Here is a 42,472-nt window from a genome sequence, read left to right on the forward strand (position 1 = left end):
AGGTCGAATGGGAGCAGGGACGTAAGCGCATGGCGGAATTGGAGCTGCTGCAGGCCCAGATTAATCCCCATTTTTTATTCAATACGCTCAACTCGATCCGGCTACAGGTCAGGATGAAGGGCGAGGTGGAAATCGCAGAGATGATCGGTTCCTTATCCACGCTTCTGCGCATGACCATCAATCGGAATAACGAATATCTGACTCTACATGAGGAAGCTGGCACTATCGAGCAGTATATGAAGCTTATGAATTTTCGGCACCTGGAGAATGTTCAGCTGGCCACCCATCTGGCCTCAGACACGCTGCTAGCCATGATCCCCCGATTTACACTGCAGCCGCTCATTGAGAACGCGTATCTTCACGGGCTCAGGCAGAAGCACGGCCATATCACGGTCAGCTCGCGCATGCAGGGGCAGTATCTGTACGTTACGGTCCAAGATGATGGCATCGGCATGACGGTGGAGGAGCTCGCGGCTGTGAGAGCGAAGCTTATGGAGGCTGATCAGCGGATAAAGTCGGCGAAGGAACGGTCATCGCAAATCAATGGGATCGGGTTGAAAAATGTGAATGAGCGCTTGCGCATGATCTATGGGGATGCCTACCTCTTTGAGATGGAGAGCTCGCCTGGAAACGGGCTGAAGCTGACATTGCGTATCCCGATCACATTCCGGAAGGAGGAAGCTGGACATGCATAGGGTTTTACTGATAGATGACGATGTGGCGGTAGTGCAGTTTTTAGGGAAAATGATCTGTTGGGAGGAGCACGGACTGCAGCTTTCCGGTACCTGCACGAATGCCTACGATGCGCTGGAGCATTGCCGGGAGTCGATGCCGGATTTAATTGTCACCGATATCGGGATGCCGGGAATGGATGGGATCGAGCTCATTAAAGCCGTGAAGGAACTCAGTCCGCGCCCAAGGTTCGTGATTTTATCCTGTCATGACGAATTCCGCTATGCGCAGCAAGCGGTTCAGATGGGCGTGGAGGATTACATTTTGAAAGAAACGCTGGAGCCGCAGTCGATGGTCGAGCTTCTAACCCGGATCAAGGAGAAGATGAACAAGGAAGATGAGTTCCACTCCGAAGTGCAGAAGCTTCACCTGCAAGCCTACAATAGCAAAGCTTCTTTGAAGGAAAAATGGCTCCGGGATCTGCTCGCAACACCAGTTTCTGGGAACCCGTCCTGGATGCGTCAGCTGGAGGGCTTCGGATTTCAACCGCTGCTGCCGATGTTCATCCCTGTCGTCTGCCGATTGCATTGCCTAAGAGAAGCATTAAGCCGGTACGAAAAAAAGGACACCGTGAAATTCATTGTGGAAAACGCAGTGGAGGAGCTCCTGAAGAATGAGCCGGATGTGCTGTTGTTTAGTTATTCCTCCAAGGAATTTTGCTTCCTTTTTAACTGCCGGAAAGAATTGAAGATGAATCCTTACGAGCGGATAGCCGATGTATGCCGGAATGTTCAGCAAAAGCTGTCACAGGTGCTCAAGCTGCCTGTTTCCATGCTGCTCGGTGAGATGGCTCCGGATCTGCCTTCGATGAAACGGCAGGTTGCCCAGCTGCTCAAGGAAGCCGAATGGCTGTTTTATGCTTGGGAGCCTAAAGTCGTTAAGTTAAGCGAATTAGTCCGAACGGTGGGTGCCACGGAAGAGCCCCTGGTCTATTACTACGAATATGCCGATCGGCTGCATCGGTTTATTCTGGAGGGGAACTCGGATGCGTCAACGGCTGTGCGGCCTTTTATTGGGTTCATCTCCGAGCGCCGATTCTCGCCCAAAGCGGTCAAGCAGTTCGTTTTCAAGCTGGTGCTCGATATGATGCTAAAGCTGAAATTCAATCCGCAATACACTAACGAAAAGCTGCAGCGGGATCTGGATCAACTGACCAGCATCACCGAGCTGGAGAGGTGGCTTGTGGGTTTTGTTCGGGATGCGGTTACGCTTATGGAGCAAATCTCGCAGCAAAGCAAGAAGGTTGAGATTGTCGAAGCGCAAAAATATGTTCGGCTTCACGTGGACCATAAAATTACGCTGGAGGAAGTGGCGGATCATCTGCACTTGAATCCGAGCTATTTTAGCCGTCTGTTCAAAAAGGAAACCGGGGAAACCTTCATCGAGTATGTGACGCGAGTCAAGATGGAGGAGGCCAAGGAGCTGCTCAACGGGTCGGACAAAACGCTGGAGACAATCTCGCGCATGCTGGGCTATGAGAATAAAGGGTATTTTGTCAAAGTATTTAAGCAGTATTATGGCGTCATTCCCAGTCAGTTTGTCTACCATGCCTCATCCGCTGCCAAGGATTTTATTCGCTAGCTTAGGTGCGGAGTCAGGTTCACAAATCGTTCAATCCGAGGGGCTGCAGGTTGTGAGTATTATCACAGCTTGCGGCCTCTTTGTTTTTTTACAATGAGAGCAACAGCAGCTGAAACATCTATACCAGTTGCAACAAGGAGGGGCATGATGAACAATACGGTATTTCATCATCTAAACAAAGCTCGACAGTCGAAGGAGCCGCAGGCGAAATCCGAGCAGGAGCCGGCACTGAAAGGGACGTTTGCCAGCGTGCTGCTGCTCGGCGCGTTTGTGGTCGTGACTTGGGTCGCGGTTTTCGTTTTGTTTCTGGCTCGTCAATAACAGATAGGGGGTAGAGGCGATATGCACATTCATCGATTGGAAAAAATTTGGCTGGGCTTAGGGCTCGGCACGCTGTTCGTCTTTTTAGGCGTCTTGGGGGTATCGGCCTTTGCGATGGGGGCGGCTACGCCGAGTATGCATCACCATACGATCGATCCGACCAAGGTGAATCAGACGGCACCATTCGATCAGCCGGGCATCAAGCAGGTGGCAGATAAGGAGTACGAAGCGGTCATGACTGCGTTTGCTTTCGGGTATGCCCCGGAGAAGATGGAGGTTCCGGTCGGTTCTACGGTCCATTTTACCGTCACCAGCTCCGACGTCATTCACGGCTTCGAGATCCCGGGAACGAACGTCAACATGATGATCGTGCCGGGCGAAATCAGCCAGGTCTCCCACACCTTCACGAAGCCGGGCGAGTATTTGATCCTGTGCAACGAGTATTGCGGGAGCGCCCACGAAATGATGAAAACGACGATCATCGTGAAATAGTGAAATGTAATCATTACGGAAGCTGAAAGGAAGAGACGGCAATGGAGATCACCCAAATCGAACAAGGCTTTGATAAGAAGGACGGCGCGCTCGTTCTGGCCCATATTTTGTTCGCCTTCTTCGCACTGCTGCTCGGCGGGATTGCGGGACTGCTGCAGAGCGTAGTGCGGGGCGGGCTGTACACGCTGCCGGGCGGCATCGGCTATTATCAGCTGCTGACGGCGCATGGCGTTTTGATGGCGCTGGTGTTTACGACGTATTTTATCATCGGGTTCCTGTATTCCGGCGTTTCGTCCACTATGGGCGGAAGGCTGATTCCGTCGGTACGGCGCATGGGCTGGACTGGCTACACGCTGATGACGATCGGAGGACTGCTCGTCCTGGTCATGATCCTGCTGAATAAAGCGAGCGTGCTCTATACGTTCTATGCGCCGCTGAAGGCTTCGCCGTATTTTTACATCGGCTTGGCGCTCGTTGTCGTGGGCAGCTGGATTAGCGGCTTCGGTATTTTTTCGCAGTACATCTATTGGAAAAAGACGCATCAAGGCAAGCTGTCGCCGCTGTTCGGGTTCATGGCTGTCATGACGATGCTGCTGTGGCAAATCGCCACCATCGGCGTTGCTATTGAAGTGGTGGTGCAGCTGATTCCGTGGTCGTTCGGCTGGACGGAAACCATCAACATTATGCTGAGCCGCACGCTGTTCTGGTACTTCGGCCACCCGCTGGTGTACTTCTGGCTCCTTCCGGCATACATCTGCTGGTACGTCATCATTCCGAAGATTATCGGAGGCAAAATCTACAGTGACGCGCTGGCCCGCATGTCGTTTGTGCTTCTGCTGCTGTTCTCGATTCCCGTCGGCTTTCACCATCAGCTGATGGAGCCCGGCATTAGTCCGTTCTGGAAGTTTCTGCAGGTCGTCCTGACGTTCATGGTCGTCGTTCCTTCCCTCATGACCGCTTTCTCCTTGTTTGCAACGTTTGAGCTGAACGGCAGAAGAAAAGGCGCCACTGGCTTGTTCGGCTGGCTCAAGGTGCTGCCTTGGAGTGATGTCCGCTTCTTCGCACCGTTCATGGGGATGCTCGTCTTCATCCCGGCCGGCGCAGGCGGGATTGTAAATGCCAGTAACCAGATGAACGCGGTTGTACACAACACGCTTTGGGTGACGGGGCACTTCCACCTGACGGTGGCGACCAGTGTGGCGCTGACCTTTTTCGGAATGACGTACTGGCTCATTCCTGTGGTTACGAACCGGGTGCTGACGCCGGCGATGAATAAGCAGGGCATCATTCAAACACTTCTCTGGTGCGTAGGCATGCTCTTCATGTCCGGGTCGATGCACACGGTGGGGCTATTCGGCTCCCCTCGCCGCACCGCCTACACGACCTACGGGGATCATCCGGATGCGGTACTCTGGATGCCGTACCATGTGGCGATGGCGATTGGCGGTATGATTTTGTTCATTGCGGTGCTGCACATCGTTTGGATTGTTATTTCGCTGCTGCGCTCGCCGAAAGGCGTGACGGAGTATCCGATCGGCGAATCGATGGAGCCGGAGGAAGCGACGCCGCGGTATTTGGAGCGGTGGAAGCTCTGGATCGCGATCACGGTCGTGCTCATCCTGTTCGCGTATACAGTGCCGGTGCTGCAGATGATCGGTCCGATGAATCCGGGCTCGCCAGGCTATGTGACTTGGTAGGGAGCGGGAGCTCAGAAACAGCAAAGGAGCTAAGCCACTTTCATGTGCTTAGCTTTTTTGCTTTTTGGGGAAAAGGCACAGGGGATCGTTTTGTAACGAAGCATAAGACCATGCTGCAGCCACCCGTGGATCGCACGGGGCCAGTCCAAAGCGGAAAAGTCGCGCTGCAGCCGCCCGTGGATCGCACAGGGCGAGTCCAACGCGGAAAATCCGCGCTGCAGCTGCCCGTGGGCCGCACGGGGCTAGCCCAACGCGGAAAATCCGCGCTGCAGCCGCCCGTGGACCGCACGAGTCTAGCCCAACGCGGAAAATCCGCGCTGCAGCCGCCCGTGGACCGCACGGGGGCTAGTCAACGCGGAAAATCCGCGCTGCAGCCGCCCGTGGACCGCACGGGGCCAGTCCAACGCGGAAAATCCGCGCTACTGCCGCCCGCGGGCCGCACGGGGCCAGTCCAACGCGGAAAATCCGCGCTGCAGCCGCCCGTGAGCCGCACGAGGCTAGCCCAACGCGGAAAATCCGCGCTGCAGCCACCCGTGGACCGCACGGGACGAGTCTAACGCGGAGAATCCGCGCTGCAGCCGCCCGTGGGCCGCACGGGGCCAGTCCAACGCGGAGAATCCGCGCTGCAGCCGCCCATGGATCGCACGAGGCTAGCCCAACGCGGAAAATCCGCGCTGCAGCCACCCGTGGGCCGTACGGGGCCAGTCCAAAGCGGAAAATCCGCGCTGCAGCCACCCGTGGATCGCACGGGGGGAGCCCAACGCGGAAAATCCGCGCTGCAGCCACCCGTGGGCCGTACGGGGCCAGTCCAAAGCGGAAAATCCGCGCTGCAGCCGACCCCGGATCGCACTTGGCGAGTCCAACGCGGAAAATCCGCGCTGCAGCCACCCGTGGGCCGTACGGGGCCAGTCCAAAGCGGAAAATCCGCGCTGCAGCCGACCCCGGATCGCACTTGGCGAGTCCAAAGCGGAAAATCCGCGCTGCAGCCGCCCGTGGGCCGCACGGGGGCCAGTCCAAAGCGGAAAATCCGCTACAAGCCACCCGTGGATCGCACGGGGCCAGTCCAAAGCGGAAAATCCGCGCTGCAGCCGCCCGTGGATCGCACAGGGCGAGTCCAACGCGGAAAATCCGCGCTGCAGCCACCCGTGGGCCGCACGGGGCCAGTCCAAAGCGGAAAATCCGCGCTGCAGCCACCCGTGGATCGCTCGGGGGGAGCCCAACGCGGAAAATCCGCGCTGCAGCCACCCGTGGGCCGTACGGGGCCAGTCCAAAGCGGAAAATCCGCGCTGCAGCCGCCCGTGGGCCGCACGGGTCAGTCCAACGCGGAAAATCCGCGCTGCAGTGGACTACACGTGGCGAGTCCAAAGCGGAAAATCCGCACTACTGCCGCCCATGGACGAATACCGCATCGAAGATTGGTTAGGAAAGAAGAAAGTAGAAGAGTAATCGCAGTAGATCCATGAGGATATGCGTACGGGGTAGGGCAGCGGCTGGCACAAAATATGCATACGCACAGAAAAGGACCTGACGGCCATCCGTCAGGTCCTTTTCTTAGAATTAATTCATAATAATCCCGTTAAACAAATGCTCATTGCCCAGCATCAGGTTAATGAGGAAATACAATAAGGGCGAAGCGGTCGCGGCGCAGAACAGAATGACGATCAGACCCAGACCTTTAAAGCTTGGCTCATAATTTCTAGTAGTGGTTTTCATTCTTCATACCCCTTTTCGTTAGGTTGCTTGCTGCTATAGTTCAAGTGTAAAACAGCCTGCTCTGAAAATATGTGATATTTATCACAACCAGGGTGGATTCCAGATTACACCGTAAAAAATCCGATTTGCTTCTTCAGATTCGTCGACTGTTCCCTCAACACGTGGGAGGAGGCGGCGATCTCCTCCATGACGGCGGTCTGCTCTTGCGTCGAGGACAGCGCGCCTCGGGCGCCGGACAGGATGCCCACGGCAATATCGGCAACGTCTCGAGCCTTAACCAACGTGATCTGCACTTGATCCGTTTGGGTGGCGACCATGGACGCGATATGAGCGACCGCTTGGGACACTTTATCGGCTTCGCCGATGATGCTCTGCAGCGCCGCGGCGGCGGATTCGCCCTTGACCGACTCGTGACTAGCCAGCTCGAACTGGTCAGTCATCTGAACGACGGCATGGCGAACCTCGGATTGAATTTGCCCGAGCAGCTGATTGATGTCGTGGACGGCATGCGAGCTTTGCTCGGCCAGCTTCTTCACTTCACCGGCGACGACTGCAAAGCCCTTGCCGTGCTCGCCGGCTCGGGCCGCTTCAATCGAAGCATTCAAGGCCAGCAAATGCGTCTGGTTCGACAGCTCGCCGACCACACCCGAGATGACCTCGATTTCCTTCGCGTTGCCTTCCAGCTGCTGGACCACGTGCAGGGTCTCTTGATGCGCGTCCGCCAGCTTTTGCACGCCGCTGACCAAGGATTGGATCACCTTCGTGCTTTCTTCAATGACCTGGATCATCATGATAGTGAACTGGCGGGCCGTATCGGCTTGCCCATGGATGTCTTGGGTCGCTCTTGTAATGTGCTCCACCGATTGGAACATCGCCTCCGAAAGCTCCGACTGCTGCTCCGCGCCCTGGGCGATATCGTCGATCGTCGTGGTGATCCGTTCGATATGGGATGCAGCTTGTCCAATGGCAAGCCGCAATTCCTCGACATGCGTGTCGGTGCCGACAAAATTGGTGGAGATGCCAGCGATCATGCCGCGAATGTTTTCGAGCATGGTATGGAAGGAGGTGCCCAGCGCGTGTAATTCATCATCGGATTTGCTAGGAATGATCTCTACATTCAGGTGGCCAGAGGAGGCCTGGTTAGCGGCGTCGGTCAGCTGCAGCAGCGGTTTGACGAGCCATTTGGCGGCGAGCCAGCCCAGAAAGGTGGTCCAGAAAATCCCCAGGGACAGCACGAGCGGAATAAACAGCCACTGCGGGAGATAAGGCCTAAACACGTCCTGCAGCGAAAAAATAAACACCGCACTCGTAAAGTATGTGATGGTCGAGACGACGGCAATGCCAAGCACCATTTTTTTAATAATGCCAAACCGGGTTTTGTTTCTCATTCTCGCGTACCCCATTTCTCTATCATCTTGTTTCCATGAAAAGGATAACAGGACGAGGCACGCTCATCTGTGATAATTGTCACACCGGCATTGTCTATGACTCCAATCACAGCCCACGGATTTGTTCATCATTACTTCATAATGGTGTCACATGCCGTTCACCGCGAAACAGCTCCGAGTTGTGTATGATTGGTAATGTAAGGAACGATCGGGGATCGAAAGGGGAAATGAACGATGAAAAAGGGTATCGTAATCGCGTTTCTGATCTGCTTGGTGATTGCTTTGTCCGCGTGCGGAAAGAGCGAAGCTCCGAAGGCCTCCCAGGCGGCAAGCACAGCAGCCGGGGCCGGCGACGCTGCAGGCACGGCCGAGCTGAAGCTGCAAGCGAAAAACTTCGAGTTCGACCAGAAGGAATACAAGGTGAAGAAGGGGCAAACCGTCAATGTCGCCTTGGAAAACAAAGAAGGCCTGCATGGCGTTGAAATCAAGGGCCTGAACGTGAAGCTCGACAACAATACGAAAACAGCCTCCTTCAAAGCCGATAAAGCGGGCACATATGATATTATTTGCACGGTTCCATGCGGCGCGGGACATATCAATATGAAGTCGAAGCTGATTGTGGAAGGGTAAGGCGACAAGTAAGAATGACCGGGGCAGCGAGCAGCTCCGGTCATTTTTTTACGTTAATAGAACCGTCACCGCACTAGCCCCGTGCTCTCAATCTTCACGTGCGTGTTCACCTCGAACTTCACGCTCGGATAGACGGATTTCCAGTGCTTCCAGTCCTCCTCGCTGCCGAAATATTGGGCTAAGTAATGCAGCCCGAAGCCATAAGGATCGACGCCGGCGTCGCGGATTTTGTAGAGCAGCTTCAAGGTCGATTGATTCACATCGGCTTCGAGCAGCTTTTGAATCTCGGCCAGGTTCTTGCCCCTCACCGTGATCGGACTTTGCTCGACCATCCCCCCGACATTCAGCTCCAGCTTCACCGTAGGGATCGTTTCCCTACTGATGGTGACGCTCCTGGAAGCTCTCGAGACATAGAAGGCGAGGCGTTCGCCCTTGTAGTTGATAGCGATCCCGGATCGCTTGAAGGCATTGGCGCTCAGATTATAGAGCGAGGTTTCCGGGGGACTGAGCACCAGGCGTTCCTTCTGTTTATTCAATAGCGCGAGCCGCTCCACGACATAAGAGTCGCCGTCAAAGGCAATGACGGGCAAATAGGGATCCAGCCCGGTCTCCTTGAAGCGACGGAAGCTGTCGAACAAATACTCCGTCACGATGAAGGGGGATACCGTCCCTTCTTTGCCGAAAGTGAGAAAAAAGGCATTGCCGGCGAGCCGTTCCGTCGTCGGATTGGCTTTCAGCAGCTGATTCGCGTCTGGCTCTGCCACCGCCAGATAAGAGATCAATTGAACATCTCTCCGCCGGCTAAGCCAGTTGAGCGACTCATCCAAGGAGGTCTTCACCAGCTGGTCTCCGAAAAGAAAGACCCGGCAATGCCCGAAATCCAGCTCCTTGTCCACGTGCGACTTGAGACTGCGGACCGCTTCCGCGATGCTGGTCGATTCGGTCGCCTCGATTTGGCTCTCCGCCAGCCCTTCTCCCACCTTGGACGCCGGAATAGCCAGCCTAAGGGTGACGAGGTAGGGCTTGTCCTTTTTCCCGGTCCAATCAATGCCCATGGCGATGACGAAAAATCGCTTGTCGATATCTTTAAAGCTGCAGCTCGCAAGGAAGATACAGCATAGGAGGAGCAGCAGCGTCATCACGACTTTGTTCATGAAGTAGCCTTCACCTTTTTTCGCCTCCATACAAAATAAAGCATGATTCCAAGGAACATCACTTCCGTGATAAATCGGCCTACGAGCCAGATTTCGGAGATCAGTTGATTGCGCTCCGGGTTCGACAAGTGCATGTACACGAACGAAAGGAGACCGGCTGCCAAGGCAATCCAAAGATTGATCCGTGCTACCGGTGTTTCCTCCACGGCGGTGAATCGGCTCAAGGAGTGACGGATCAGCATGATGGTCGTATTCCAAGTGTTCATGACAAACAGCAGCGACAAACCGGTGAAGAGGATCAGGAAAACGAACAGCACCCGATTAATAAACCCGTATTCCGTCACCATCGAATCTGCCGTCATGCTCCACAAATAAACGTATTCTTGGACGGTGACCGTGCCATGAAACCCGATGGGTATGAAGAAGGTCACAGCTAGGAAGAAGATACCGAATAGCGGGACAATCCAGCGATGCTTGAAGGTAAACCCCTCCGTATGCAGTCGATTGACTGTGATCAGGGTGGTGAAGCCGGAAAACACGAAGGTCGAAGCGGCAATCGACATGAACGACGGAGGCTTTCGGATGTAACCGGCTACATAGCGGACGGCGTCCCAGTCCATATTTTTGTTGAAAATCGCTTTAATCAGAAACATGATCAGCATAGGCGTACATAAGAAAAGCATGATTTCGTGAATAAACTGAACCGTGCGGGTGGACCGGCTGCTCGCCCAGACGGCGGCGCAAGTCATCAGAAACAAGTTCACCGAAGGATTCATATCCGGATAAAAGAACAATCGGACCGTCTCGGAGTATCCGTTGATCACAATAATGCCGGCGGGCAGCCAGATCAGCAGCCCGGCATATAAATTAATGGCCACCGTGAGCCATCTGGGAAAATAGCGATCGCACAGCTCCGGGAAGCCCCAACCTGGAAATCGTTCGAAGCAGCTCATCGTCCCCAGCGATAAGATGCCGCCGATGACGGAAGCGATGACCATCCCCGAGACGGCGCCGTCAAAGCGGTCCCGAATGAGCAAGTAAGGGACGAACATCATGATGTTGATCATTCCCACATACAGAACGTGATAGTAAGTGTAGCGGTACATCGCTTATTCCCCTCTGCTTTTGCGATGATGGGCCTTCGCTTCCTGCTTCGGAATGTAGAAGGCCAAGTAGGGCTGGCCAAAGCTGCGAAGGTTGCACCAATAAACGATCAGCGCGAAAAAGGTTACGGCAACGCCCAGCACCCCGTAGAAAATGGAGACGACGACGAAAATATATTTAATAAATCGAATGGAGTACCCAAAGCCGTTGTTCGGGATGACAAAGTTGGAAATGGCGACAACCGAGGTGACGATGATCATAATGCTGCTCACAAGACCCGCCTGCTGGATAGATTGGCCGAGAATCAAGCCGCCTACGGTAGCAGCCGTCGAACCGATGGAGCGCGGAAGCCGAAGGCTCGCTTCGATCAGCGCTTCGATCATGAAGAGCATAATAAAGACCTCGACAAAGGAGGGATAAGGAACGACGACACGGCTTCCGGCGATGGTCAGCGTTAGCTGAAAGCGGAGCACCTCCGGATTTAACGACACGATCGCGATATACAGCGCAGGAAGTGTAATCGTTAGAAACGTAGCGATATATCTGAGAATTAAGAGCGTTTTGCTCATCCAAAACGATTCATAGTCATCGTCCATCGCGTGCAGAAAATCGACCATGCGAACAGGCAGCAGCAGCGCAAATCGGCTTCCATCCTGCAAAATGGCAACTTTTCCCCGTTCGATCATCGTGGCTACCCGATCCGGGCGTTCCGTCTGAAGCATGGTGGGGAAGAGCCGATGCTTGTGCTCCGACAGCTCTTGCACGAGCTCACCGGATGCGCGCAGCGTCTTGAGCTGAACGTTCTTGAGACGTTCGTTCAGCAGCATGAGTACATCGTTGTTCACCAAATGCTTGTCATACAGCACCGTGACCCGGGACAGCGACTTTTCCCCGACGATATGCTGCTCTACACAAAGTGAAGGCAGATTATAGCGCAGCCTCACCAGACTGATGTTAAGGTCCAAATCCTCGTTGAAGGCGGTTTGCGGCCCTTGAAGGGAGGCTTCAATCTGAACGGTGTCCGGCTCGTCCTGCAGCTTCCGCATCACATCGTAGCGGAACACCATATCGCGAATCTGGAACAGCAGAACGCCTTTCAGCAGCAGCCGGGTCCAATGCTCCGGTTCATCCGCCAAGCCGAAGTTAGGGTTCGCCTCCAGCATCCGGTCGAATTCATCCGGGTCGAACTTATAGGAGAAGGGCACGATCAGCCCGTTATGGATTAAGGCTTGATCGCAAAGCGCGGGGAAGTAACACAGCTCCATCTCGTAGTATCCGTTGTCTAAGGTGACGGAGTACAAATCAGAGGGATGCTGCAATTCGGCGCGAATTTGTTCGAGCATGCCCGATCCTCCAATCTCCAGGCTTTACCATTCGGCTTAGCTTGCCCCGGTTAAAGGGAAAACATACCAATAGGGGTGGTTCTGCGAGCTTGGCAAATAGGGTAAAATTTAGTAATAGGCAAAAAATAGGTACTTCATATCGAACGGGGGTGTCAATTATGTTTCTCCAGGTCGAAGGCTTAAGGAAAAGCTATACCTCCGGCGAGGTGACCACCGAGGTGCTCAAGGGCGTCGGGATGGAGCTGGCGCACGGCGAGCTGGGCGTCATACTAGGACCGTCCGGCTCCGGCAAATCGACGCTGCTCAATATTATAGGAGGCATTGACCGGGGCGATGAAGGAAAAGTCACCGTTGGCGGAGTAGACATATCCGGCTTGAGCGACAGCCAGCTGACCGATTATCGCAGGGAGCGGATCGGGTTTATTTTTCAATTTTACAATTTGATTCCTACCCTGACGGTGGGCGAGAACATTGAAGTTGTCGCTCAGATCAGCCAATCGCCGCTGGGCATCGATCAGGTGCTGAAGGCCGTTGGGATGCTGGATAAAAAGCGCCGGTTTCCCAAGGAGCTAAGCGGAGGGGAGCAGCAGCGGGTGTCCATTGCACGAGCCGTCGTCAAAAATCCGGCGCTGCTCCTGTGCGACGAACCGACGGGAGCGCTGGACTACAGCACCGCGAGGGATATTTTGCAGCTGCTGGAGCATATCCATAAAGATTACGGGACGACGATCTTGATGATTACGCACAATGCGGCGATCAGCGCCATGGCCAATAAGGTCTATCGGGTCCGAAGCGGTGAGATCGTGGAGACGAGAATCAATGACACTGTTCTTCCCGCGGAGAGGATGGAGTGGTAATGGTCCTGAACAACAAAATCCGCCGAACCATGCTGGAAAACAAGTCGCTGTATTTCGGATCTTTTGCGCTGATCGTGATTAGCTGCCTGCTCTATACGATGCTGAACTTGCTCCTGGTCAATCTGGAGGGGACCAAGGCCTCGTTCGAAAGCAAGTACGTTCAGGAGGATGCGAGCTTCGTCACGGATAAGAAGCTGACCCGGATCCCGGAGCTGGAAGCCCAGTTCAATGTAAGCCTGGAGGAGGGAGGCTCCTTCGACTATGCGCCTGGCCAGGGGAACACGCTGAGAATTTTTGCAAAAACCCGCAAGGTGAACCGGTATGCCGTAATTGAAGGAAGCCGGCTGTCCGGAGGCGATCTACTGCTGGATCCGGCGTATGCCAAAGCGAACCACATTCAGATTGGCGATAGCCTGAGCGTGGGGGGCAAGGCGTTCAAGGTGTCGGGCAGCATGTCGCTGCCGAACTACATTTATCCGCTGCAATCCGACGGGGATATCGTGAACGATCCCGCCCACTTCGGGATTGCGGTCATGAGCCGGAGCGACTTTGATCTGCTCCACAAGGGCGGCAGCTTTTACAGTGTGAAGGTTCGGGGCAATACAGAGGCGGCGGATCGTGGCAGCGTACAGAGCGTTCTGGCGGCGTTCAGGGAGGAAGTCCGGAAGCAGAATGTGCTGATCGTGCGCTGGACTTCGACGGAGGATAACCTGCGGGTGACATTTGTGAACGCCAAGATCGCGAGCATGAAGCAGATGAGCTCCTCTCTGCCGGTGGCAATCTTGCTGTTAACGTGTATTTTGACGGGGATCGTCCTGTGGCGGATGCTGCGGCGGGAATTCGTTATTGTCGGCACACTGTATGCGCTAGGATACCGAAGAAGCGAAATCGTGCGCCACTATTTAAAATATCCGTTTGCGATCGCTGTGGCGGGAGGCGTCGCGGGGACCCTGCTAGGAGCGCTGGCGTTCCGGCCGATGCTCGCGTTTATGCTGACGTATTTCAATATGCCGTTGGATACGGCGAGCTTCCTTGGCGGACATCTGGCGATTAGCGTGCTGCTGCCGGTCGTTTTTCTAGGCATCAGCGGATACTTCGTGATCCGAAAAGCGCTGAGGCGTTCGCCCGTGGAGCTGATGCGAGGGGGAGGGGAAGAGCGCCGAATCGGCTTTCTGGAGCGGCGCGTGAAGCTGGATGGTTTGAAGTTTACGACAAAGTTTAAAATCAGAGATCAGCTGCGAAGCATCCCACGAAGTGTATTTCTGCTGCTCGGAGTGGCGCTGGCGACGATGCTGCTGCTGCTCGGCTTCACGATGAAGAGCTCGATCGACTTCCTGCTGAAGCAGTCCTTCGATCAAGCGTATAAATACAAGTACCAATATATGTATCGAGCGCTGCAGCAGGGGAAGCCGGCCCAAGGCGAGGCGTTCTCCGAGCTGCTGTTCACCTTGAAATCGGATGCCAAACAAGGCATCACGGTATTCGGCGTGAGTCCCTCCACCCGATATCTCTCTTTTAAGGACATGAAGGGCAATCCCTTAAGCATGAATCAAGTCGTCGTCACGAAAGCGCTGGCGGACAAATTGCACCTGAAGGATAAGGACACCATCGAGGTCATCGGCAAGCTGGACTCGAAACCGTACACCTTCGTCATCGACAGCATTGCGGATACGCATGTCGGAGCGTATCTTTATATGCCTTTGTCCTTGCTGAACGAGAAAGTAGGGTTCCCGGCAGACAGCTACTTCGGACTATGGAGCGAAGCGCCGATTCGCATTCCGGATTCGCAGCTGCTTAGCACAACGACCACCGACGAGATCAAGCAGGCGCTGGACTCCATGCTGAAGCCGCTGCAAGCTTCCATGGGGACGATTGCATTCCTGTCGTTCCTCATCGGGCTGATCGTAATCTACGTCGTCACCTCGCTCATTATCGAGGAGAACAAGGACAACATCGCCCTGATGAAGGTGCTGGGGTACCGGAACAAAGAAATGTACGCCCTGATCCTCGGCGGCTCCAGCTGGATGGTCGTGGCCGGCTATGTGCTAGGAGTGCCTTTGCTGCGGCTATCGCTTGGGGCGCTCTATCAATCGGCCACCTCCAGCATGAATTTGACCTTGCCGGTCACCATGGACTACCGCTATGTGATCATAGGGTTTGTCATCATCTACTTGACCTACGAGCTATCCAAGCTGCTGAATAAGAAAAAGCTTGCGCGGATCCCGATGACGGAGGCGCTCAAGTCCAGGGCAGAGTAAACGGGCGCCCGGGTGGGGCCAGCCTCTCGTTACTCCTGGCCTGTGCCGAACCGTTTGGCTGAACGGACGCGGGCGCGTTCGATCTCGATCTCGCGATTGCGCGGCTCCGCCTGCGTCACCAGCGAGTCGAGCAGCTGACGCGCCGCCACGGCCACTTCCTTGACCGCCTGATTAAAGGCTTCTTCGTTGGCCTTCGAAGGCGCGGTGTAGCCTGAAATTTTTCTCACGAATTGGAGCGAGGCGGCCCAGATTTCGGCGTCGGTCGCCGGCGGATCGAAGTTGAATAACGTTTTGATATTACGGCACATGAGTTATGCTCCTTTGTTGTAGTGAATTTGGTCCGCTTGACTTCGGATTTTATTATCATTATGGTTAAGCTAGGCAGGTAATTATCCCCATTATATCCCAATTGGAGGTTCTATCGTGGAACAAAATCTTGCGAATCATCGTCGAATGCATCCGGTGTATCATTACTTCTTAAGCTTGATGGTACTGCTTAGCCTGGTCAGCGTGGTGGTTTACATCGTGAAGGAAGGGTTCGGCTTAACCTCCGTTTTATTTCTGTTCATCGTCCTCTTTATGCTGGTCACCTTCATCCTGCTGAGATCGTATCCATTGAAGGCGCAGGACCGAGCGATTCGCGCGGAGGAAAATTTGCGGCACTACGTCCTGTCCGGCAAGCTGCTGGATTCCAAGCTGTCCATGGGCCAGATTACCGCGCTGCGCTTTGCCGGCGACGCGGAGCTGCCGGAGCTGAGTAAGCGGGCGGCCGAGCAAAATTTAAGCCCGGAGGACATCAAAAAGGCGATCAAGCAATGGCGAGGCGACACCTATCGGGTGTAGAGCCGGTCGGACCGCAAGTCAAACAAATACAGGAGAGAGCACCCGTCCGGGTGCTTTTTTTATCCCACATTATACTATTTTTCGACAAAATGCCTCATTTCCAGACAACCCTCTTACAATACACCGGAAGGGGTGTTAGTATGGAAGAGTATATTGTCTTTCGGATGGTGATCGCTCTGCTCAAGGACTTAATCCTTAATTTTGTAATCATAGGTGTGTTTCTTTTTTTCGTTTCTCCGTTTGTCATTCGCGAGCAGCAGGGACCGGAGCCGTCCATTGCCCAAAAAATCTATATCGGCGCACTGTTCGGGGTCTTAGGGGTCGGACTGCTGTTTCTCAGCATCAACGTAAACCACAAACGCACCGTTTAATCTCAGAGGCATTGCTTTGATGCTGGCCGCTTACTTTGGCGGGCCTGTCTCGGCATTAGCCGAGCTGGCGGTTGTATATATCGGGCGCTTTCTGAAGGAAGGGGCGATCGGCTACGTGCAGATGGCGATTGGCATTACCGCAGCGCTGGGCACCGGCCTTTTTTATCGGTATTGCCGAGGGTAATGGACCCAATGGGCGGCAGGAGCTTCCTTTCTCCTCATCTATTATTACCTTTGCTTATGGTTAGTCGGTCAGATCACGCTTGAAGCGGTCACGACCTATATTATTTATCAAGCCTGCTATGCGGTATTGATCGCAAGTCTCCTCTACTATTTAATTCGCAATAAGCATTATAAACATAAAATCGCCCAAGTCGAGCAAGAGATGCTCCATATGCTTCGCATGCAGCCGGGGTTTACCTTTAAGCTGGACAAGCGGGCGATCCGAACATTAGCCGCAGGCGGCAGTGTCCCGATTATCGCGATGACCGCCGATGCGATGAAGGGCGTCAAGGAGCAGGTGCTGGCCGCAGGGATGAACGGATACATCACGAAGCCGTTCGATCCGATCGAGCTATACAGCATGCTGCAGCGCTTTATCCGCAAAGACTAAGGGAATAGTGCGAAAGTAGCCCTGTCGAAATCCTTCGGCAGGACTTTTTGCATTGTCCGCTGCTGAAGCAAGGGACGCTAAAATTATTTTTTTCAAACCAAACACTTATGCTAAAAGTTACCTAATACATTTTTTGTATGCTCATAGTAGAGATGAGGCTAATGGACTAGCGTTCAACTTAATAGATAAAGGCGGCGATACAGTTTGAAACGGTTACGAGTCTTCTTTCATGAGCAGACAGCGAAGTGGAGCTCGGCTCGCGGAAACGTTCGCATAGATCGGTGGATCCCATCAGGCGGATGGAGGCTCTTAATAGTATATGTGATTTGCTCAGGCGTATTGGTGATCGGAGCAAGTCTGCTGCTGTATTCCCACTCCAATCAAATGCTGTCGGACAAGGTGGACCTGACGACGAAGCAGACGGTGGTTCAGACGGTGGACAGCTTGGATCGGATGATCCGCAATTACCAGAACCTGACCTACACGGTAATTACCGACCGGACGATCCTCGATCAGCTGCAAACCTACGGAGAGAAAGAGAGCAGCCCCCTGGAGAGATTTACAGCCTCCCGCAAAATTGCTGAAAGCTTGTCCATCCGGTTTTTTAGCAACGGCGATATTCGCAATGTTCATATCATCCCCCTAGATCCCGCATCGAATGAAATATCGACGAGCGCCTTTAGCCCTGAATCCAAGAATTACCGAACCGAGGCCTGGTTCCAGAAGGTCATTGCAGCGGATGGCGAGTGCGTCTGGCTGGAAACGAGAAAGGCCGGCTATTCCCGGTCAGGCCAGTCCTCCTTTGCCGTCAGCCGGCTCATGAAGCTGGACTCCGGTATCAAGTACATGCTGCTCGCGGAGATCAATACGAGTGTGCTGAATGATACGCTCGCCGAGATTAAGCTCGGAGACAGCGGAGAAATGGTCATGCTGACAGCGGCGAATCGGCTGCTGAGTACGGCGAAGCGGGAGGCTGAGGAGGACGAGTACCACATTGCGCTGATGCCTGGACTCACTGCGCATGGGACGGCTCGCGACAATACGGCGGAGAGCGGCATGGTCAGCTGGAATGGCAGCAAGCAGCTGGTGGTGGCGGGACGAATGGCGACGACCGGATGGCTGGTCGAAGCGGTAATACCGGTCACGGAGGTGGCGAAGGACACGACGCGGATCCGCAATACGATGCTGATCAGCCTGGCCGGCATCACGGTTGTCATTATGCTGTTCAACTATTTCATGCAGCGGCGGCGCAATGAGCTGAACATCCGCTATATGGCATATCATGATCACCTGACCGATCTGGCGAATCGCAAGCTGTTTTACGAAGCCATGGAGCGTGAGATTAGCGGGGCGCAGCCGACGCAGCCGTTTGCCGTGCTGTTCATGGATTTGGACCGCTTTAAGCTGATCAACGATACGTTCGGACATGCGGCCGGAGATCAGATGCTCAAGGAAGTGGCGCGCCGATTAAAGCTGGGCCTCGGCAGCAGCTGCACGATCGCCCGGTTTGACGGGGACGAGTTTCTCATTCTAATCCCTGATTGCGTAGGCAGGAAAGAGGAGCTCAGGCCGATCGTCGAACAAATTATGGCGTGGATTCAGCAGCCCGTCCTGTATCACGAGAAAGAGCTCAGCGTCAACGTCAGCATCGGCATCAGCCGATTTCCGGAGGATGGGCTGGATGTCCCGACTTTAATCAAGAACGCCGATACGGCCATGTACAGCGTGAAGGAAAACGGCCGGAGCAGCTACCAGTTCTACAATACCGCGATGGCCAAGAAGACTTATGAGAGGCTGGCCCTGGAGCGGGATTTGCGCCTGGCGCTGGAGCGCAAGGAATTTCTGCTGCATTATCAGCCGCAGATCGGGCTGGAGACGGGGATGGTAGGCGGGATCGAAGCGCTTCTTCGCTGGCGCCACCCGGAGCGGGGACTCGTGTCGCCTGAGGTATTCATCCCGGTAGCTGAAGAATCGCGGCTCATTGTGCCCATTGGCGAATGGGTCTTATATACCGCCTGCAAGCAGAACAAGGCTTGGCAGGACGCCGGCCTGCCGAAGGTTCAGGTAGCCGTCAACCTGTCGATCCATCAGTTTCAGCACGCTGAGATCGTCGATACCATAGCCCGCATCTTACGTGAAACAGGGCTGAGCCCACAGTATCTGGAGCTGGAGATCACGGAATCAATCGCCATGCACGATGTGGAGCAGGTCATTCGGACGCTGCAAGCGTTATGGGATATGGGCGTGAACATCTCAATCGATGATTTTGGCACCGGGTATTCTTCGTTAAATTATTTGAAGCACTTCCCGATTCACCGGCTTAAAATCGATAAGTCGTTCCTGGATGATATGGTGTCGAACGCCAAAGAGCGCGAGATCGTCGCGGCGATTATTGTGATGGCGCATAGCTTGGGCTTGCAGGTGACCGCAGAGGGAGCGGAGTCGTTGGAGCAGGTGCATATTTTGAACGGGTATCGGTGTGACGATGTGCAGGGGTATATCTTCAGCCAGCCGCTACCTGCTCGGGCGTTTGCCGAGCTGTTAGAGAAGCGCAAAGTGTATTATTGGTCCGGCAAAGCCGTTGGCGGAGGAAGGGGAGAGGCATGAGGAGACTGAAGGGGAGATGGTTGTGGTCTTTATCCATCGCAGCGCTCATGGCGCTGGCGGTGGATGCGGGCTGCAGCAGCCAAGACGGCTATGAGAAGGCGCCGGAGGCGCCACCAGCTTCGGGTATCGACTCGGACAAGAAGATTACGCTGCAAATGATGGAGAGCTTGACCAATCCGAAGCGAACGGCGCTCCTAAGCGAAATGATTGCCAAATTCGAGAGCCGGAATCCGGGCATTAAGGTCGTGCTCATCTCGCCCCCGTTCGATCAGGCGGACAGTACGATCCGGGCCATGCTCTCTGCGAAGCAGGATCTCGACGTGCTGGAGGTGAGGGACAACAACATTGCGAGCCTCTCGTACAGCGGGTATTTGGAGCCTTTGAATGCGTTCGCAGCGCATTGGCCGGACTATGCCACGGTCGGACCGGTTGCAGAATCGATCGGCTCAGCAGGCGGGCAGCTGTATTTTATCGCCAACGGCCTGTATCAACGGCAGCTGTTTTACCGCAAGGACTGGCTGGAGGCCAAGGGCTTGCAGCCGCCCACCACGTGGCAGGAGCTGTACGAAACGGGGAAGAAGCTGACGGACGCCGCGCAGAACCGGTACGGCTTCTCCTTCCGCGGGGGCCCCGGCTCGATTGCCGTGATCGATTCGATGGTGCTCGCCTTTAACGGGGAGAAGGTCAATCTGGAGGATGGACAGTTTCTCAAGGACGGCACCACGATCTATTCGTCTCCGGAAGCGCAGAGAGCGGCAGAATTATATTTGAAGCTGTATCAGGACGCCTCTCCGCCGGATTCCGTCTATTGGGGCTTTCAAGAGCAGGTGCAGGCGTTCATCTCCGGCGTAACCGGAATGCTGCTGCAGGATCCGGACGTCATCCAGACGATTCAAGACAAGATGAAGCCGGACACTTGGGCCACCGCCCCGATGCCGCTGGGTCCAACCGGCAAATCGCTCATTACCGCCGGAGGCGCGGGATGGGGCATTGCCGCGGCGTCCAAGAACAAAGCGGCAGCCTGGAAACTCATCACATTTCTTTCCAGCCCGGAGCAGAACATCTCGTTTTCCAAAAACTATGGCTTGATTCCGATTCATACCTCGGCGGCTTACGATCCCTATTTTCAATCGGGGCCCTACAAGACGCTGCTCGAGATGACCCAAAAGACGGATACGTTCCTCCATTTCAAGCCGCCGTTTCAGTATCAAGGCCTGGCACAATGGGCCAAGGAGTCCATGGACACGGGACAAGCTATGCTGCTTGGGCGAGCCACCGTGCAAGAAACCCTCAGCAAATGGGACGTTTTCTGGGAAGAGCAGAAGAGCCCGTTGAAGTAACAGATTATTTCGAACAGGCCGTGCATCTTAGCGATGTACGGCCTGTTTTTTGTACAAAAACAGGAAAAAAGTAGAACAATATCGAATATTGTTACTAACAACCTATTGATCTTGATTTGTGAGAGGAAGGAAGCACCTTGTCTATGCAGGATAGCCGCTTTGGCGAACCGCTTACACTGATGACGTACCAGGCGACGCCTACCCAGCGAAAATATGCGATTCTCGTAAGTACCTTTCTGATTCTCGTGTTCATGTTCACCATACCGTTTGCAGGTCAGGTGATCGCGGAGGCCCCGGCTTTTCTGCCGACCGTGCTCTTCATCATCATCAGCTTTCAGCTCATTACGTCGTTCATTTTGATGAATCAATTTCGGATTAACCGCTCTCCGGCCCTGCTTGTCCTGGCCTCGGCGTATTTGTTTGCTGCGTTTACGGCAAGCGCCTACGTCTTGACCTTCCCCAAGCTGTTCTCGGAGGGCTTGCTGCTGCATGCCGGGGCGCAGACATCGCCATGGCTGTATTGCATTTGGCACGGGGGCTTCGCGCTGCACATCTGTATCTATCTGCTGCTTTCCACCCGCTCTCGATGGAGAGATGCTCAGCTGAGCCAGCGGCAGACGCGGGTTTGGACCATCTATATGCTGCTGTTCACGTTAGGGCTTGTAAGCGTCCTCACCTTTTATACCAGCTACTTCAGCGGGCTGCTGCCTGAGATTGTACAGGCCAACCATGCCACGTCCTTGTTTGCTTATGGCCCGGGGCTGGTCTCCGTCTTGTTCAACATCGTCGCCCTGGTGGGACTGCTCCGGATGACGCGCGGCAGCACGGTGGTCAACCTCTGGCTGATCGTTACCCTGCTGGCCTCCCTGCTGGACATTTTGCTGTCCGTCTATATTACCAGCCAACGCTTCAGCATCGGCTGGTACATGTCGAAGCTGAATAGCTTTATGTGCGCGAGCATTCTGCTGGCGGCGCTGCTGTTCGAATTGAACCAGATGTATCTGCGCATGACCGAGATGTACAGCCATGTGCTTCAAGCTCGGGAGCTGGCAGCGGCCAAAGAACGGATGGAATTCGTCAACCGCGAGCTGCTGCTGGAAAAAGAGAAGGTACAGCAATATTTGGACGTTGTAGAAGTGCTGATCGTCGTGCTTGATTCGCAGGGCCGGATCAATATGCTCAACGACCGGGGATGCAGCCTGCTCGGCTATGAGGAAGCGGAGCTGATCGGTAAGCATTGGTATGAGAATTTCGTCGTGGGCGGGCTCCAAAGCGAATGCTGCCGCACCTTTTTGGCGGTGATGGGAGGCATGCCGCTTGGCGGCCATGAGAAATCGGCGAACCAGATTGTGACCCGTACCGGGGACATTCGCAGTATCGATTGGAGCAATACGCTCTTGGTTAACGCAGAGGGTGTGGTTACGGGAGCGATCTGCACCGGAATCGATGTGACCGAACAGAAGCAGGCGGAGCAAGCCCTTTACCACTACAAGGCGCATCTGGAGGAGCTGGTGGAGCAGCGCACGATTCAGCTGGAGACCAACAATGCCCTGCTAGCGGAGGCGAAGGAAGCGGCGGAAGCGGCCAACCGTGCGAAGAGCGAGTTTTTGGCCAATATGAGTCACGAAATTCGCACGCCTATGAATGCGGTCATCGGGTTGAATTATTTGCTGCAGCAAACAGAGCTGAATCCGCAGCAAAGGGAATACGTAGACAAGACGATTTCTTCCGCCAAAAGCTTAATGACCATCATCAACGACATTCTCGACTTCTCCAAAATCGAGGCCAACAAAATCGTCATGGAGCAAATCGACTTTGACTTGTATGAGGTGCTCGACAACATCTCCAATATGATTGGGTTCAAAGCGTACGATAAAGGACTTAAGCTGCATTTCTCCATTCAACCGGACGTGCCGCAAATGCTGAAGGGCGATCCGTTTCGCTTGAATCAGGTGCTGCTCAACTTATCGAACAATGCGGTGAAATTTACGCAGGAGGGCATGGTGTCCATCGCCGTCGAGGTGGTCTCCAAGAACGAGCAGGGTGTGCTGCTGCGCTTTGAAGTGAGGGATACGGGAATCGGAATGTCGCCGGAGCAGCATAAGCTGCTGTTTCGCGGCTTCTCCCAAGCGGATATGTCGACGACGCGCAAGTACGGCGGGACGGGTCTGGGACTGGTCATTAGCAAAAAACTGGTGCGGCTGATGGGCGGATCGATTCAAGCGGAAAGCACCGAAGGCGAGGGCAGCTGCTTCTCCTTCACCGCGTCGTTTGGCTACACGTACAGCATCCTGACCAGCGTCCACAAGCCGTCTTCAGCCAAGTTTCTGCGCGTGCTGCTCGTCTGCGACAATGACGAAATGCAGCAGGTGCTCAAGGGGCAGCTGGAGCAGCTGCAGTTCATCGTCAGCGTGGCCGATTCCGGCCTCAGAGCCATCGAGCAGTTGACCCGGTACGGCCGGTATGATCTGATTCTGCTCGATTGGAAGCTGCAAGCGGCCGATGCGATCGGCCTGGCCGAGCAGATCCGCTCGGAGTTCGGTGCGGCGATCTCGCAGGCGATGGTGCTGATCAGCGCCTATCATGAGCCCGAGCTGCAAGCGCAAACGCAGTCTCATGGCATCGAGCATGTGCTGCACTACCCGATCAGCCAGTCGCAGCTGTACGACAAAGTGGTGGACCTGCTGCATACGCCGGCGTCCTCCGGCGTGAGCGGCGGACAAGATCGCGAGCAGCTGGATAAGTTCGCGATGCTCCACGATGCGTCCATCCTGCTGGTTGAGGATAACGAGATCAATCAGCTGGTGGCCAAGGAGCTGCTGAAGGAGGCGGCGATGCATGTCGATGTGGCGGACAATGGCATGGAGGCGGTGGAATGCGTTGAGCGTCGGCCGTATGACGCCATTTTGATGGATTTGCAGATGCCGCATATGGACGGGTACGAGGCGACAAGAATCATTCGAACGCTCCCCTACGGAAAAGAGATTCCGATCATCGCCATGACGGCCGACGCGATGAAGGGAGTGGAGGAGCAGGTGCTGGCTGCGGGGATGAATGCTTATATAACGAAGCCGTTTGACCCCATCCAATTATTGAGCGTCCTGCAGCGCTTAATTCAGACCTCGTCCTCCCTCACCGCAGCTCCGAGCGAGCCGTCGGCCGAGCAGCCCGAACAGCCGGAAGTTTCGGAGCCGGCGCTGCAGGTGGAGGACGCGGTTCGGCGCATTGGCGGCAATCTGAAGCTGTACGAGCAAATTTTAAACACCTTCGAGAAGCTGCATTCCGAAATCGTAAGCGAGGTGCGGGAGGCGCTATTCTGCGGCGACCTGGACCAAGCGGTGAGGCTGGCGCACACGCTCAAAGGCGTCGCAGCGAATATCGGAGCGTATCGGCTCTCGGAGACGGCGGAAGAGCTGCAGTACGCGATACAAAACGATCATCAGCAGCTGGAGCCGTTATTGATCGAGACGGATCAGAAGCTGCGGGCCGTCCTTCGGGAGATCAACCAATTTCAAATGAAGGGGCAGCCCTGCAGCCCGGTCTAAGAGGTGTAGTAGGAATGTCCTCGTCCAAACGCCGTAGCTGTCATTGGTACGCCGTGATCGGCTAGAACCGGTTCCGGGATCCGAGATTACGCGCGCCAGCGATTACCGCAAAGCCTAAAACATACAAGAGCCCAAGGGGTCACGGATACCGTGCCGCTTGGGCTCTTTGTATGTTATTTTCGCGGGCCGGGCGCTTTTTTCGCTTTGTTGCAGGTCAAGTTATAGACCTTGCCGTACGCCTTGGCGTAGCGGACCATGCGCCGGAGCATCGAGCGGTCATCCAGCTTGGTGAACGGGCAAGGATCGGGGCTCGTATTGACCTCCAGAATCCACGGCTTAAAACGGCGATCGATGGCGATGTCGAGTCCGAGCTCATTCATCGCCGGGAAAGCTTGGCCGAACTGTCTGGCGGTCAGCCTCCCTAAACGGGTCATGTGGTGCATCAGCGTACTAGCCTTGCGTTTCCCGGCCAACGACCGGAGCAGCCGCTGGGCGGGATAGATCGTTCCGCCTTGGCTCCCGTTCGTGACGACCTTGCCCGGATGAGCGACGCGGGCCGCCGTCCCGGTCCATTCCCACTGCCGATTCGGATTTTTTTGCATCACCACGCGAAAGTCAAAGGGGCGCCCCTGATACTTCAGCACATGAATGCCCTTTTGCACCAGATAGCGCTTGCGCCGAATGCTCGGTTCGACGGAGCGGTACATCCGCGTGAAGGAGCGGAAGGCACGGGTACGCAGACCGCTTTTGTAACGGTACGTCCGCCCCTTTTTCTCCACCCTCATGACCCCGATTCCCAGCGAGCCGGTGACCGGCTTAATATAGACCATGCCATAGCGATTCAGCATGCTCCTGAAGCTCCCGCGAGTCAGCCTGAGCGTAGATGGTACGTAGTCCGAAAGCTGCCGATCGCGCAGCAGCACGACGTGTTTTTTCAGCTTGCTTGAGATACGTTTACATCGTTTACAATCACACCCCAATGCGCGTCCCCCCTGTCATCAGTTGCAAGATCCCTGCTATAACCTACGAATTTTCCCCCGACTAGGTGAATACTCCATGCAAATCTTGGCGGATGACATATTTTGTTATTAAAACGAGATTGGCAGCGGACGGCGAACGACTCATGGCATGGACCGGGTAGCCAACGGGAGGGATACCGGTGTCGGAATCAGAGGTGCTTCAGCTTAAAGTGCGGCAGATGGAGGAGCATTTCCCTTGGTATTCGGAATGGCGAGCGAGCCAAGCAGCGGGCAGCGGAAATGGGGATGAGAGGACAGGCGGCGCTTTGGAGAGCTTCCCGCTCATCACGGCCGGGGTGCTGGAGACATTTTACTACACCGCGGTGCCGCCCTTCGAGCATCGGCCGGAGCTGTACCGCTACCAGACGTCCGGAACAAGCTCGGGCCGGCGAAAAACGATCTATTACTCGGAGAAAGACGAAGCGAGGTACCTGCAGGTGAAGACCAGGGTGTTCGCCGAGCTGGTGAAGCGCTCCGGAGCGAGCACCGCCTTGGCGGACATGGGCACCGGCCATGCCGCAGCCACGTCGCTGGCCGTATTCCGGCAGCTAGGGCTGAAGGCGGAAGCGGTCTCGTTCCAGCTGCCGATCGAGCATCATTTGGAGCGGCTGGCGGAGTGCAGGCCGCACCTGCTTTACACGATGCCGTCGATCCTGGACCGCATCCTGCTTGCGTCGCCCGACCCGGCGGGGTACGGCATTCGCGACGTCATCCTGGTCGGCGAAATCGCTTCCCCGGCGTGGAGGCAGCGAGCGGCCGAGCGGCTTGGCATCGGTGCGGAGCATATCACCGATACGTACGGCTCGATCGAGATCGGCACGATCGCCTATTATTCGCATGCGCACGGCAGGTACTTGCTGGCGGACGGGGTACTCGCCGAGGGCGTGGCGGCGGAGGCGCTGGAGGAAGGCATCGAACCGCTGGCGGAGGACGAGCGGGTACTGGTGCTGACGTCGCTGGTACGGGATTTGTTCCCCTCGCTGCGCTTTGTGACGTACGACGTCGTGCGCGATTTGCGGCCAATCGTGGTGGACGGCGTGCTGCGGCAAAGCTTCCAAAGCATCGTGAAGCGGATCGGTTCGGAGCTGAAGCATGGGGAGAAAATCAGTCTCTACGATATTGAAGACGTCGTCTTCCGTCATCTGAGCGAGGCGAGCGTGCGCGTGAAGGTGGCGGGCAACGCGCTGACGGTGTATGTCTACAGCCCCAAGCTGACGGATGCACTGCTTCAAGCGATCCAGCGGGACCTGACGGACCGGATCCCTGAGATCGGCGAAATGATTCGCGGCCGCATGCTGGGCGAGATTCGCTTGATTGGCGGCACGTTTGATGATTCGTCTCATCGGAGCACCGTAAAAAATAAAAAAATTTTTTATGAAACAAGGGGGCCGTCATCGCCATGAATCTTGAACGCGGGATCTTTGGGGCTATCGGCCAGACTCCGCTGGTTCGGCTGGAGCGCTTGTTCGGGCAGGACGACTTTGCGGTTTACGGCAAGCTGGAGGGGATGAATCCGGGGGGCAGCGCCAAAGACAGGCCGGCCTTGGTCATGCTGCGCGAGGCGATTCGCAGGGGCGAGGTCACGAGTGGCTCGGTCGTCATCGAATCCAGCTCGGGCAACCTCGCGATCAGCTTGGCGCAAATCTGCTGCTACTTGGGGATTCGCTTCATCTGCGTCGTGGACCCGCGAACGACCGAGCAGCACAAGCAAATCATCCGCAGCTATCATGCGGAGATTGACCTGGTGAGCGAGCCGGACCCGGCGACAGGAGAGTTTCTACCGGCGCGCATCCGGCGGGTCGGCGAGCTGCTGCGGACGATTCCGAACAGCTACTGGACGAATCAATATGCCAACCCGGACAACTACATGGCGCATGCCCAGACGACGATGCGGGAGATTGCCGAGGCGCTGGGCCGGGTCGATTACTTATTCTGCGGCGTCAGCACCACCGGGACGATCCGGGGCTGCCGGGAATATATCCGCAGCCGTGGGTGGGCTACGACCGTGGTGGCGGTGGATGCAGCGGGCAGTGTCATTTTTGGCGGGGAGAAGGGGCCGAGGAAGTTCCCCGGTCTGGGAGCGGGCATCGTGCCCGGCTTATACCACCCGGATGTGGCCGATCGGATTGTGTATGTGTCCGACCGGGACTGCGTGCAGGGCTGCCGCGATCTGGTCCGCTGCGAGTCGATCCTGGCGGGAGCCTCCTCCGGCGGCGTCCTAGCGGCAATTGAGAAGCTCCGTCCCGAGATCGCGAAGGGGGCGGTCTGCGTTGCCATTTTGCCTGACCGGGGGGAGCGCTATATGAATACGGTGTACAACGATGAGTGGGTGAAGGCCCAGCTGGGCTTCCTTCCCACGGCACGTAGTGGAGGAGGCAGTGAAGCATGATGTACCTTAATGACGGCCATATTCGGAAGCTCGGCATCGACTGGCCTACGCTGGTCGGCATCATTGAGTCGGCGGTGGCCACCGTAGACCGGGGAGATTATGCCCAGCCGATCAAGCCTTACCTGCGGTTCCGCGAGCCGGTTAACCGGATCATTGCCATGCCGGCCTTCGTCGGCGGAGAGGTGGACTTGTGCGGCATCAAGTGGATTGCCAGCTATCCGCGCAATTGGCGGAAGGGGCTGCCGAGGGCGCATAACACCATCGTGCTGAATGAGACGGACACGGGCCGGCCGCTCGCGTACCTTCACAGCAATCTGCTGAACGGCCTGCGGACGGCCGCCGTCAGCGGGGTGCTGGTGCGCGCCTATCTAGCCCGCCGGCCAGAGGTGCCGCTGCGCATCGGCATAATCGGCTGGGGGCCGATCGGCCGGCTGCACCTGGAGATGCTCGCGGCCCTAGTCGGCGAGCGAATCGAACGGATCTCCTTGTACGACATCAAGGGGATCGATCCCGAGACTGTACCGCAGCCCTTGCGCGCGATCACAACGATAAGGCAAGATTGGCGTACGGTGTACCGCGAATCGAATATTTTCGCCACCTGTACGGTGTCGGAAGCGCGGTATATCGACGAGGCGCCGGCATCGGGCACCCTGCTGCTGAACGTCTCACTGCGGGATTATAAGCCCGGCAGCGTCAAGGGCATCCGGGCCATCATCGTCGACGATTGGCAGGAGGTATGCCGGGAGGGAACGGATATCGAAGAACTGCATCTTCAGCGCGGCTTACTCGCGGAGAATACGCGCACGATCGCCGATGTGCTGCTCCGAAATGCATTAGCCGATTATGAGGCGAGCGAGCCGGTGTTTTTCAGCCCGATGGGGCTGGCCGTCTTCGATATCAGCGTAGCCGCCTATTATTGGAGAGAAGCGGTGCGCGCGGGCATCGGGGTCCCTTTGCCATCGGAATAAGGCTCGTGAAGCCGGGTTCTGCCATGGGGCGGTCCGGCTTTTTTGCTGCTCACAATTTCAACAAAGTATAGCGGGATGAACGATGCTTTTTCTCGAATTTTTCCGATTTGTTAGCAAATTATTAGGCTGCGTGATATCAAAATCTAACAGATTTAAGAACAAATATCTAATATCTATACGATATGATAGTCCTGATTAATCGACCATTTTTCCAATAATCTACTATTCGAAGTGCGGTGATAATAATTGACATTAAGTGAATTTTACCGGGACCAGATTATGCTCTTGTTCCAGGAGTTCGAGCGCGAATGGGAGGCGACGGTGCTGTATGAATTCGGATATCAATGGAATCGACGGGTAAACAGCTATCAGGAGTCGTTTCGCATCGTTGAAATCGGAGAGTCGTACCCCTACCTGATGTATACCATGACGCTCTCGGAGGACTTTAAGAAAACAAACATCTTCGATGTGGCGAAGCAGTACAACAGCCGATATGAAATGTCAATTTCGCTCTATCGGGAGAAGCTGCTGCTGTCGATCGGCGTCTCGTGCAATAACTTGAATGAGAGTGTCGGGGGCTTTTTGTTCCGGGCTCGCGGGGATCTGCTGGATATCATTGATTTTACGGTGTACAGCTGAGCGCAGCTGAAGGCTGCGGTTGAAGTTTAGACGGGAGAAAGAGGGCGATTTCCATACGCATTATTCATATCAGTGAGTATGATGAGCGGCTCATGACGCTGGCCCAGCCGGTGTACGACAGCAGGGGACGAGTGCTGCTGACCGAGGGTCGAACGATTCACCCGACGATCGTGAGCCGGCTGAACGCGATGGGGATCCACATGCTTATCGTAGAAGACGAAGTATCCTCCGGCATTACGCTTAATGATTTGCTGGACATGCCGTCCTGGATGGATTTGGTGCAAGGGCTGCAAAGCTGCTACCGGCAGGCCAAAGACAAGAACACCATCGTGCCCAAGCAGGTGTTCGACTTGGCCGGCAAGCTGCTAAGCGAGCTTCAGCATCGGCCGGTGCTGCTGCCGGTGCCTGTTGCCTCTGCCACAGAGGAGCTCGCGCCATCCGCCCATGCCGTCAATGTTACCATCTGGTCGCTGCTCGTCGGGCGCATGCGGGGCTATACGGCATTGCAGCTTCGGGATCTTGCGGTCGGCTGTTTGCTCCACGATATCGGCAAAGCGCTGGCAACGAGCGATTCGGAGCACCCCGAAGCAGGCTTTCAGCTGATCAAGAAGCATCGGGAATTTAACCTCATGTCGGCGCATATCGCGTTTCAGCATCATGAAGCGGTAGACGGCTCCGGCTTCCCGAGGGGGATTCAAGGTGCGGCCTATCTGGAGATGGCGCAAATCTGCTCCATCGCCAATCAGTTCGAGAATAAGCTCAGCGAGATGACGATCCCGCCGCATGAAGTGCTGGAATGGCTCATGTCGCTGTCGGGCTCGCGGTATGTCCACGAGGTCGTACAAGCGTTCAGCGTAGCTGTACCCGCTTATATGCCTGGGACGCGGATCAGGATGCAGGACGGGCGTTCAGCCGTTGTGATGAGCATCACTACCCACATGCAGCGTCCCGTCATCCGATATGAGGATACGCAAGAAGTGTTGTCTCTGGCCGAGCATAACTCGGTTATGATTTCTGGCATTTATTAACGGTCGATAAGAAGAACCAAAGGAGAGGTCCATGTTGGGAACGATGGTACAGTGGTTTCAAAGGGTTACATTTCGAAAATTAGCTACCCGCCTCATGATAAGGACGTTAGTGATCTCGCTCGTGATCGTAGTCTCGATGTCGCTTGCATTGTTTATTCCGAACTCCGCACTGTTTCATCAACAGATTGATAAAGAGTTGGCGCTAAAGACGGAAACGATTGTTTCAAAGATGGACGAGGAGCTGCAGAAAAAGCTGGCGAAGCTGGAAACCGCTGCTAATTTGGGGCAGAATTACGGAGCGGATGAAGAGAAGCATAAGGAGCTGGCCATCGCTTTTGCAAAAGCCAATTCCGAATTCAGCGGCATGGCGTTCTCACTGGATTTGATCGGGAAGAATGCATTCTCCAGCGCATCCAGCGCAAGAATTGATATCTCCACCCGGCCTTACCTGAAGCTGATTGCAGAGGGCAAATCCGCGATTGGCGATCCGAATCCGTCGCCGTCGGATCCGTCGAAGCTGATCATTTCGCTGGCAGCCCCTTTGATGAAGGACGGTAAGCCGTTCGGCTTCTACGCGGCGGGCTACGAGATCAGTGCCGCAACCAAAAGTGTCAGCACAGCCAAAATCGGCCAATCGGGCTACGCCATCCTGCTGGACAGCAAGGGGATGATTGTCAGCCATCCGGATACTTCCTTAGTTATGAAGAAAACCATATACGATCTTGGGATTCCCGAAGTCATCCGTGCGTTCGAATCCGCTAAAAAAGGCGAAAGCTCAAGCTATTCCTACATATATCAAGGTGTAAAGAAAATCGGCTATGCCAGCACAACGAAAAACGGGTTTGTCATTCAAATGTCCGTACCGGAGGCGGAAATCCTAGAACCGATTACCAAGATGCAACAAACCACGCTGATTACGGCATTGATCGTCATCCTTGTGTCGCTCGCGGTGACTTATGTGTTTGCCAGAAGCATTGCACGCCCGATCGTATACATCACGGACGTAGTCAAGGAACTGTCCGACGGCGACTTCCGGCCTCGGCTGCAGGTTCAATCCAAAGATGAGCTTGGCGCGCTGGCCCGGCATATGAACGAAATGCTGGAGTCGTTAACCGCCACCATTGAGCAGGTGTCTGCCGCCTCGATCAGTGTGGCTTCGTCCTCGCAGCAAATTACGGCCAGCACGGATGAAGTGGCCAAGGGCAGCGTCGATCAGGCGGACCGTGCCCGAAGTATGGCGGACCTGTTCGAGAGCCTGGAGGGCTCGATTAAACAGGTCGCGCAGATCGCAGGGCAAGCCCAGGGATTGTCTCAAGAAGCGGTGCATATCGCCAAGGAAGGCACGAGCATCATCACGCTCTCCATTGACAAGATGGAGCAGGTGAATCGCCAAATGACCTCGCTGGAGAGCGATTCGAAGCAGATCGGCAATATCATTGAAGTGATCAACGACATCGCCGAGCAGACCAATCTGCTTGCGCTCAACGCGGCGATCGAAGCGGCACGGGCGGGAGAGCAAGGCCGCGGGTTTGCGGTCGTAGCCGACGAGGTGCGCAAGCTGGCGGAGCGAAGCGGGGAAGCGACCAAGCAGATCGCGGCGATCATAGGCGGCATGCAGGTGAGCACGACCAACTGCGTGCAGGCAGTCGGCGAAGGCGTGTCGCAGTTTGCGCAAACGCGGCAATCGTTTGACAGCATCGTGACGAAGGTCAACGAGACGTCGCAGAAGGTGGAGGAGATCGCTTCCTCCAGCGTGGAGCAAGCGTCCAAAGCGTCCGAGGTGCTGCATACGATCGAATCCGTCGCCTCCGTCAGCGAACAGGCGGCCGCAGCGGCGGAAGAGACGGCCGCGGCTACGCAAGAGCTGTCCAACCTCGCGGAGAGATTGAGCAGCTCGGTCGATCGTTTTAAGTATTAGGAATTTGCATTTCAAGTGTGCAAGGGAGAGGATAACCGATGGCTAAAATTTTAGTAGTGGATGATGCGGGCTTCATGCGGATGATGCTGAAGGACATTTTGCAAAAAGGCGGACACGAAGTCATTGGAGAAGCGGAGAACGGTCGTGTGGCCGTTCAGAAATATCAGGAGCTGCGCCCAGATATCGTTACGATGGACATCACCATGCCCGAGATGGAAGGGGTAGAAGCGGTTAAGGCGATCAAGAAGCAGGATTCCTCGGCCAAGATCGTCATGTGCTCCGCGATGGGGCAGCAGGCGATGGTTGTCCAAGCGATTCAGGCGGGGGCGCGCGACTTTGTTGTCAAGCCGTTCCAAGGCGATCGTGTGCTCGAGGCGGTCAACAAAGCGCTGAAGTAATTTTTTTGGAGATGCAGGTATAGACCTCTTCATTCCCGGACATGCTATATTTCGACGGTGAAAAGAGAGGTGTCGTTCCGTTGAACCAAACAACGAATACTCCAAATAGGTTGTTTTTGAATCTCTAATGAAGTGAGGGGTTGTGCCGCAGAAACGTTAATGTAGTATCCGTACTGCATAGTGTATCTTAGGTAAGAACCGAGCTTTAAGATTCATGGTAATAGCCGAAAATCAATTCACCGTCAGGAAAGAACCCCGCAAGGGGTTCTTTTTCTTTTCGTTAGATAAAAAAAGGGGGTGCCCGATGGCTTGCGTTATCCATCGAAGCACCCCTTGGCTATGCGCTACGTTATATAAGTTTATGTAGACTTAAGCGCCGATGCTGTTGTTCTGTTCTTTCTTGGCCGAGGAGGAAGCCAGCGCGCGGAACAAATTGACGGTGAACAGCAGCACCCCGATCACCAGCAGCAGCGAGCTCACGATGACCAAAGGCAGAAGTGTTTTTTCATCGTTCGTCAGGAGCATGACCGCAAGACCGCCTTGCATTAAAGGCAGGCAGATGTTGTGCAGCCAGAAGTGCGTCTTGGCGAGCTTCGTGTCCGCCGCTTGCGGGTAGAAGTGGTAGATGAGGCCGAACAGCGCCATGGACACCCAGCCTAGCAGGTTGAAGTGCGCGTGGACTGAGGCCAAGCGGAAGTCCTGCACAATACCCATCGTAATCCCGATGATGACCCCGATACAGAAGTAGACCGCTGCAATTCTCAAAAAGTTTTTGGCCATTGCTACTAATCCCCCCGAATACTGGATTTTCCATCAGTTATAACTATGATGCGGTGTATACCCCTTTGCAACCGATTCGCAGGTTAAATATTGATTAATTTTTTTGGCTGCTGGCATGGATAGCGATGTGCGGATAAGCAAATCCCCAATCAGCGGGAGCAGCTCCGGCATAAAGTAGAGTAGAATGATGAACTCTGCAAAAAGAGGTGGCATCTTGCATATCCTGATGATTGCGCCGGAGCAAATCCCTGTTCCGGGTGGAGGCTCTGTTGAAATTTGTATGCTAGCGATCGCCAAACGGCTTGCCCGGCGGCATCGGGTTACGATTGTTAGCCGTGTGTCCGGCCGGCTCCCCCGCAAGAGCCGGTTTGGCAATTTAACGATTGTCCGGGTAGGAACGGGCAGCCATAAAACCTATATCGCCTCGGTTCTCTCTTATATTCGCGGCAGGCATTACGATGCTATACAAGTCGATAACCGACCGTACTATATGGCGAAGGTCAAGCGGCTGTTTCCGCATACACCCGTTTCGTTGTTCTTGCATTCCTTAACCTTTGTCCCCCGATCGAGATCGATCGCGTCAAGCCTGAAAAGCGCCAATCTGATCATCGCCAACAGCTCTTCTTTGAAAAGCAACCTGAGAGGGATGTTCCCAGGTGTTGCACACAAAATCCGCATGGTGCATCTTGGGGTTGACGCTTCCCGATTCAAGCCGGCTTCTGGGAGCTATCGTGCGGCTGGCAAACGCAGGTATGGGCTGGGGAAGTCGTTCACGGTCCTGTTCGCAGGCCGGGTCATTCCCCGCAAAGGCGTGCCAGTGCTGATCCGGGCGGTCAGCAAGGTACGACGGCACATTCCCGGGGCGAAGCTGGTTGTCGCCGGCAGCGCGAAGCCGGGCTATCTCGGCCAGTTGAGGGCACAAGCGCGTAGATACGGTGTGCCGATGAAATACGTGGGCCGAATTCCGCATAGCCGGATTCATCGGCTGTACCGTATGGCCGACTGCTTCGTCTGCCCATCGCAGAAGCACGAGGCGTTCGGACTCGTCAACGTGGAGGCGATGGCATCGGGGGTACCGGTCGTAGCCTCGAACATCGGCGGCATTCGGGAGATCGTCCGGCATGCGCGTAACGGCTATCTGGTGAACCAGTACCGAAGCTCCGATACCTTCGCCCATTACATTGTGAAGATCGCCAGAAGCCGAGCGTTGGCCAAACGGCTGGGAGCCGAAGGCCGAAGGACAGTGCTGCGCAGGTTCAGCTGGAGCAGCACCGCGGCCAGACTGGTCAGCCTTTATCGCCGCAGATAAGGTGAGGGGCCAACCCCGACTCCTTTCGCATATAGCCGATTACCGTGTTCGTGCGGTGATCGGCTTTTTTCGCGCATATTTTTTCGCCTGCCACTTTATACTAAAACAGACAAGATCAGACACCATTCGTGGACGGGGGAATAATTATGCGCAAAAGCAGCAACATCATGGCAGCCGTCCTGATCAGCCTTGCACTTGTGATCAGCGGCTGCGCCAAAAATCAAGAGGCTCCGCCGAACAATGCGGCGTCGCCGGCGCCGAGCGGCAGCACACAGCCGAAGGATGGAGGAAGCTTAGTCATGGGTGTTAGTGACGATCCGAGGGCGATGAATCCGCTGTATGCCGGGGACCGCGTTACACTTACGATTGACCAGTCCCTGTACGCACCCTTTTTCCAGATCAATGACGGGAAGAAGACCTTTTATCTGGCGGAGAGCTTAACGCCTTCGGCGGATTTCTTGAAATATACGCTGAAGCTGAAGCCTAACCTCACCTGGCATGACGGCCAGAAGCTGACCGCAGACGACGTCGTGTTCACGATCGAGTCGATTGTCGACGAGAAGCAGCACAGCTTCTTGCGCAGCATGTTCGTGCTAGGCGGGAAGCCGGTGACGGTGAAGAAGGTCGACGATCTGACGGTCGATTTCACGCTGCCGCAGGTGACGGCTGCTTTTGAAGGGGCGCTGGTGCAGGTGTCTCCGATTCCGAAGCATATTTTCCAAGGGGAAGCGGATCTCGAGAAGAGCGATAAGAACAACAAGCCGGTCGGCTCCGGTCCGTTCAAGTTCAAGGAGTACAAGTCGGGCGAATACGTGACTTTGGATCGTTTTGACGGCTACTTCGGCGGCAAGCCGCATTTGGATTCGGTTACCTACCGCATTGCCAAGGACACGAATGCAGCGAACCTGGCTCTGCAGAACGGCGAGATCAACCTGAAGCTGATCGACCCGCAGGACGTCAAGAAGATTACCGATACGCAAAAATTCACCACCATCGCTTATAACGAAGGCCGTTTGGCGTATATGGTGTTCAACCTGAACATCGATGTGATGAAGAAGAAGGAAGTCAGACAAGCCATCGCCTACGCGCTGGATAAGAAGGAATTGATCACCGCATCGTATACTTCGCTGGATTATGCTGAGCCGGCTCCGTCCATTTTTACACCGGACACGCTGTACCAGGCCAAGGACGTCAACGCGTATAACACGGACGTGAATAAAGCAAAGGATCTGCTCAAAACGGCCGGAGTGGACAAGCTGAAGCTGCGTCTGGCGCACGTGAACTCGAACAAGCAGCAAACGAGCCAAGCGCTGTACATTCAACAGAAGCTAAAGGATGTCGGCATCGAGGTGGAGATTCAAGCGCTGGATCCGGCAGCCTACTCCAATAAAACGCTGAACAAGAAAAACACCGACTTCGATCTTTCGCTCGGCGGGTACATCATGGGCTTCGAGCCGGACGCTTACAAGTCGCTCTATATGAGCAATGAAGCGTACAATTATTCCCACTATTCGAATAAGGATTTTGACGCGCTGTGGGATCAAGCGGCTGTGGAAATGGACAAGACGAAGCGCGGAGACCTGTATAAAAAGATTCAACAAACGGTAGCCGACGAAATGACGGTTTATCCGATCGCTTACACCAAATCGATTATCGCTATCGATAAGAAGTATGCTGGACTGCAGGAAGCCGTTACGAAGCCGGTAGTCATGTTCGAGGATTTGTCCAAGCTGTATGTAAAATAAAACCTTCCGAAAATAAGCTGACGCGTTTCAGCTTATTTTCGTTACTGTCCGCTAAGCTGCTAGAGGGGAGCAAAGGAAAGCATGGTTCGTGTCATCGGGAGAAGGCTGCTCCAATCCGTACCGATGCTGCTGTTTATATCGGTTGTTTGTTTTGCTTTGATCAAATTCGCTCCCGGGGACCCGGTGCAGGCGTTCGTGACGCCGAATATGAATCCGGAGGATGTCGAGCGGATGCGGCACAGCTTGGGGCTGGACTTGCCCGGCTATGTGCAGTATTTGATATGGCTGAAAAACGTGGTCATCGGTAACTTCGGCTTTTCGCTCATCAATCACCGCCCGGTGCTGGCGCAAATCGTCGAGCGGATTCCAGCTACGGCCGGCCTCATGGGCTCCTCGATTGTTGTGGCGCTGCTGCTCGCCATCCCGCTGGGGATGCTGGCTGCGGCGAATCGCAACCGCTGGGTGGATAAGCTGCTCAACATGATCTCCTACATCGGCATCTCGATTCCGAGCTTCTGGTTTGCGATGCTGCTGATCTACATTTTTGCCATTGAGCTGCACTTGCTGCCGAGCATGGGGATGCGAACGATCGGCATGAGCTCGACCTGGGATATTTTGAAGCATGGGATTCTGCCTTGCATCGTGCTGAGCTTCTCGCACATTTCGATTTATATCCGTTATATTCGTTCCAACACAATCGGCCAGCTCAAAGAAGATTATGTGCAAATTCAGTACGCCTTCGGGTCGACGAAGCGGCAGATTTTATTCCGTCATGTGCTGAAAAACGTGCTGCTGCCGATCATTACGCTGCTCGGGCTGTCGCTGCCGGACCTAATCGCCGGGGCGATCATTACCGAGACGGTATTCTCATGGCCGGGCATGGGCTCGCTGGGCATTACGGCGGTGTTCGGATTCGATTATCCCATCATTATGGGTATTACACTCTTCAGCTCGCTGCTGCTGATTGTTGGCAACCTGCTGGCCGATGTGCTGTACAGCGTAGTGGATCCCCGGATTAAGGTGGCGAAGTGACGATATGAACAAAAGCAGATGGCGCAATTTGAAACACGAGCTGCTGGACAATAAATTCGGGCTGGCGGCCTTGGCGATCTTATTCGTTTTTGTGGTGGCGGCGGTGCTGGCCTTCTTGGCACCCCATGATCCAAACCAAATTATCGTGCAGGATCGTCTTAAGCCGCCGAGTGGGTCGCATTACTTCGGGACGGACGATTACGGCCGCGATTACTTTTCCCGGGCGTTGTACGGCGGACGCATCTCGCTGGCGGTGGGCTTTTTGGCGATGATTATCGCGACCGGCTTCGGGACGGCGGTCGGCGCGATCAGCGGGTATTTTGGCGGGAAGGTAGACAGCTTGATCATGCGGGTGGTCGATATTCTGATGTCGGTCCCTCCGTTCCTGGTGATGCTGATTCTTAGTGTCTATTTAAAGCCCGGCATTCAAAATGTCATCATTATCATCGGACTTTTAACGTGGATGAATATTGCTCGAATCGTGCGGGCGGAGACGCTGTCGGTAAAGGAACGGGAATATGTGCTGTATGCCAAGGTTTCCGGGCAGAGCACCTTCCGCATGATTACGATGCATGTCATTCCCAGCGTACTGTCCACGATCATTGTGGCGGCGACGATCAACATCGCTTCGGCGATCCTGATGGAATCCTCGCTCAGCTTCTTGGGTCTGGGCATTCAGCAGCCTAATTCGTCCTGGGGGAGCATGCTGAACAACGCGCAGGGCTATATCAGTGAGGCGCCTTACTTGGCGCTGTTTCCGGGGTTGTTCATTTTATTGACCGTGCTGAGCTTTAATGTGCTGGGGGACATTTTCCGCGTCGCGTTCGAGCCGAAGGTCAACCAGCGATAGAGGAACCGGGGTGAAGTGAGATGCAGCAGGAACCATTATTACGGGTGGACGATTTGAAAACGTCCTTCTACACACGCGACGGCGAAGTGCAGTCGGTGCGCGGCGTCAGTTTTGTGGTGGGGCAGGGGGAGGTGCTCGGCATCGTCGGCGAGTCGGGCAGCGGCAAAAGCGTGACGGCCAAATCGATCATGTCGCTGATCCAGCCGCCAGGTAAGATCAAGTCCGGGGAAATCCGGTTTCAAGGGCGGGATTTGTTGAAGCTGTCGGCCAACGAGTTTCGGGCGCTGCGGGGGAATCGGCTGGCGATGATTTTTCAGGACCCGATGACGTCGCTCAATCCGGTGCTGACGATTGGGCAGCAGATGACGGAGGTGCTCATCCGGCACCGGAGGCTTGGCAAGGGCGAGGCGCGGGCCCGGGCGATCGATATGCTGGCGCTCGTCGGGATCCCTTCCCCGGCGCAGCGGCTGGATCAGTATCCGCACGAATTCAGCGGGGGGATGCGCCAGCGGGTGATGATCGCCATGGCGCTGTCCTGTGAGCCGGAGCTGCTCATTGCCGACGAGCCGACGACGGCGCTGGATGCGACGATTCAGGCGCAAATTTTGGATTTGATGAAGGAGCTTAAGGAGAAGACTTCGACGGCTATTTTGCTGATCACTCATGATATGGGCGTGGTCGCGCAGGTGTGCTCACATGTAATCGTCATGTACGGCGGCCTCATTATGGAGGAAGGCACGGTGGAGGACATTTTTTACCGCGCCCAGCATCCGTACACGCAGGGGCTGCTCCGCTCGATTCCGAAGCCAGGTGCCGGCCATAAGGAGCGGCTGGTTCCGATTGAGGGGACGACGCCGAGCTTGCTGGACCCGCCGAAGGGCTGTCCGTTTCACGATCGGTGTCCGCATGCGATGGATATTTGCCTGGAGCGTCCGCCGTACTTCGAGCTGGGTGAGCGTCACCGGTCCATGTGCTGGTTGAACGATCCGAAAGTGAAAGCGGAGAGAACGTTGACAACTGACATCATGGAACCGATGTAACAGTTGCAATAGGGGGAGTGACGGATGAGCAAACGTGAGGTGCTGGTGGATGTGCGCCAGTTGAAAAAATATTTTTCGATGAATACCGGCTGGTTCGGCAGGGGCGGGAAGGTGCTGAAGGCGGTAGATAACATCAGCTTTCAGATACATCGGGGGGAGACCTTCGGTCTGGTGGGCGAATCGGGGAGCGGCAAATCGACGACGGGACGCAGCATCGTGCGGCTGTATGATGTTACGTCGGGCAGCGTGTACTTTGATGGGCAGGATTTGGCGCCGATGAAGGAGCGGGAGCTGAAGCCGTACCGCAAGCGGATGCAGACGATTTTTCAGGATCCGTATTCCTCCCTCAATCCGGGGATGACCGTGTTCGAGCTGATCAGCGAGCCGATGAACATTCACGGAAGCCTGCCCGAGAGGGAGCGCAGGGAGCGGATTGGCGAGCTGCTCGAGAAGGTGGGGCTCAAGAGAGAGCACCTGACGCGCTACCCGCATGAATTCAGCGGCGGCCAGCGGCAGCGGATCAGCATTGCCCGGGCGCTGTCGGTGAAGCCGGAGTTCATCGTCTGCGACGAGCCGATCTCCGCGCTGGATGTGTCCGTGCAGGCTCAGGTCGTGAATATGCTGGAGGATTTGCAGCAGGAGCTGGGGCTGACGTATTTGTTTATCGCCCATGACTTGTCCATGGTGAGGCATATTTCCGACCGGATCGGCGTGATGTATCTCGGCAAGCTCGTGGAGATCGCGGACAGCGAGGAGCTGTACGAGCATCCGGCGCATCCGTATTCGAAGGCGCTGCTGTCTTCGATTCTGATCCCCGATCCGAAGGCGGCGACGCAGCGCATTCGGCTCGAAGGGGATCTGCCGAGCGCGACGGCGGACATTAACGGCTGTCGCTTCCGTACTCGCTGTCCGCATGCGATGGAGCGCTGCGCTGCGGAGGAGCCGGAGCTGCAGGAGATCAGCCCGGGACACTTTGTGGCTTGTCATTTGTACGATGAATAGGATAGGTCAGGCATACATCGAGAATGAGTACCTGTTTGGGAGGAGAGGCAGTATGGAGGATCAGGTGGTGAAGCTCTCACAGCGCGAGGCGCTGCTGATTGAGCTGCTCCGGGGCGAGGGGGTCGCGGACGATCAAATCTTGGCGAGTGCTCGCAGCGGCGAGATTGAGGCGTACCAGCAGCTGGGCGGCGGGCATTTTGATTTTAACGAGCTGGTCGAGTTCGCGAAAACGCACGGAGAGCTGCTGAAGCAGGCGATTCGCCAGGGCTACGAGATCAAGTTCAACACGATCAATGGGATCAAGCTGCTCGTAGGTTTTATGTTCGGTCAGGAGGCTGAACGTGAGGGCGAGCGTCTCGAAGGGCTCGCGCTGAGCCCGGAGGATCTGTCGCGGCTGCGGCGCGTGCTGTCCCGGTTTTGGGCGGTAACCGAGATGGGGCCGACAGAGGACGGGCGCATCTCGGTGCGAATTGAGCTGCCTGCCGGGAGTTAGGCGGGCAGGTGTGGAAGCCGGCGGTCCCTCGCTTGAGTCGAGGGGCTGCCTGTTTTTTTGTGGTGGTGGTGGGGCGGTGGCATCGGGGAGTCGTGGACAAATACGCCGAGATCCCGCCGTTGTCGCACGGCCATCGCATTGCCAAATAGCGGAACTAGATTCCGCTATTTGACCTCAAATCGGCTGATTTCACGATTTAGCGGAACTGTATTCCGTTATTCTCATGGTTTTTCTCCCCTTACGGGATTTCGACCCAAATAACGGAACGTAGTTCCGCTACGTCTGCCGGCGCCAGTAGCGTCAAGAAGTTTGTGTAAGCAGTCTTTGGTAAATACAAAGTAGAGTGTTCAAAGTCTAATTTTAGAATATTCAAACATGAGATGGTGACTTCCCTCAGAGGTCCTCCAAAGGCTTTATATGGAGGGGTGGGCATGATAGGCTAAGGTGCCTTGGCGATACGAGTTTACGAGGTATCGCCCCTTCGCAAGTCATCATGCCCACAGAGGCTCCATGTCAAGCCGGCTCAGAAGTTCCGTATCGCTTCAAAAACATCTGCTTCAACTTTTCCTTGGTTTCAGGGTCGCTGAACCCTCTGATCGAGCGGCAGCTCCACGTTTCGTTGTAATCCAGTGCTTCGAGATAAACAATCTTTTCTGCCGCTTCAATGTTAGGTAGGCTGTTCATGGGCCGCAGACGTTTTCGTAACTCCTTGTTGGTTCGTTCAATTGCATTTGATGTGTAAATGGCAGGTCGAATCAATGGAGGATACTTGTAGTACGTCAGTAGTGTAGGAAGCTGGTCTTCCCAAGATTTAAGCTCCTTGGGGTACCGTTTTCTCCACTTCTCTTTTACCGTATCGAATGCTGCCCTAGCTAAGTCTCCATCTAACGCGGTATAGACGGTTTTCAGGTCATCCAAAAACTCGGTTTTATCTTGTGCGCGAATTTTGGGCATGGTGCTACGGACTTTATGCACTACACAATGCTGTACATCCGCTTTGGAGTACACATCCCGAAAAGCATCCTCTAGCCCTGGAAGCCCGTCAAACACACCCAGCAATACTTCCTGTAGACCGCGGCGATACAAGTCTTGGAGGATCTCTCTCCAGCCGTTAGAGCTTTCTTGGCCGCCGATGTAAAAACCAAGAATCTCTCGGTGCCCTTGCTCGTTGATGCCCATCACCAGATAGATGACTTCGCTATCTACGGTGTTTCTTCTGAGTTTAATGTACAGTCCATCCAGGTAGAGTACCGAATAGCGTTTCTCGAGAGGG

General features: G+C 55.2%; 40 protein-coding genes (1 of these 40 running past the window's edge). 30 read left to right on the forward strand and 10 right to left on the reverse strand.

Annotation, left to right across the window (positions count from 1 at the left end; genetic code table 11):
• The 6 genes from FPZ49_RS13540 to FPZ49_RS13565 form a co-directional block, all read left to right on the forward strand.
• On the forward strand, positions 1-695 hold the final stretch of the coding sequence (locus tag FPZ49_RS13540) for a sensor histidine kinase (protein ID WP_144847473.1). It extends 1,111 nt beyond the left edge of the window; only the last 695 of its 1,806 coding nucleotides appear in the window; its start codon lies off the left edge, out of view; its stop codon occupies positions 693-695.
• On the forward strand, positions 688-2,313 hold the full coding sequence (locus tag FPZ49_RS13545; protein ID WP_144847475.1) for a response regulator: 1,626 nt from the start codon (positions 688-690) through the stop codon (positions 2,311-2,313). The genes FPZ49_RS13540 and FPZ49_RS13545 overlap by 8 nt, the downstream gene beginning before the upstream one ends.
• Positions 2,314-2,460: 147 nt before the next feature.
• On the forward strand, positions 2,461-2,634 hold the full coding sequence (locus FPZ49_RS13550) for a cytochrome c oxidase subunit 2A (protein WP_144847574.1): 174 nt from the start codon (positions 2,461-2,463) through the stop codon (positions 2,632-2,634).
• A gap of 21 nt (positions 2,635-2,655) precedes the next feature.
• Positions 2,656-3,126, forward strand: a complete 471-nt coding sequence (locus tag FPZ49_RS13555; RefSeq protein ID WP_144847477.1) for a cytochrome c oxidase subunit II — start codon at positions 2,656-2,658, stop codon at positions 3,124-3,126.
• A 41-nt stretch (positions 3,127-3,167) separates the two neighbouring features.
• The gene (locus FPZ49_RS13560; protein ID WP_144847480.1) at positions 3,168-4,823 is read left to right on the forward strand and encodes a cbb3-type cytochrome c oxidase subunit I; all 1,656 of its coding nucleotides are present in this window, start codon (positions 3,168-3,170) and stop codon (positions 4,821-4,823) included.
• Between the two features lie 44 nt (positions 4,824-4,867).
• Positions 4,868-5,380 (forward strand): hypothetical protein, encoded by a 513-nt coding sequence (locus tag FPZ49_RS13565; protein WP_144847482.1) that lies wholly within the window; start codon positions 4,868-4,870, stop codon positions 5,378-5,380.
• 93 nt (positions 5,381-5,473) lie between these two features.
• Here FPZ49_RS13565 and FPZ49_RS13570 read toward each other — a convergent pair whose 3' ends face one another.
• The 3 genes from FPZ49_RS13570 to FPZ49_RS13575 form a co-directional block, all read right to left on the reverse strand.
• A complete protein-coding gene (locus tag FPZ49_RS13570; protein WP_144847483.1) occupies positions 5,474-6,094 on the reverse strand; it encodes a hypothetical protein in 621 nt (206 codons plus the stop codon).
• Between the two features lie 286 nt (positions 6,095-6,380).
• Positions 6,381-6,536, reverse strand: a complete 156-nt coding sequence (locus FPZ49_RS35730) for a hypothetical protein (protein WP_186445810.1) — start codon at positions 6,534-6,536, stop codon at positions 6,381-6,383.
• 104 nt (positions 6,537-6,640) lie between these two features.
• Positions 6,641-7,924: a methyl-accepting chemotaxis protein gene (locus tag FPZ49_RS13575; protein WP_186445811.1), complete on the reverse strand. Its 1,284-nt coding sequence runs from the start codon at positions 7,922-7,924 to the stop codon at positions 6,641-6,643.
• 234 nt (positions 7,925-8,158) lie between these two features.
• Here FPZ49_RS13575 and FPZ49_RS13580 point away from each other — a divergent pair, with 234 nt between their 5' ends.
• The gene (locus FPZ49_RS13580) at positions 8,159-8,554 is read left to right on the forward strand and encodes a cupredoxin domain-containing protein (RefSeq protein ID WP_144847487.1); all 396 of its coding nucleotides are present in this window, start codon (positions 8,159-8,161) and stop codon (positions 8,552-8,554) included.
• A gap of 65 nt (positions 8,555-8,619) precedes the next feature.
• On the opposite strand, the gene FPZ49_RS13585 is transcribed toward FPZ49_RS13580, so the two are convergent.
• From FPZ49_RS13585 to FPZ49_RS13595, 3 genes are read right to left on the reverse strand one after another with little or no spacing between them, the layout of a single operon-like run.
• Positions 8,620-9,708 carry a Ger(x)C family spore germination protein gene (locus FPZ49_RS13585; protein ID WP_222429906.1) on the reverse strand — a complete coding sequence of 363 codons (1,089 nt, stop codon included), beginning with the start codon at positions 9,706-9,708 and terminating at the stop codon, positions 8,620-8,622.
• Positions 9,705-10,814 (reverse strand): hypothetical protein, encoded by a 1,110-nt coding sequence (locus FPZ49_RS13590; protein ID WP_144847491.1) that lies wholly within the window; start codon positions 10,812-10,814, stop codon positions 9,705-9,707. The genes FPZ49_RS13585 and FPZ49_RS13590 overlap by 4 nt, the downstream gene beginning before the upstream one ends.
• A 3-nt stretch (positions 10,815-10,817) precedes the next feature.
• Entirely contained in the window at positions 10,818-12,155 is a 1,338-nt protein-coding gene (locus FPZ49_RS13595; RefSeq protein WP_144847493.1) for a spore germination protein, read from the reverse strand.
• Between the two features lie 158 nt (positions 12,156-12,313).
• Between FPZ49_RS13595 and FPZ49_RS13600 the strand changes: the two genes are divergently transcribed.
• Both FPZ49_RS13600 and FPZ49_RS13605 read left to right on the forward strand, forming a co-directional pair.
• Positions 12,314-13,012, forward strand: a complete 699-nt coding sequence (locus FPZ49_RS13600; RefSeq protein WP_144847495.1) for an ABC transporter ATP-binding protein — start codon at positions 12,314-12,316, stop codon at positions 13,010-13,012.
• On the forward strand, positions 13,012-15,270 hold the full coding sequence (locus FPZ49_RS13605; RefSeq protein WP_144847497.1) for an ABC transporter permease: 2,259 nt from the start codon (positions 13,012-13,014) through the stop codon (positions 15,268-15,270). The genes FPZ49_RS13600 and FPZ49_RS13605 overlap by 1 nt, the downstream gene beginning before the upstream one ends.
• A gap of 29 nt (positions 15,271-15,299) precedes the next feature.
• Here the strand turns inward: FPZ49_RS13605 and FPZ49_RS13610 are convergent, their stop codons facing one another.
• A complete protein-coding gene (locus FPZ49_RS13610) occupies positions 15,300-15,578 on the reverse strand; it encodes a DUF2277 domain-containing protein (protein ID WP_144847499.1) in 279 nt (92 codons plus the stop codon).
• A 115-nt stretch (positions 15,579-15,693) separates the two neighbouring features.
• Here FPZ49_RS13610 and FPZ49_RS13615 point away from each other — a divergent pair, with 115 nt between their 5' ends.
• The 7 genes from FPZ49_RS13615 to FPZ49_RS13645 all read left to right on the forward strand — a co-directional run bounded on the left by FPZ49_RS13615 (position 15,694) and on the right by FPZ49_RS13645 (position 24,589).
• Complete coding sequence (locus FPZ49_RS13615) at positions 15,694-16,113, forward strand: DUF6526 family protein (protein ID WP_261381392.1); 420 nt, start codon at positions 15,694-15,696, stop codon at positions 16,111-16,113.
• Between the two features lie 140 nt (positions 16,114-16,253).
• Positions 16,254-16,484 carry a hypothetical protein gene (locus tag FPZ49_RS13620; RefSeq protein WP_144847501.1) on the forward strand — a complete coding sequence of 77 codons (231 nt, stop codon included), beginning with the start codon at positions 16,254-16,256 and terminating at the stop codon, positions 16,482-16,484.
• 19 nt (positions 16,485-16,503) lie between these two features.
• Positions 16,504-16,668 carry a hypothetical protein gene (locus FPZ49_RS13625; protein ID WP_186445812.1) on the forward strand — a complete coding sequence of 55 codons (165 nt, stop codon included), beginning with the start codon at positions 16,504-16,506 and terminating at the stop codon, positions 16,666-16,668.
• A gap of 210 nt (positions 16,669-16,878) precedes the next feature.
• Entirely contained in the window at positions 16,879-17,097 is a 219-nt protein-coding gene (locus tag FPZ49_RS13630; protein ID WP_222429907.1) for a response regulator, read from the forward strand.
• Positions 17,098-17,301: 204 nt separating this feature from the next.
• Positions 17,302-19,704 (forward strand): bifunctional diguanylate cyclase/phosphodiesterase, encoded by a 2,403-nt coding sequence (locus tag FPZ49_RS13635; RefSeq protein ID WP_144847507.1) that lies wholly within the window; start codon positions 17,302-17,304, stop codon positions 19,702-19,704.
• Positions 19,701-21,044, forward strand: a complete 1,344-nt coding sequence (locus FPZ49_RS13640) for an ABC transporter substrate-binding protein (RefSeq protein WP_261381393.1) — start codon at positions 19,701-19,703, stop codon at positions 21,042-21,044. The genes FPZ49_RS13635 and FPZ49_RS13640 overlap by 4 nt, the downstream gene beginning before the upstream one ends.
• Before the next feature lie 143 nt (positions 21,045-21,187).
• Positions 21,188-24,589, forward strand: a complete 3,402-nt coding sequence (locus FPZ49_RS13645) for a response regulator (protein WP_261381397.1) — start codon at positions 21,188-21,190, stop codon at positions 24,587-24,589.
• A 173-nt stretch (positions 24,590-24,762) separates the two neighbouring features.
• Here FPZ49_RS13645 and FPZ49_RS13650 read toward each other — a convergent pair whose 3' ends face one another.
• On the reverse strand, positions 24,763-25,569 hold the full coding sequence (locus tag FPZ49_RS13650) for a YheC/YheD family protein (protein WP_144847511.1): 807 nt from the start codon (positions 25,567-25,569) through the stop codon (positions 24,763-24,765).
• Between the two features lie 179 nt (positions 25,570-25,748).
• Between FPZ49_RS13650 and FPZ49_RS13655 the strand changes: the two genes are divergently transcribed.
• The 7 genes from FPZ49_RS13655 to FPZ49_RS13685 all read left to right on the forward strand — a co-directional run bounded on the left by FPZ49_RS13655 (position 25,749) and on the right by FPZ49_RS13685 (position 32,948).
• A complete protein-coding gene (locus FPZ49_RS13655) occupies positions 25,749-27,011 on the forward strand; it encodes a CoF synthetase (protein ID WP_144847513.1) in 1,263 nt (420 codons plus the stop codon).
• Positions 27,008-27,997: a 2,3-diaminopropionate biosynthesis protein SbnA gene (gene sbnA / locus FPZ49_RS13660; RefSeq protein WP_144847515.1), complete on the forward strand. Its 990-nt coding sequence runs from the start codon at positions 27,008-27,010 to the stop codon at positions 27,995-27,997. Before FPZ49_RS13655 ends, sbnA begins: the two co-directional genes overlap by 4 nt.
• Positions 27,994-28,965 carry a 2,3-diaminopropionate biosynthesis protein SbnB gene (locus tag FPZ49_RS13665; protein ID WP_144847516.1) on the forward strand — a complete coding sequence of 324 codons (972 nt, stop codon included), beginning with the start codon at positions 27,994-27,996 and terminating at the stop codon, positions 28,963-28,965. The genes sbnA and FPZ49_RS13665 overlap by 4 nt, the downstream gene beginning before the upstream one ends.
• A 246-nt stretch (positions 28,966-29,211) precedes the next feature.
• Complete coding sequence (locus FPZ49_RS13670; RefSeq protein WP_144847518.1) at positions 29,212-29,604, forward strand: hypothetical protein; 393 nt, start codon at positions 29,212-29,214, stop codon at positions 29,602-29,604.
• Positions 29,605-29,696: 92 nt separating this feature from the next.
• Entirely contained in the window at positions 29,697-30,632 is a 936-nt protein-coding gene (locus FPZ49_RS13675; protein ID WP_144847520.1) for an HD-GYP domain-containing protein, read from the forward strand.
• Between the two features lie 31 nt (positions 30,633-30,663).
• Entirely contained in the window at positions 30,664-32,550 is a 1,887-nt protein-coding gene (locus tag FPZ49_RS13680) for a methyl-accepting chemotaxis protein (protein WP_144847521.1), read from the forward strand.
• Between the two features lie 38 nt (positions 32,551-32,588).
• Positions 32,589-32,948, forward strand: coding sequence for a response regulator (locus tag FPZ49_RS13685; RefSeq protein WP_144847523.1), 360 nt, complete (start codon positions 32,589-32,591; stop codon positions 32,946-32,948).
• 369 nt (positions 32,949-33,317) lie between these two features.
• Here the strand turns inward: FPZ49_RS13685 and FPZ49_RS13690 are convergent, their stop codons facing one another.
• Complete coding sequence (locus tag FPZ49_RS13690; RefSeq protein ID WP_144847524.1) at positions 33,318-33,728, reverse strand: cbb3-type cytochrome c oxidase subunit I; 411 nt, start codon at positions 33,726-33,728, stop codon at positions 33,318-33,320.
• A 214-nt stretch (positions 33,729-33,942) separates the two neighbouring features.
• On the opposite strand from FPZ49_RS13690, the gene FPZ49_RS13695 reads away from it, so the two are divergent.
• The 7 genes from FPZ49_RS13695 to FPZ49_RS13725 all read left to right on the forward strand — a co-directional run bounded on the left by FPZ49_RS13695 (position 33,943) and on the right by FPZ49_RS13725 (position 41,199).
• Positions 33,943-35,037, forward strand: coding sequence for a glycosyltransferase family 4 protein (locus FPZ49_RS13695; protein ID WP_144847525.1), 1,095 nt, complete (start codon positions 33,943-33,945; stop codon positions 35,035-35,037).
• A 146-nt stretch (positions 35,038-35,183) separates the two neighbouring features.
• Entirely contained in the window at positions 35,184-36,782 is a 1,599-nt protein-coding gene (locus FPZ49_RS13700; RefSeq protein WP_144847527.1) for an ABC transporter substrate-binding protein, read from the forward strand.
• 81 nt (positions 36,783-36,863) lie between these two features.
• Positions 36,864-37,814 (forward strand): ABC transporter permease, encoded by a 951-nt coding sequence (locus FPZ49_RS13705; RefSeq protein ID WP_144847529.1) that lies wholly within the window; start codon positions 36,864-36,866, stop codon positions 37,812-37,814.
• Between the two features lie 4 nt (positions 37,815-37,818).
• Positions 37,819-38,664, forward strand: a complete 846-nt coding sequence (locus FPZ49_RS13710) for an ABC transporter permease (protein ID WP_144847531.1) — start codon at positions 37,819-37,821, stop codon at positions 38,662-38,664.
• Between the two features lie 20 nt (positions 38,665-38,684).
• Positions 38,685-39,704 carry an ABC transporter ATP-binding protein gene (locus FPZ49_RS13715; protein ID WP_144847533.1) on the forward strand — a complete coding sequence of 340 codons (1,020 nt, stop codon included), beginning with the start codon at positions 38,685-38,687 and terminating at the stop codon, positions 39,702-39,704.
• Between the two features lie 24 nt (positions 39,705-39,728).
• Positions 39,729-40,706 (forward strand): ABC transporter ATP-binding protein, encoded by a 978-nt coding sequence (locus FPZ49_RS13720; RefSeq protein ID WP_144847535.1) that lies wholly within the window; start codon positions 39,729-39,731, stop codon positions 40,704-40,706.
• 52 nt (positions 40,707-40,758) lie between these two features.
• Entirely contained in the window at positions 40,759-41,199 is a 441-nt protein-coding gene (locus FPZ49_RS13725; RefSeq protein WP_144847537.1) for a hypothetical protein, read from the forward strand.
• Between the two features lie 513 nt (positions 41,200-41,712).
• Here the strand turns inward: FPZ49_RS13725 and FPZ49_RS13730 are convergent.
• Positions 41,713-42,472, reverse strand: a 760-nt coding sequence (locus tag FPZ49_RS13730; protein WP_144847539.1) for an IS256 family transposase, incomplete at its 5' end; no start/stop codon positions are given.

The sequence above is a fragment of the Paenibacillus cremeus genome (assembly GCF_007786445.1).
Lineage (GTDB): Bacteria > Bacillota > Bacilli > Paenibacillales > NBRC-103111 > Paenibacillus_G > Paenibacillus_G cremeus.

Bases quoted from the DNA above. Each gene is read 5' to 3' on its own strand.
- FPZ49_RS13690 (WP_144847524.1), bottom strand. From the start codon at position 33,728: ATGGCCAAAAACTTTTTGAGAATTGCAGCGGTCTACTTCTGTATCGGG.
- FPZ49_RS13685 (WP_144847523.1), top strand. From the start codon at position 32,589: ATGGCTAAAATTTTAGTAGTGGATGATGCGGGCTTCATGCGGATGATG.
- FPZ49_RS13725 (WP_144847537.1), top strand. From the start codon at position 40,759: ATGGAGGATCAGGTGGTGAAGCTCTCACAGCGCGAGGCGCTGCTGATT.
- FPZ49_RS13675 (WP_144847520.1), top strand. From the start codon at position 29,697: ATGACGCTGGCCCAGCCGGTGTACGACAGCAGGGGACGAGTGCTGCTG.
- FPZ49_RS13600 (WP_144847495.1), top strand. From the start codon at position 12,314: ATGTTTCTCCAGGTCGAAGGCTTAAGGAAAAGCTATACCTCCGGCGAG.
- FPZ49_RS13590 (WP_144847491.1), bottom strand. From the start codon at position 10,814: ATGTACCGCTACACTTACTATCACGTTCTGTATGTGGGAATGATCAAC.
- FPZ49_RS13545 (WP_144847475.1), top strand. From the start codon at position 688: ATGCATAGGGTTTTACTGATAGATGACGATGTGGCGGTAGTGCAGTTT.
- FPZ49_RS13580 (WP_144847487.1), top strand. From the start codon at position 8,159: ATGAAAAAGGGTATCGTAATCGCGTTTCTGATCTGCTTGGTGATTGCT.
- FPZ49_RS13645 (WP_261381397.1), top strand. From the start codon at position 21,188: ATGCAGGATAGCCGCTTTGGCGAACCGCTTACACTGATGACGTACCAG.
- FPZ49_RS13595 (WP_144847493.1), bottom strand. From the start codon at position 12,155: ATGCTCGAACAAATTCGCGCCGAATTGCAGCATCCCTCTGATTTGTAC.
- FPZ49_RS13630 (WP_222429907.1), top strand. From the start codon at position 16,879: ATGCTTCGCATGCAGCCGGGGTTTACCTTTAAGCTGGACAAGCGGGCG.
- FPZ49_RS13705 (WP_144847529.1), top strand. From the start codon at position 36,864: ATGGTTCGTGTCATCGGGAGAAGGCTGCTCCAATCCGTACCGATGCTG.
- FPZ49_RS13605 (WP_144847497.1), top strand. From the start codon at position 13,012: ATGGTCCTGAACAACAAAATCCGCCGAACCATGCTGGAAAACAAGTCG.
- FPZ49_RS13700 (WP_144847527.1), top strand. From the start codon at position 35,184: ATGCGCAAAAGCAGCAACATCATGGCAGCCGTCCTGATCAGCCTTGCA.
- FPZ49_RS13720 (WP_144847535.1), top strand. From the start codon at position 39,729: ATGAGCAAACGTGAGGTGCTGGTGGATGTGCGCCAGTTGAAAAAATAT.
- FPZ49_RS35730 (WP_186445810.1), bottom strand. From the start codon at position 6,536: ATGAAAACCACTACTAGAAATTATGAGCCAAGCTTTAAAGGTCTGGGT.
- FPZ49_RS13560 (WP_144847480.1), top strand. From the start codon at position 3,168: ATGGAGATCACCCAAATCGAACAAGGCTTTGATAAGAAGGACGGCGCG.
- sbnA (WP_144847515.1), top strand. From the start codon at position 27,008: ATGAATCTTGAACGCGGGATCTTTGGGGCTATCGGCCAGACTCCGCTG.
- FPZ49_RS13710 (WP_144847531.1), top strand. From the start codon at position 37,819: ATGAACAAAAGCAGATGGCGCAATTTGAAACACGAGCTGCTGGACAAT.
- FPZ49_RS13715 (WP_144847533.1), top strand. From the start codon at position 38,685: ATGCAGCAGGAACCATTATTACGGGTGGACGATTTGAAAACGTCCTTC.
- FPZ49_RS13640 (WP_261381393.1), top strand. From the start codon at position 19,701: ATGAGGAGACTGAAGGGGAGATGGTTGTGGTCTTTATCCATCGCAGCG.
- FPZ49_RS13680 (WP_144847521.1), top strand. From the start codon at position 30,664: ATGTTGGGAACGATGGTACAGTGGTTTCAAAGGGTTACATTTCGAAAA.
- FPZ49_RS13665 (WP_144847516.1), top strand. From the start codon at position 27,994: ATGATGTACCTTAATGACGGCCATATTCGGAAGCTCGGCATCGACTGG.
- FPZ49_RS13585 (WP_222429906.1), bottom strand. From the start codon at position 9,708: ATGAACAAAGTCGTGATGACGCTGCTGCTCCTCCTATGCTGTATCTTC.
- FPZ49_RS13575 (WP_186445811.1), bottom strand. From the start codon at position 7,924: ATGAGAAACAAAACCCGGTTTGGCATTATTAAAAAAATGGTGCTTGGC.
- FPZ49_RS13620 (WP_144847501.1), top strand. From the start codon at position 16,254: ATGGAAGAGTATATTGTCTTTCGGATGGTGATCGCTCTGCTCAAGGAC.
- FPZ49_RS13555 (WP_144847477.1), top strand. From the start codon at position 2,656: ATGCACATTCATCGATTGGAAAAAATTTGGCTGGGCTTAGGGCTCGGC.
- FPZ49_RS13610 (WP_144847499.1), bottom strand. From the start codon at position 15,578: ATGTGCCGTAATATCAAAACGTTATTCAACTTCGATCCGCCGGCGACC.
- FPZ49_RS13625 (WP_186445812.1), top strand. From the start codon at position 16,504: ATGCTGGCCGCTTACTTTGGCGGGCCTGTCTCGGCATTAGCCGAGCTG.
- FPZ49_RS13550 (WP_144847574.1), top strand. From the start codon at position 2,461: ATGAACAATACGGTATTTCATCATCTAAACAAAGCTCGACAGTCGAAG.